Genomic DNA, 54480 nt, shown 5'->3' on the forward strand with positions numbered 1-54480 from the left:
CGGCCCGTAGGGCGAGCCACGTAGTGGCGAGTAATCCTCTATCACCGACCAAATTCAAAATCCTGCTCAGCGAGCAGGTTTTTTTTGCTTTGTAGGCCTGATAAGCGCAGCGCCATCAGGCAAAACATTGCAGCATTTTGGCATTGCCGGATGGCGGCGCAGACGCCTTATCCGGCCTACAGGCTCAGTTTCATCCCGGCGTGTATGGTGTTATTCCAACCCCACCTTTGACCTTCATTTTATCTGCAAAAATTGTGCACCACTTCCCACTGACTGTTAACGATTCTGTGACATATTCCATTGCCTTTTTTTATATTTGCTTGAATCTTTTTTTGCGTTACTTATGGCTGAACCCAGCATTTTCCGCTGTGCGTTTTAACGTTCATGGTATTAATCGCTCAGATATGCAGCATGTGTTGAGAAAATTTTCATAATTTGCATAAATGTTAATCACCAAATGTTTCTGAATATGAAGATATTTATTCTGGCATAGTGCGCGTAGCACAAATTTCCCTGCTGAAAATACCCGCCTGCACTTTTTTTAATCTTTGTGTGCCAATTCTCACCGTTGGTGTAAATCGCGGTTACCTGTATTGACGTTTTCACATTCTGTTGACAGATTGTAGGGCATGAGGGGCATTTCATGGAGAATCCGCGCTGCAACTCAGTCGCTTATGTGAACGGAATCCCCATCCTCTTAACGCCGACCGGCCGGGTAAAAAACAAAAAAGGCCAGGCGGTGCAAACCCACTGCAAAGGGTAAAACAACAAACATCACATTTGGAGCAGAAGAATGAGTATTTCCTTGAAGAAGTCAGGGATGCTGAAGCTTGGTCTGAGCCTGGTGGCTATGACCGTCGCAGCAAGCGTACAGGCTAAAACTCTGGTTTATTGTTCAGAAGGATCTCCTGAAGGCTTTAACCCGCAGCTTTTCACCTCTGGTACCACCTATGATGCCAGCTCCGTGCCGATCTATAACCGCCTGGTCGAGTTCAAAACCGGCACAACTGAAGTGATCCCGGGACTTGCTGAGAAGTGGGAAATCAGCGAAGACGGTAAAACCTATACCTTCCACCTTCGCCCTGGCGTGAAGTGGCAGGACAACAAAGATTTCAAACCGACGCGCGATTTCAACGCCGATGACGTGGTGTTCTCTTTCGATCGTCAGAAAAATGCCCAGAACCCGTACCACAAAGTTTCTGGCGGCAGCTATGAATACTTCGAAGGGATGGGCCTGCCGGATCTGATCTCCGAAGTGAAAAAGGTGGATGATAAAACCGTTCAGTTCGTGCTGACTCGCCCGGAAGCACCGTTCCTGGCTGACCTGGCGATGGACTTCGCTTCTATTCTTTCCAAAGAATATGCGGACAACATGCTGAAAGCCGGTTCCCCGGAGAAAGTGGATCTGAACCCAATCGGTACCGGTCCGTTCCAGCTGCAGCAGTACCAGAAAGACTCCCGTATTCTGTATAAAGCATTCGAAGGTTACTGGGGCACTAAGCCGCAGATCGACCGTCTGGTCTTCTCCATTACGCCTGATGCTTCCGTGCGTTATGCCAAGTTGCAGAAGAACGAGTGCCAGGTGATGCCGTACCCGAACCCGGCAGACATCGCGCGCATGAAGCAGGATAAAAACATCAATCTGATGGAGCAGGCCGGTCTGAACGTTGGCTACCTCTCTTTCAACACCGAGAAGAAACCGTTTGATGACGTGAAAGTCCGTCAGGCGCTGACCTACGCGGTAAACAAAGACGCGATCATTAAAGCGGTTTATCAGGGTGCTGGCGTTGCCGCGAAAAACCTGATCCCACCGACCATGTGGGGCTATAACGACGACATTAAAGATTACACCTACGATCCTGAGAAAGCCAAAGCACTGCTGAAGGAAGCCGGTCAGGACAAAGGCTTTACCGTTGAGCTGTGGGCTATGCCGGTACAGCGTCCATATAACCCGAACGCCCGTCGTATGGCGGAAATGGTTCAGGCTGACTGGGCGAAAATTGGCGTTCAGGCCAAGATTGTGACCTACGAGTGGGGCGAGTATCTGAAACGCGCCAAAGCGGGTGAGCATCAGGCGGTGATGATGGGTTGGACCGGTGACAACGGGGATCCGGACAACTTCTTCGCCACCCTGTTCAGCTGTGCGGCAGCGAAAGACGGTTCTAACTACTCTCGCTGGTGCTACAAACCGTTTGAAGACCTGATCCAACCGGCGCGTGCGACCGACGATCACAACAAACGTATTGAACTGTACAAGCAAGCTCAGGTTGTTATGCACGACCAGGCTCCGGCTCTGATTGTTGCTCACTCCACCGTGTACGAACCAGTGCGTAAAGAAGTGAAAGGCTATGTGGTTGATCCATTAGGCAAACACCACTTCGAAAACGTCTCTGTCGAATAATTAAAAGCAATCAAGGAAGCGCTGCGCCCCGGTATTGTGTAGGCCGGATAAGCGCAGCGCCATCCGGCGTAATGCTTTACCCACGATGCAGTTTGCGTGGGATAAGATTTGTGAGCAATACAGACTCACGGTTCCAGGCCGTGCGTCATTAGAGAGAATCCGGGTTATGTTGCAGTTCATTCTCCGACGTTTGGGACTCGTCATCCCCACGTTTATCGGTATCACTCTTCTCACCTTTGCCTTCGTCCATATGATCCCCGGCGATCCGGTTATGATCATGGCGGGTGAACGTGGGATCTCCCCTGAGCGTCATGCTCAACTGTTGGCTGAACTCGGTCTGGATAAGCCGATGTGGCAGCAGTACCTCCACTATATCTGGGGGGTTATGCATGGTGATTTAGGTATCTCGCTGAAAAGCCGCTTACCGGTGTGGGAAGAGTTCGTGCCTCGCTTCAAAGCGACGCTGGAACTCGGCGTCTGCGCGATGATTTTCGCCGTCGCAGTAGGTATCCCGGTGGGTGTTCTTGCTGCCGTTAAGCGCGGCTCCATTTTCGATCATACCGCCGTTGGCCTGGCGCTGACCGGTTACTCCATGCCGATCTTCTGGTGGGGCATGATGCTGATCATGCTGGTTTCCGTGCAGTGGAACCTGACGCCAGTTTCTGGGCGGGTGAGCGACATGGTATTCCTTGATGATTCCAATCCCCTGACCGGTTTTATGTTGATCGACACCGCCATCTGGGGTGAAGAGGGCAATTTTATCGATGCGCTGGCGCATATGGTCCTACCGGCAATGGTGCTGGGCACTATACCTCTGGCGGTCATTGTGCGTATGACCCGTTCATCGATGCTGGAAGTGCTGGGTGAGGATTACATCCGTACCGCGCGCGCTAAAGGTTTGACCCGCATGCGCGTCATCATCATTCATGCTCTGCGTAACGCGATGCTGCCCGTTGTAACCGTTATCGGCCTGCAGGTCGGTACGCTGCTGGCCGGGGCAATCCTGACCGAGACTATCTTCTCGTGGCCGGGTCTGGGACGCTGGTTGATAGATGCGCTGCAACGCCGTGATTATCCGGTAGTGCAGGGCGGGGTACTGCTGGTCGCGACGATGATTATCCTCGTCAACCTGCTGGTAGACCTGCTGTACGGCGTGGTGAACCCGCGTATTCGGCATAAGAAGTAAGGGGCCATCATGTCACAGGTTACTGAAAATAAAGTTATTGCTGCACCGGTGCCGATGACGCCGCTGCAGGAGTTCTGGCACTATTTTAAACGCAACAAAGGTGCGGTTGTTGGGCTGGTGTACGTTGTGGTGATGATCCTGATTGCGGTCTTTGCCAACGTTCTCGCGCCGTACAACCCGGCAGACCAGTTCCGCGATACGCTGCTGGCTCCGCCGGCATGGCAGGAAGGCGGTTCCATGGCGCACCTGCTTGGTACTGATGATGTGGGCCGCGATGTGCTGTCCCGCCTGATGTACGGGGCGCGTCTGTCGCTGTTGGTTGGCTGTCTGGTGGTGGTGCTTTCCCTGCTGATGGGCGTGGTTCTCGGGCTTATCGCCGGTTACTTTGGCGGGATTGTCGATAACGTCATCATGCGCGTGGTTGATATCATGCTGGCGCTGCCGAGCCTGTTACTGGCGCTGGTGCTGGTGGCGGTATTTGGTCCCTCGATTGGCAACGCCGCGCTGGCGCTGACGTTCGTGGCATTGCCGCACTATGTGCGTCTGACGCGTGCCGCCGTACTGGTGGAGGTGAACCGCGACTATGTCACCGCATCCCGCGTGGCCGGAGCCGGTGCGATGCGCCAAATGTTCGTCAATATTCTGCCTAACTGTCTTGCGCCGCTGATTGTTCAGGCGTCGCTTGGCTTCTCTAACGCCATTCTCGATATGGCTGCCCTCGGCTTTCTGGGGATGGGCGCACAGCCGCCGACGCCAGAGTGGGGCACCATGCTCTCTGACGTGCTGCAGTTCGCTCAAAGCGCCTGGTGGGTCGTGACCTTCCCGGGTCTGGCGATCCTGCTGACGGTGCTGGCATTTAACCTGATGGGTGACGGTCTGCGTGACGCGCTCGATCCCAAACTGAAGCAGTAAGAGGTTCGAGATGGCGTTATTAAATGTAGATAAATTATCGGTGCACTTCGGCGACGTAGGTTCCGAATTCCGCGCCGTGGACCGCATTAGCTACAGTGTGAACCAGGGTGAAGTGGTTGGCATTGTTGGGGAATCTGGTTCTGGTAAGTCCGTCAGCTCGCTGGCGATTATGGGGTTGATTGACTACCCAGGCCGCGTTATGGCTGAAAATCTGGAGTTTAATGGTCGCGACCTGAAGCGCATCTCTGAGAAAGAGCGTCGCCAACTGGTGGGTGCGGAAGTGGCAATGATCTTCCAGGACCCGATGACCAGCCTTAACCCCTGCTACACCGTCGGCTACCAGATTATGGAAGCCATCAAGGTGCACCAGGGCGGCAATAAAAAAACGCGTATTCAGCGGGCAATTGACCTGCTGACGCTGGTGGGGATCCCCGATCCGGCCTCGCGCCTGGATGTCTATCCGCACCAGTTGTCCGGTGGGATGAGCCAGCGCGTGATGATCGCGATGGCGATTGCCTGTCGTCCGAAGCTGCTGATTGCCGATGAACCTACAACGGCGCTGGATGTGACCATTCAGGCGCAGATCATCGAGCTACTGCTGGAATTGCAGCAAAAAGAGAACATGGCGCTGGTCTTGATTACCCACGATCTGGCGCTGGTGGCCGAAGCCGCGCACAAAATCATCGTGATGTACGCCGGGCAGGTAGTGGAAACCGGGGCCGCGCAGGATATCTTCCGTGCGCCGCGCCATCCCTATACCCAGGCATTGCTACGTGCGTTGCCGGAGTTTGCACAGGATAAAGCGCGTCTGGCCTCACTGCCGGGCGTGGTTCCAGGGAAATATGACCGTCCGAGCGGCTGTCTGTTGAACCCGCGCTGCCCCTATGCGACCGACAAATGCCGTGCTGAAGAACCTGAACTGAACCTGCTGGAAGGCGGTCGTCAGTCGAAATGCCACTACCCACTTGATGATGCCGGGAGGCCTGGGCTATGAGTACGCAAAAGGCCGCCGCGCAACAGCCGCTGTTGCAGGCAATTGACCTGAAAAAACACTACCCGGTGAAGAAGGGCATGTTCGCCCCGGAACGCCTGGTGAAAGCGCTGGACGGCGTTTCCTTTACTCTGGAGCGCGGTAAAACGCTGGCGGTGGTAGGTGAGTCGGGCTGTGGGAAATCCACCCTTGGCCGTCTGCTGACGATGATTGAAATCCCGACCGGCGGTGAGTTGTATTACCAGGGACAGGATTTACTCAAGCACGACCCGCAGGCGCAGAAGCTGCGTCGGCAGAAAATCCAGATAGTGTTCCAGAACCCCTATGGTTCCCTGAACCCGCGTAAAAAAGTAGGGCAGATTCTGGAAGAGCCGTTGCTGATCAACTCCACGCTCAGCAAAGAGGAGCGCCGTGAAAAAGCGCTGGCGATGATGGCGAAAGTGGGACTGAAAACCGAGCACTACGACCGCTATCCGCATATGTTCTCCGGCGGCCAGCGTCAGCGTATCGCCATTGCCCGCGGTCTGATGCTTGACCCGGATGTGGTGATTGCCGACGAACCTGTCTCGGCGCTGGACGTTTCCGTACGTGCGCAGGTGCTGAACCTGATGATGGACTTGCAACAGGAACTGGGGCTGTCATACGTCTTTATCTCGCACGACCTGTCGGTGGTAGAGCACATTGCCGATGAAGTGATGGTGATGTATTTAGGCCGCTGTGTGGAAAAAGGAACCAAGGATCAGATCTTCAATAATCCACGGCATCCGTACACTCAGGCGCTGCTCTCCGCAACGCCGCGCCTGAACCCGGACGATCGCCGCGAGCGTATCAAGCTGACCGGTGAGCTGCCAAGCCCGCTGAATCCGCCACCGGGCTGTGCGTTCAACGCCCGTTGCCGTCGTCGCTTTGGTCCGTGTACTCAGCTTCAGCCACAGTTAAAAGACTATGGTGGTCAACTGGTAGCCTGTTTCGCCGTTGACCAGGACGAAAACCCACAGCAATAAACGTGGGTTATGACCCGATAACCGGAGCCTTGTGCTCCGGTTTTTTTATAATTCGTTTTTACTCCCACAATGTGAGTCCATTGGCAGAACATTATTCCATAGTGTCTAGAATATAGTCAGATTTTTGGACGGCACAGAAATATCTACTTCGCAGTTGCTAACTACCAGGAGCAAATGTGGTCACGATACGCTGGGATATTAAAACAATTGATCGTCTGTCGATGGTTGAGGATGTCCTGAAGGAATTTTCCTGTTGTGATATCAATATCATCTCCATGAAAGTCACACCTGGACGGATCCTGATTAAATCCTGGTGTCGCCAGTTACAGGATATTTCCTGCGTGCAATCCTGTTTAAGCCGACGTGCCGATATTATTAACGTCGCTTACCTGTGTGAAGAGATAAGCGAGTTGTCGATGTCTGAGCCGGAACGCCCGCGCTATTTCTCTGACATTATTTGCAGCAGCCAGAGCATGCACTCGCTTATCGAAAAGGCGATAAAAATTGCTGACAGCAAATATACCGTTCTGATCCGTGGTGATACGGGCACTGGTAAAGAATTGCTGGCCCGGGCTATCCATAATTCCGGTCAGCGGCGTTTTTATCCGTTTATTCCGGTTAACTGCTCTGCGCTACCTGAGTCGTTGATGGAGAGTGAATTCTTTGGCTATGAGAAAGGGGCTTTTAGCGGCGCAGACTGTAAAGGTAAAAAAGGGTTGTTTGAAATGGCCGAGAAAGGCACCCTTTTTCTCGATGCATTTGGTGAAATGTCGCTGGGCTTACAGGCTAAATTATTGCGCGTCCTGCAGGATGGCGGGATCCGTCGCGTTGGCGGGGCGCAAATTATTCCGGTTAATGTACGCATTATTGTGGCAACCAACGCCAATCTGGAAGAGATGGTGGAGCAACGCCTGCTGCGCGCCGATCTCTATTACCGCATCAATGTACTTTCCCTGACTATTCCACCCTTGCGGGAACGCCCACAGGATATCAGTCTGTTGATTCGCCACTTTGTGCAGAAATACGCGAAGGAATTCCAGCGACGGATCATTCTGGATAAAGCTTGCTTTGATACCCTGCATCATCACAGTTGGCCGGGAAATGTGCGCGAACTGGAAAATACCATTATTCGCCTGATGCTAATGGCGGAGTCCGATGTCATAACGCGGGAAGAATTAGGAATAGTGAATTTTCCCGCCGTTAAGCAAGGCCCGACAGAACGTCCTTTTAAAGAGCAGATCCAGTGCGCCGAGCGTCAGTTAATTGAACAGATGGTGGAGGAGAATGTGTCGTCACGGCATATCGCCAAAGCGCTGGGGGTGTCACATACCACGGTACTGAATAAAATTCGCAGCTATCAACTGGAGAGTGTGAGCTAAGCGCCGCCAGGTGTTGACGGCGCAGTTTACGCGGGTTATTCAATCAGCTTCAGTAATGGCGACAGGCACAGCAGGATCCCGTACAGCAGGATTAGCCAGGTTTTCAGCCCGCGCAGTTTTTCCAGCTGTGTGACTTTATAGATCAGGAAAAACGGAATAATACACGACACAATCCCGTACAGCGGGCTGCCTAACTGGAAGAACACCAGTACCGATACGCGAAACGATACCCAAATAACCAGCGTAATAACGATAAATGTGCAAATACCCAGCGTAAGCACCAGAGGATTAATTTTCTCCACGTCAATAACGCGGCTCAGAACGTTAAGAATAATTCCTTTAATCGCCTCGTGGAATCCCAAATAAATACCAAAGAATGCGGTTAATACAGCGAAGATATTTAACACCGTTGAGGTGATGTGAATAATCTGACCAGGAATAACCTGCGCCGCCAGAGCCAGTGCAGAAATATTCTGTTCGAAGGCTGAAACGGCCTCTTCGTGGCTAATCGAAAAGGTAAAAGAGAAGGAGAAAAACAGGATGACCGCAATCAGCGTAATGTAACTGATCCGATGCGTGCGTATAGCCATACGTGTGGCCAGTACCCGGTCCGCCACCCGTTTGCGGTAGGCAATGTTCATGGGGTTCAGCACCTGAATAAACACCGCCGAGAAGAAGCAGAATGGGATAGTCAGCAGCACATCGCGAAAGAACACCGATGCTTCAGGAAAGGCGCTGATATTGCTGAAGTTCCAGTGCGGAACCATCGCAAAGCCGAAGATGATGATAATGCCGACTTTTACCACCACCATCGGACCGGAGATTTTGAACAGTAGCTTTTCTCCCCCGGAAGCAATGGCTACCAGTACGGCAAAAATGGCCACTTTGTAGATGATTGACTGCGAAAGGTCGGTATCGGTTAGCCCAAAAGTTTTGATATACGAGGCGCTGTCAAAAACCACCGATAATGAATAGATGAATATTCCATGAATAATCATCAAAAGTAAATCACACCGAGGAATACACCCCAGTTTTTCCCAAGGTAATGACTTATAATATCGGTGTAGTCATTGCAGGTTTCACTTTCGGATAATGTTTTTAAATAAATGTCCTGCACAATGTACGTTGCCGGGTAAGCGATAATAAAGGCGACAATAAAAACCCAAATGCCGGTTAAGCCAATTTGTACCGGCATCAGAACTGTACCCGCACCAATTGCCATGCCGATGCAGAGTAATACCCAGCCAAAATCGTATTTTGTAAACGGTATTTTCTTTGAGAATGGTACGGCGGTTGCTGTATTGTTGCTTAATTGTATTGTGTTGTCCTGCATAGAACCCCCTGCCCAAAATACCCGTTCTCCCCAAAAAAGGAGCGCGCGTATAGCCAGACTGTTGTGCCTTGATGCTCAACGACCTGAACCGAGCGTCGTCGGTTCAGGCCGTAATGGTCAGAATGTTGCCTTTCTGATGGCGTGTTCAAGGTCGTTAATAATATCTTCTGGATCTTCAAGACCCACAGAAAGACGGATAAGCCCGTCGGTAATACCTGCTTTAAGCCGTTCCTCTGGCGCAACGGGCGAATGTGTCATAGACGCTGGGTGCTGAATGAGGGTTTCGGTATCACCGAGACTGACCGCGAGGAGGCACAATTCTACAGAATTGATCATCCGTCTGCCAGCATCGAGGCCGCCGGCAATTTCAAAGCTGATAATTCCCCCTGGCAGGCTCATCTGCCGTTGGCCCAGTTCATACTGTGGGTGCGAAGCCAGGCCAGGGTAATAAACGCGGGTAATGGACGGATGCCCTTCGAGGAAGCGGGCGATTTTTAGCGCGTTTTCACAGTGACGTTCCATACGAATGCCCAATGTTTTAACGCCGCGCAGCGTCAGCCAGGCGTTGAAAGGGCTCATACAGCCACCGGTAATATCCTTCAAACCGACAAACCGCGCCTGGTCGATAAATTCCTGTTTCCCGACAATGATGCCGCCAATCACGTCTCCGTGACCGTTGATATATTTAGTGACGCTATGCACCACGATGTCTGCGCCCAATTGCAGAGGCTGCTGACAGTACGGCGACATAAAGGTGTTATCCACGACCAGCAATGCGCCTTGCTGATGGGCGATACCGGCTACCGTTTCAATGTCGACCAGCGACAGCGTCGGGTTAGCGGGCGTTTCGATATACACAACTTTGGTTTCCGGGCGCATGGCGGCGCGGATTTCTTCCGGTTTCGCGGCGTCGACAAAACTCACGTTAATGCCGAACTTCGGCATGCTGTGCGACAGAAATGCGTGAGTACAACCATAAATCGCGCTGGCGGAAACGATATGGTCGCCCTGCTGGCACAGCGTCAGCAGCGTTGTGGTGATCGCAGAAATACCGGACGCGGTAGCCAGCCCGGCTTCACCTCTTTCCAGCACCGCCAGCTTTTTCTCCAGCGCATCGGTGGTAGGGTTGCCTAAACGGGTGTAAATGTACCCGGACTCTTCGAGCGCAAAGCGGGCGGCACCTTGTTCGGCGCTGTCAAAAACAAACGTTGAAGTCTGGAAGATAGGCGTACTGAGCGCGCCAGTTGAAGGGTCGGGTTGTTGCCCCGCGTGAACGATCTGGGTATTGAATCCGTAAGTACGACAGTCAGACATGATATCTCCTTTGATTCGGAACAGAACAGCTCACAGTCAAATAGCAATCGCTGTGCCAGAAAATAAACCAATAGATATCAATTGGTTATTTATATTCTGACATTAATTGTCGGCAGGAATGTTGCCAACTGGCAAGAATCTTTCCAGCGTACTGGCGAGAAAACCGGTGAAATGCGAAGCGCTACGCAGAGCGCAATATTGCGCAGTGATATGGCGAGTGGGCTACCGTAGAATCAGCGGCAAGCCGGGAGTTCCCGGTGAGGCGCAATGTTGCGGGGGCTTGATCCCCGGCGGCATCGGTTGCTGGAAAGAGAAAACCCCCGCACGTTGTTCGGTATAAACCAGGCAACTAAACGGGGGCTAACTTGACTCCAGACAAGTTAAGAATAGCCGCGAACAGTTGCCATTGCAACACAGGCGGCTACATGACGCTCACACAGTTAGGTGTGGCTTTCTGGCACGATTTAGCGGCTCCAATTATCGCTGGCATTATTGCCAGCCTGATTGTGAACTGGCTGCGTAACAGGAAGTAATGCACTTTGCGGGCGTCTGCCTGCCGTAATGGCAACATGCGCCCGAACCAGGCCACAGGGGTTAACCTTGCGGCCTTTTTCGGCTTAAATGCAGATAAATCTTGTCGCCAGGTGCCTATCCTGTCGCGATAATGCACGCTGGGAAGTTTTCAGATACCGCCTCTCTTAATACCGCTACGATCGGGTATACTCTGACGGCAGTTTTTGTCTATCCGTGGAGAGTCAGTTTGCGTGTCAGTCGCTCGTTAACAATAAAGCAGATGGCGATGGTTGCGGCCGTTGTCATGGTGTTTGTTTTTATTTTTTGCACCGTTTTGTTGTTCCATTTGGTCCAGCAGAACCGCTATAACACGGCTACGCAACTGGAAAGCATCGCTCGCTCCGTCCGTGAACCTCTGTCGGCTGCCATCCTGAAGGGGGATATCCCCGAAGCAGAAATGATTTTAAGCCGTATCCAGCCCGCTGGCGTGGTCAGTCGCGCGGATGTGGTACTGCCCAACCAGTTTCAGGCATTGCGGATGAGCTTTATCCCTGAACGCCCCGTTCCGGTTACGGTGACCCGACTGTTTGAACTGCCGGTGCAGATTTCGCTCCCGGTCTATTCTCTTGAGCGCTCTGCCAACCCACAGCCGCTGGCGTATCTGGTGTTACAGGCGGATTCATACCGCATGTACAAATTCGTGACGAGCACGCTTTCAACGTTAGTGACCATTTACTTACTTTTGTTGTTAATCCTGTCGGTAGCCATCTCCTGGTGTATTAACCGCCTGATTGTGCACCCGTTACGCAAAATTGCTCGCGAACTGAACGATATTCCGCACCAGGAGCTGATCGGCTATCAACTGGCATTACCGCCTATGCATCAGGATGATGAGATTGGGATGCTGGTGCGTAGCTACAACCTGAATCAGCAACTGGTCCTGCGCCACAGTGAAGAGCAGAACGACAATTCGATGCGCTTTCCGGTCTCTGAACTGCCAAATAAGACGTTCTTAATGGGGCTACTTGAGCAGATTGTTACTGGCCCGCAAACAACTGCGCTGATGATTGTCACCTGCGAAACCCTGCGTGATACCGCCGGTGTATTGACCGAGACCCAGCGGGAAATCCTGCTGTTGACGCTGGTTGAGAAACTGAGATCGGTGCTGGCGCCCAGAATGGTGCTTACTCAGGTGAGCGGCTATGACTTCGCGATTATCGCGCACGGTGTGAAGGAACCCTGGCATGCAATCACATTAGGTCAGCAAGTACTTACTATCATGAATGAACGGTTGCCCATTCAGGGTATTCAGCTTCGCCCGAGCTGCAACATTGGGGTGGCGATGTACTACGGCGATTTGACGGCGGAACAGCTATACAGTCGCGCGCTATCGGCAGTGCTAACCTCGCGTCGCAAGGGTAAAAATCAGATCCAATTCTTTGATCCGCAGCAAATGGAAGAAGCACAGCAACGTTTGACCGAAGAGAACGACATTCTGACCGCGCTTGATCACCAGCAATTTGCGCTGTGGATGCAGCCGCAGGTAGAGATCGCCAGCGGCAAGATGTTGAGTGCTGAAGCTTTATTGCGGATGCAGCAGGCAGACGGAAGCTGGGAATTACCGGAAGGGTTAATCGACAGGATTGAATCCTGCGGTCTGATGGTGACGGTTGGATATTGGGTGCTGGAGGAGTCTTGTCGCCAGCTTGCGGCCTGGCAGGAACGTGGTCTGATGTTACCGCTGTCGGTGAATCTGTCTGCGCTACAGCTCATGCACCCCAGTATGGTGTCGGATCTGCTGGAGTTGTTAAACCGATATCGCATTAAGCCCGGTACCTTGATTCTGGAAGTTACCGAAAGCCGGCATATAGATGATCCAAACGCCGCTGTCGCTATCCTGCGCCCACTGCGCAATGCGGGGGTACGCATTGCGTTGGATGACTTTGGTATGGGCTATGCGGGTCTGCGACAGTTGCAGCATATGAAGTCACTGCCAGTTGATGTGCTCAAAATCGATAAGATGTTTGTTGAAGGCCTGCCAGAAGATAGCAGTATGATTTCTGCCATTATTCAGCTGGCTCACAGTCTCAATTTGCAAATGATTGCGGAAGGCGTTGAAACCGAAGCGCAACGCGACTGGTTATCACAGGCAGGGGTGGACGTCGCGCAAGGATTCCTGTTTGCCCGTCCGGTTCCGGCAGATATCTTCGAAGAACGCTATTTAGCGAAGGAATCAGCTGATTACAAAAGTTAAAAAAGGTAGCGCTTGTGCGAGCCAGTTCAAAATTTTTAACAAATTTGTATCAATTATGATCCAGGTGCATTTCTGTCATGTTGTGTGGGTGTTACTTTAAGGCCGCAGGTTAAACAAAACCTTACAAGACCTGTGGTTTTTACTTTAAGGACACCCTATGAAAACCTCTATCTTCAAAAGCCTTTACTTTCAGGTCCTGACAGCAATTGCCATTGGTATCCTCCTTGGCCATTACTACCCTGAATTAGGCGCCCAAATGAAACCGCTTGGCGACGCGTTCGTTAAGCTCATTAAGATGGTCATCGCACCTGTTATCTTCTGTACTGTCGTTACCGGCATTGCAGGTATGGAAAGTATGAAAGCAGTAGGCCGCACCGGTGCGGTTGCACTGCTTTATTTTGAAGTGGTTAGTACGATTGCGCTGATCATTGGTCTTATCATTGTCAACGTGGTGCAACCCGGCGCCGGGATGAACGTCGATCCGGCAACGCTGGATGCCAAAGCGGTAGCGATCTACGCCGAGCAGGCAAAAGACCAGGGGATCGTGGGCTTCCTGATGGATATTATCCCGGGTAGCGTCATTGGCGCGTTCGCCAGCGGCAACATCCTGCAGGTATTACTGTTCGCGGTGATGTTTGGTTTTGCTCTGCACCGTCTGGGCAGCAAAGGCCAGATGATTTTCAACGTAATTGAAAGTTTCTCGCAGGTTATTTTCGGCATTATCAACATGATCATGCGCCTTGCACCGATAGGTGCTTTCGGTGCCATGGCCTTTACCATCGGTAAGTATGGCGTCGGAACGCTGGTGCAACTGGGTCAGTTGATTATCTGCTTCTACATTACCTGTATCCTGTTTGTGGTCGTGGTTCTGGGCTCCATTGCTCGCGCAACCGGCTTCAGCATTTTCAAATTCATCCGCTATATCCGTGAAGAACTGCTGATCGTTCTGGGGACCTCTTCTTCCGAGTCAGCGCTGCCGCGTATGCTTGATAAGATGGAAAAACTGGGCTGCCGGAAGTCGGTTGTCGGGTTGGTTATACCCACGGGCTACTCGTTTAACCTTGATGGGACATCGATATATCTGACTATGGCGGCGGTGTTTATCGCGCAGGCCACCAATAGTCATATGGATATCTTCCATCAGATAACCCTGTTGGTGGTGCTGCTGCTCTCCTCGAAAGGCGCAGCGGGCGTGACCGGAAGTGGCTTTATCGTGCTGGCAGCGACAATTTCCGCAGTAGGGCATCTGCCGGTAGCGGGTCTGGCGCTCATCCTGGGTATTGACCGCTTTATGTCTGAAGCGCGTGCGCTGACTAACCTGGTCGGTAACGGGGTGGCAACGGTCGTTGTGGCTAAGTGGGTGAAAGAACTGGACCACAAAAAGCTTGATGATGTGCTGAATAATCGTGCGTCGGATGGCAAAACGCACGAAATATCCTCTTAATCTCTCCACTTATGCCCGTAGTCCCTTCCAGGACTGCGGGCGTTTGCGCATAATTACCCCCTGTGCCTGAAACTGTCTGTTCGACAGTTTTGGGATTTTTTCACTTCTTCCGTGACATTTTTATGTTCTTGCGGTCTAACACGAAGTGTTTTTAACGTCATATTCAGAGGGTCCTTCTCAGGGCTGTCTTTTTATTTCCAGGATAGTTGATCAGGGGTTCACATGCAGGGCACAAAAATTCGACTTTTAGCGGGCGGCTTGCTGATGATGGCCACTGCCGGCTATGTGCAGGCAGATGCGCTCCAGCCTGACCCGGCGTGGCAACAGGGCACGCTGGCAAATGGTCTCCAGTGGCAAGTGTTAGCCACTCCCCAGCGCCCCAGCGACCGTATTGAGGTCCGCCTGCTGGTTAATACCGGTTCACTCACCGAAAGTACGCAACAGAGTGGTTTCAGCCATGCGATCCCACGTATCGCGCTGACGCAAAGCGGTGGCCTTGATGCCACGCAAGCCCGTTCATTGTGGCAGCAGGGGTTCGATCCTAAACGCCCCATGCCGCCCGTTATCGTTTCCTATGATTCCACGTTGTACAACCTCAGTCTGCCAAACAGCCGTAACGATCTACTGAAAGAGTCACTTTCTTACCTGGCGAATATTTCCGGCAAGCTGACCATTACCCCTGAAACGGTTAACCATGCGCTGAGCAGCGAAGATATGGTGGCAACCTGGCCGTCAGATACCAAAGAGGGATGGTGGCGTTATCGTCTGAAAGGCTCCACGCTGTTAGGGCACGATCCTGCCGATCCGCTGAAAAAGCCGATTGATGCAGCAAAAATTCAGTCGTTCTACCAGAAATGGTATACCCCGGATGCGATGACGCTGATTATCGTCGGTAACGTTGATGCGCGCAGCGTGGCTGAGCAAATCAATAAAACCTTCGGTGAGTTAAACGGAAAACGTGAAACGCCGGCTCCGGTGCCTACGCTCTCTCCACTGCGTGCGGAAGCTGTAAGCATTATGACCGATGCGGTACGCCAGGATCGTCTTTCCATCATGTGGGACGCGCCGTGGCAACCTATTCGTGAATCCGCCGCGTTGTTACGCTACTGGCGTGCCGATTTAGCCCGTGAAGCGCTGTTCTGGCATATCCAGCAGACGTTATCCAGGAACAACGCGAAAGACATCGGCCTCGGCTTTGACTGTCGGGTGCTGTTCCTGCGTGCACAGTGCGCTATTAACGTTGAATCGCCGAACGATAAGCTGAATGCGAACCTGGGCACGGTGGCTCGCGAACTGGCGAAAGTGCGGGACAAGGGCCTGCCGGAAGAAGAGTTCAATGCGCTGGTAGCGCAAAAAAATCTGGAATTGCAGAAACTGTTTGCCACCTACGGCCGCACCGATACCGATATTTTGATCAGCCAGCGTTTGCGCTCGTTGCAAAACCAGGTGGTGGATATCGCGCCAGAACAGTATCAGCGTTTACGGCAGAACTTCCTTAATGGCCTGACCGTTGAGATGCTGAATCAGGATTTGCGTCAGCAGCTATCGCAGGATATGGCTCTCATTCTGCTTCAGCCGAAAGGGGAACCTGAGTTCAACATGAAGGATCTGCAGGCGACATGGGATAGCATAATGGCGCCGGTTAGCGCAGCGGCAACGTCGGCTGAAACGGATGAATCACATCCTGAAGTGACGGATATCCCGCCAGTACAGTAACCTGTAGGCCGGATAAGGCGGTTACGCCGCTATCCGGCATTGGAGATGCCGGGGGCGCTTTGCTTGTCCGGCCTACGGTATGCAGACCGGATAATCGACGTTACTGCGGCATGGCATCGCGTGGGATAATCGCCCCGCGATGCTGAATAACGGTGCTTGCTGTCAGGTGGCCGCGTTTTGCGGCTTCAGCGGCATCGCCACCGGTTAAACGCACTGCCAGATACCCGGCACTGAATGAGTCTCCTGCCGCCGTGGTATCGATCACTTTTTCTTTCGGTAATTTTACAGCCGGTACATCGATAAGTCCTTCACCCTCGATGGACACCAGGCAAGAGTCTGCGCCGCGCTTCACAACCACTTCCTGTACGCCAACTGCGTGAGTCCGGGCAATTACGTCCTCTACGGGTTTTTCACCCCACAGCGCGTCTTCATCGTCCAGCGTCAGGAACGCAATATTGGTGCACTCCAGCATCTGCTGATACACCTGCTGAGTTTCTTCTTTGCTGCTCCACAGACGCGGGCGGTAGTTGTTGTCAAAAATGACCTTGCCGCCGTTGGCGCGACACTCGCGCAGCAGCGACAGCAGTTTGTCACGGCTGGCCGGGCTTAAAATCGCCAGGCTGATTCCGCTCAGGTACAGGTAGTCGAATGTCGCCAGCGTTTTGCAAATGGCGCCGGATTGTTCGCTCTCCAGCCAGAATTTTGCCGCCGCTTCATTACGCCAGTAATAGAAGGTGCGCTCGCCAGTACTGTCAGTCTCAATGTAATAGAGACCCGGCAGACGGTTTTCCATACGCTGGGTTAATGACGTATCGACGTTTTCTCCCTGCCAGGATTCCAGCATTTGCTGGCTGAAACTGTCAGTGCCCAGCGCCGTGACGTAATGTACGGAAAGGGCCGCAGAATCGACCTGACGGGCAATATAAACGGATGTATTCAACGTGTCGCCACCGAATCCGCGCTGAACGTCGGCGCCTTTCTGTGACAGCTCAATCATGCATTCGCCAATCACGGCAATCTTCCTGGACATAGTCGTAACCTGCTCTGAAAAAAATTAGCGTTAGTGTGCGCTGTGGGTGTTAAGTGGTCAACTATATTAAAACAACGTTCCATTATTTTTTTGAGCCAGAACGTGTTCTGTGTCGTTTTTACCGCTGTTTTTATTTTGCGTACTGCTGAACGTAAAGTTCTGCGCCTGAGCGCCGATAACCTTTGACGAGTCCGGTCAGTCACACTCTTATTTACAGGACACCTCAGATGATAAAGCAGGTCACCCTGCAGCTAATTACGCCAGATGCGAGTATCGAATGCTTGCAGGAGCGACGCTATTGGCTGCAGTGCGAGCGTGCTTACACTTATCAGCCCATTTACCAGACCAATGGTCGGCTGATGGCCGTAGAGCTGCTAACCGTCGTGAGCCATCCTGATAACCCTGCTCAACGCATTGCGCCAGACCGTTATTTTGCTGAAGTTGCTGTTCGGCATCGCGTTGAGGTAGTGAAAGAGCAGCTTGAACAACTTGAACTGAAAAGTGACTTTTTCAGAGCCCACGATCTGCTGGCCTCCGTCAATGTCGATGGCCCGACGCTCATTGCGATGCGCCAGGACCCCGAGATCCTGAAAATCATTGAATGCCTGCCCTGGTTACGCTTTGAGTTGGTCGAGCATATCCGCTTACCGAAGGGATCGTCGTTTGCCTCGATGTGCGAGTTCGGCCCGCTCTGGCTGGATGATTTTGGTACCGGGATGGCCAATTTCTCGGCCCTTAGCGAAGTGAGTTACGACTACATCAAAGTGGCGCGGGATCTGTTTGTCATGCTGCGTCAGACGCCGGAAGGCCGTAACCTCTTCACTTTGCTGCTCCAGCTTATGAACCGCTATTGCCGTGGCGTGATTGTCGAAGGTGTTGAAACCCTGGAAGAGTGGCGCGATGTGCAAAACTCACCGGCTTTTGCTGCTCAGGGCTATTTCCTCTCTCGTCCGGTGCCACTGAGTACCCTGGAAGAGGTGATTCTATCGCTTTGATGCGGATGTAGCGTGCCTCCTTTTCGCCCTGCTGGACTATCTTTAGGACAGGCAAGGGAGGAAGTCAGGAGGAAAACGTGACGAAAACAGGCAAAATAGCCTCATCCGTAGTAGGGTTTTTCTTGTTGCTGATCGTCGTGCTCATCATTGTGATTGCGACATTTGACTGGAACCGGCTCAAACCGACCATCAACCAGAAAGTCTCTACTGAACTCAACCGTCCATTCGCCATACGCGGTGATCTGGGCGTCGTCTGGGAACGCCAGAAGCAGGAAACCGGCTGGCGCAGTTGGGTTCCGTGGCCGCATGTTCATGCTGAAGATATTATCCTCGGCAACCCGCCAGATATTCCCGACGTTACCATGGTGCATCTCCCGCGTGTTGAAGCTACGCTCGCCCCACTGGCACTGCTGACAAAAACCGTCTGGCTCCCGTGGGTCAAGATGGTGAAACCCGATGTGCGGCTCATTCGGTTGTCGGAGAAAAACAACAACTGGACCTTTAACTTCGCCGGGGATGAAAAACGCGATCCCAATGCGCCGCCACCCGCGTGGTCTTTCAGGCTGGATAACATTCTGTTCGATCAAGGGCGTATCGCTGTTAATGATAAGGTGACGAAGTCGGAGCTTGAGATCCTGGTCGATCCACTAGGCAAGCCGCTACCGTTTAGCGAAGTGACAGGCACCAACAGCAAAGAAGGGGGCACCAGCGTTGAGGATTACATTTTTGGTCTGAAAGCCCAGGGCCGCTACAACGGTGAGCCGCTAACCGGAACGGGAAAAATTGGCGGGATGTTGGCGTTACGTGGCGAAGGTACCCCTTTTCCGATACAGGCAGACTTTCGCTCGGGCAACACGCGCGTGGTATTTAGCGGCACGATAAATGACCCGATGAATATGGGCGGTGTCGATCTACGGCTTAAATTCTCTGGGGATTCACTTGGGGATTTATACGATTTGACCGGTGTGCTGTTACCGGATACACCACCGTTTGAAACGGACGGGCGTCTGGTGGCGAAAATCGATCCGGAAAAGTCCTCTCTTTTTGAATACCGCCATTTTAATGGTCGCATTGGCGATAGTGATATTCGCGGGACGCTGGCCTACACCACCGGCAAGCCGCGACCCATGCTGAAGGGCGATGTGGAATCACGCCAGCTGAGGCTGGCTGATTTGGGGCCGCTGATCGGTGTGGATTCAGGCAAAGGGGCCGAGCGGGCAAAACAATCTGAACAGCGCAAAGGTGAGAAGAGCGTTCAGCCTGCTGACAAGGTGTTGCCGTATGACCGTTTTGAAACCGACAAATGGAACGTAATGGATGCTGATGTGCGTTTCAAAGGGCAGCGGATTGAGCACGGTAGTAGCCTGCCAATCAGCGATCTCTCCACCCATATCCTCCTGAAAAACGCTGACTTGCGCCTGCAGCCACTGAAATTTGGCCTCGCAGGGGGTAGTATTGTTTCCAGCATTCATCTGGAAGGGGATAAAAAGCCGATGCGGGGGCAGGCGGATATTCAGGCTCGCCGCCTGAAGCTAAAAGCACTGATGCCGGACGTGGAGTTGATGCAGAAAACGCTCGGTGAGATGAACGGTGACGCCAGGTTGAGCGGTAGCGGAAATTCAGTGGCTGCGCTGCTGGGTAACAGCAACGGTAACCTGAAGCTATTGATGAATGATGGATTGGTCAGTCGCAATCTGATGGAGATCGTTGGGCTGAATCTGGGTAACTATATCGTCGGACAAATATTCGGTGATGACGAAGTACGGGTGAACTGCGCAGCGGCAAATCTGGATATCGTCAATGGCATCGCGCGCCCACAAATTTTCGCGTTCGACACAGAAAACGCGGTGATCAACGTGACCGGGACTGCAAGCTTTGCATCTGAGCAACTGGATTTAACCATCGACCCGGAGAGCAAAGGCATTCGTATTATTACCCTGCGTTCGCCGCTGTATGTCCGTGGGACCTTTAAAAATCCACAGGCTGGCGTGAAGGCCGGGCCGCTGATTGCACGCGGTGCGGTGGCTGCCGCGCTGGCAACGCTGGTTACGCCAGCGGCGGCGCTGCTGGCGCTAATTTCTCCGTCTGAAAACGAAACGAATCAGTGCCGGACAATCCTGTCGCAGATGAAGAAGTGATGAGCGCGCCGGATGCGGTGTAAACACCTTATCCGGCTTACGGGGGATTGCAGTCTGTAGGCCTGATAAGCATAGCGCCATCAGGCAATCAAATTACAGCGATTGATGCCGTGTCTCATGGGTTAACAGCAGCGCAATCAGCGTTAAAGCCGCCATCGATGCCAGATACGTACCGACCGCCGCCAGACCGTAGTTCCCCTGCAGCCATGCGGCAATATAAGGGGCAACAGAGGCACCGAGAATTGACGAGACGTTGTATGAGAACGACGCTCCCGTATAGCGCACTTCAGTCGGGAACAACTCCGGCAGCAGTGCCCCCATCGGGCCGAATGTCAGACCCATCAGGCTCAGGCCAAGCAACAGGAAAGCGAACACCAACACCGGATTGCCAGAACCGAGCAGCGGTTTAAAGGCAAACAGCGCAAACAGAATGATAAGCGTGGTGATGATGAGCATGCTCTTGCGACGACCAAACGCATCGGCCAGCAGGCCAGCCACTGGTACCATAACGCCAAAGCCAATAACCGCCATCATCAGCATCCACAACACTTCATTACGCGGCAGGCCAAGCCCTACGGGGGCTGCGGCAGTGCTGAACGTCATCGAATAGACGGTCATGATATAAAACAGTGTATAGGTCGCCAGCATGATGAATGTGCCAAGGATCGTCACACGAACATGTTTTGTCAGCAGAGTACCCAGCGGGATTTTCACCTGTTTTTTCGCTGCGGCGACTTTGGCAAATACCGGCGATTCGTGGAGAGAAACACGGACGTAGAGACCGATAATGACCAGTACGGCAGAGAAGATAAACGGCACGCGCCAGCCCCAGCTCATAAACTGTTCGTCGGTCAACAGCCAGGAGAGCAACAGGAACGTGCCGTTAGCGAAGAAGAAACCGATAGGCGCACCCAACTGCGGGAATGAACCGTACAGCGCGCGTTTACGCGGTGGTGCGTTTTCCGTTGCCAGCAACGCCGCGCCGCCCCATTCACCGCCCAGACCTAAACCCTGACCAAAACGCGCCAGCGCCAGCAGCAAGGGGGCGAAAATGCCGATTGTTTCATAGCCCGGCAGCAGGCCAATCACAACCGTTGAAATCCCCATGGTGAGCAGTGAAGCAACCAGCGTGACTTTACGTCCAACACGATCGCCGAAATGGCCGAATACGGCGGAGCCGATCGGGCGGGCCACGAAGGCGATAGCAAAGGTAGCCAGCGACTGTAGTGTGGCCGCCGTGGGGTCACCCTGCGGGAAGAAGATGTGGGGGAACACGATCACCGCCGCGGTCGCGTAAATATAGAAGTCGAAGAACTCAATGGCAGTGCCGATGAGCGAAGCGACGACGACTTTATTGCGCGAATTGACCGGGGCGTGTTCTTGTTCGTTATCGAGTGTTGTGGCGGTTGCTTGCATAATATTTTCTTATTTTGGGTCGAACGAAAGGCCATATTACGCACAGCAAAAGAGACATTTCAATCTGTAACAAACTTTGAGATCGGTCAAAAATAGAGCAAAAAGTGGATAATTTTTAGGCTTGAGATTTCACTTCCATGAAATGCTTCACACAATTTAAAACTTAGTTGATAAAACTTGTTTTTGGTTAAATAAAAGTTACGTTCTGGATTTATTCACTAAATCGGTGAGAGCAGGCGGCATTATAATTGCCGGATGGCGCTGCGCTTATCCGGCAATTCACAACTAATCCGGCGGTGGCTATTGCGTTTTCCCCGGCATACGCGGGTCGTCTTTGTATTCCGCTGTGGCAATCCAGGCGGCGCAGAACAGGGTCAAACGCGCGAAGAAGTAAAAGAATGCCATCAGCCCAAGCACCGAACCAAACGCCGCGCCGGAGGGGGATTTTACCAACGATGGCAGCGTGTAGGTCATGACGATCTTAATCACCTCAAAGCCAATAGCCGCAATAAATGTTCCGCGAATCAGCGCCTTCTTACGCGGTCGGTGACGCGGTAGCCGCCAGAAAATCCAGAAGAACAGCAAATAGTTGGCGAAAATGGAGATCGCCAGACCAATCAATCGCCACGCGGGTTTCAGCCACTCAATACCGTCGAGATACAGTGCCGAGATGATCATTTGCTGGGCAGAACCGGCAATGGAGGTAATCGACAGCGTAACGATCAGCGCAATCAGCAATCCAATCAATGAGACAAAATCACGAAGGTATTTAACCCATATTTTTTCCTGATCCTGCGGTGTGCGTTCCCAGAGGTCCCGCGACTGTGCACGAATCGCTTCGCGCAGGTTTCCCATCCAGTTAATACCAGAGTAGAGGGCGATGCCAAGCCCCACCAGACCCACGGTGGTACGTTGCTGAACGGCAGTATTGATGGTGTTTTTCAGCGTCGAGGCCAGCGTCGGATCGCTAACGTTGAGCAATATTTTGCTGAAGATATCCTGTAATAACGTGGGGTGTGAGGCGAGAATAAAACCGGCCGCCGCAAACGACACCATCAGGATAGGGATCATCGACAGGAACGAGAAATACGTGATGGCTGCGCCAAACTGATTTCCCATTCGGTCATTAAAACGCTCTGCTGCGCGGATCAGGTGGGCGATAACAGGTTGACGTTGAATTTTTTCAGCGAAGGTCAGGGCAGTTTTCAACGCCTGGTTCGCTGTGGCGTTTTTCACCGGCGTTGTGGCGGTTTGCTGTTGTTCAGGCGTAGGGTGCTTTGCGTGGTGTTCCTGCGTCATCCGATCGGTAGTCCTTATTTTGTTTACTCATGACATTATAGCCGCTCAGACCCACTTCCCGAAAAATGGGCTAATCCACATAGTCTTTCATCACACCGGTCAACCATTCCATGAACAGATGTACCCGGCGGGAAAGGTTCCGGCGATGTGGATAGAGCAAAGAAACGGGCATGGGTTCGGCCCGATATTGCGGTAACACTTCAACCAGCGTACCGGCGCGAAGGGCTTCACGCACCCCGACGCGTGGTACCTGAATAATGCCCAGCCCGGCAAGACATGCCGCATGATAGGTTTCTGTGCTGTTCACGGTCAGCATGCCGCCCGTTTTTACCCATGCAGTCCCATTGTCTGTAGCCACCTCGAAGCCCTGTGCGCGTGTTCCCAAATTGACCGAATAATGCACCACGGCATGTGAGGCCAAATCCTCCAGGCTTTCCGGATAACCAAAGCGGGCCAGATACTGTGGACTGGCACAGTTAATCTGCGTGAGTTTCCCCAGCGGTCGGGCAATCAGCCCCGAATCTTTCAGTGTGCCAACGCGTACGACGCAGTCGAAACCCTCACGAATTAAGTCTACCAGGCGGTCACTGCTGCTGAGTTCAAGCTCCAGCCCTGGATACTGATGCAAAAAGACGGGCAGGCGGGGCATGACCAGATTTCTCGCCACGCCAACCGGCATATCGACGCGCAGCTTACCGCTGATACTGGCTGGATCGTGATGGAACAACCCATCCAGTTCATCCAGATTGCTCAACAGATCTTTTGCACGTTCGTAATAGATCATGCCGTCTTGTGTGAGCTGAACGCGGCGGGTAGTGCGGTGCAGAAGCTGCGTACCCAGATGATTTTCCAGGGCCTGGATTTGGCGCGATACGCTACCTTTAGGAAGTCCAAGGGTGTCTGCCGCACGCGAAAAACTCTCCAGTTCTGCGACGCGGATGAACAACTGCATTGCGTGAATTTTATCCATTCCCATGCCCTATTGTTGTTCTGAATGAAACAGTAATGCGCAATTAGCGATATTTATTGTTCTTCTACCACCTAATAAGCTTTGTCTCAATCATCACAACATCTGAAATGAGGTTTCTTATGACGCAACGTATCGCATTAGTGACCGGTGGCGGTCGTGGGCTCGGTAAAAACGCGGCACTTAAGCTGGCGAACAAAGGAATAGGTATCGTCCTGACGTGGAACAGCAATGAAAAAGAGGCGCAGCAGGTTGTGGATGAAATTCGGCAATCTGGTGGAAAAGCAGCGGCATTACCGTTAAATGTCGGGGATATTTCAACTTTCCCATCCTTCGTTGAACAGATGAACCACACCTTAAAGGCACAGTGGCAAAGCGAAGGGTTTGATTATTTATTGAACAACGCCGGAATCGGCATTACTGCGCCGTACTCTGCATTCACCGAAGCGCAATTTGACCAATTGCTGAGCATCCAGTTTAAGGGGCCATTTTTCCTGACGCAGAGTCTTCTTCCGCTGATGAACAAGGGGGGAAGGATCCTCAATGTCTCGACCGGCCTGGCGCGTTTTGCTCTACCGGGCTACAGCGCCTATGCCGCCATGAAAGGGGCGATGGAAGTGCTTACCCGGTATCAGGCTAAAGAGTTGGGGGAACGCGGTATTACGGCAAATATTATTGCGCCGGGCGCGATTGAAACTGATTTCGGCGGTGGGAACGTGCGTGATAACGCGCAACTGAATGCATATATTGCCTCGCAAACGGCGCTGGGACGCGTCGGGTTACCGGATGATATCGGTGATGCCATCGCCGCGTTGCTCAGCGATGAACTCGCCTGGATGACTGCACAGCGTATTGAGGTATCTGGCGGGATGTTCCTGTAACGTGCAACGTGCTTATTCAATAGGCTGCGGTAGCTGTTGAATGAGCACTTAATGCTATATTGTAATTTGTAACATATTTATTATTTTTTCAGGATATCTTATTTTTAGCTAAAAATGTATTCTCTGAAAATTAATATTAATAAGGAATTCTGACCCTCGATAAATGAGGAATGTCTCAGAAATCTATCCTGTTCTGCCCGCTTTGTGTAATCCTTTTTCTTGAGCTGTAACTATTCATAACTCTTGCTTTTTTATTCTTCGCTTATCGGTAGAATGACCCCTGCCAAATGGTGAGTTATTATTTTTCCTCGTGAAGAATACCCTTTCGCGTCTCAAGACTACTATTTTTTAGACGGAGAGTTAATAATGCAGGTAATAATGTTTGACAGGCAGTCAATATTTATTCATGGAATGAATATAAGTTTGCAACAACGAATTCCAGGAGTGAATGTTCAGGGTGTCAGTCAGGCAGATGACCTTTGGCAAAAACTGGAAAATACCCCAGATGCGCTGCTCATGCTGGACGGTGATCTCGACGGTGAGTTTTGCTGCAGCTTGCTGCAACAGATTGCACACTCTTTTTCAACGGTGAAGGTGCTGATCTCTGCCACTGATTGCAGTAAGAAATGGCTGCAGGATGTGACGCAATTAAACGTGTTGGCCATTGTGCCGCGTGACTCTGATGCAGAAACCTTTACTCTGGCGCTTAACAGCGTTGCGATGGGCATGATGTTTCTTCCCAGGGATCACTTAGCGACAAACGATAGCAGTCGGCAAAATATAAAAACATTAAGCGCCCGCCAGCGGGAGATCCTGACCATGCTGGCGGCTGGTGAGTCAAATAAACAAATTGGTCGGCTGTTAAATATCAGTACCGGAACGGTAAAAGCCCACCTTGAGTCACTTTATCAGCGCCTGGAAGTTAAAAACCGTACTCAGGCGGCAATGATGTTAAATGAATTTCTATAATTGATATTTATTTCACGGTCAGACGCTATCTGGCTGTGAAATATTAACCGGCCACCTTTCTGCGTGACAAAAGCGCGTTATCCCAACACTTAGCATCCACGCAATAAAGACTTCTTGTTGAAACGGGTCGTTAAGCTGAGGTTTATTTGTGCGTATTAATGCTTGGCAGATATCCAGATCTGTGAGCAGCAGGGATTCTGCCTGCGCCATTGAAATGGGGGCAACAAAGGTTTCATCGGGTGTAATTTCATGCCCGTAGCCAATGACCCATACACCATTTTTATCCTGATACTTTTCCAGCGACAGGCCCTGCCATTGCTTGATAAATGCAATACCGGCGGAGGTAAAATGAGCGGCGCAATGCGGCATAATGATTTCTCTTAAAAGAAAAACAGTATAAAGATAATTATCAGCAGACGTAGTTGCCATATGGCCATTTTTGGCCATAAACGCCTTACGACTTAAGGGGCGGCATTCACGTTTTAACCGGCTAAACATCCTGTCATCTCAGGCACTTTTCCCGATATGCTATTGCGTATCGCCAGGCATAACCAGTCACCCTCCGTCATTGAGGGGCAGTCGCGCTGTTTTCAACACCGACACGGATTTATCTCCAGAATAAATTTCAATGATTTTGCCGTTGTCACTGCAAAACGCATTTATTTGTTATATGAATGTGTTCTAGTCTACAGCGGCACAATTCTGCGCTGTGCCACGTTTATAAAAAGATAATGAAATACATCGTGAGGCCGCACCTTTCTGGGCTCTTTTAGGGAAGATAATGACCAATAGCGCGTTACAGGCGACATGTGCGCCATTTGAACACTGTTTGGGGATCATCCGTCAGGCGTCGGTGGAAATTTTGCTGCTGTTAGGCGTACATGTGGCAGAGGGCAAAGATCCGCGTTGGTTTCTGGAGCAACTCGATCAGGCCCGACTGAATCTGGGCGGTTGGGGGGCTGTCGCCAGACGCTTGCAGATGAATGATGCGCAACTCAGCCAGTTCACGTTGCGTTTACGCCATCTTCAACAGAGTGTGCCTCAGTATGAAAGCGGTCAGGATGTCAGTGAAAACCAGCTGATTTCCGCGCTGCGTTTTGTAGCAGCACTGGAGCAATTACGCCAGCAACAGCCGCTCCTGAACTATCAAACCGATATCGACATCGGGGGGCAGGATGCGCAGATGCGGGCGCAGCGTCAGCTTCGCGCAATAGAGTTAACGCTCAAAGCCCTCGTCGCACGGGTATGGCCAGATCAGCATCCGCTAAACAGTTTTCTGAAGCAGCACTTTGGTGCCGAACGCTTGCGTCGCTGGTTAAAGCTGGGCGAAGGACGTGATGCGCTGGACGGCATGTTGTTTAGCGAACTGGCGTTGATGGTGGTCGATAAGAAACTATTTGTTCGCCACTTTACGCAGATTTTTAATGATACGTCAGTGTTGATGCTGTTTGTCGAACCGCGCTTAACGCTGCGAATGTTTCTGGATGATTGCCGACAGGCGCGAAACGCTGTCATTGCTCAGCAACCGCTGACGTCAGTACAGCTGATGCTGTTAAATTACCAGTACCAACAAATTACGCATTCTGTGCAGCGAGCGTTTGAAGAGCGCCGAACGCGTATCAATCCTGCATCGTATCTGGAATCTGATGAGTCGACGGTTCGTCAATTCTGGGAAACGGCAAGGCAAAAAGACGAGCAGGCTGGAGGCGATAAAAAGGAAATTGCCGACAGTATCGATCCTCCTGAGAAGCGAGCGCAGCGTACGGCCGAAGAGCGCGAACAGCTGATTTCCGGCATGCTGTGGGTGGCTGTCGGTGTTATGGTTCTGGCGATCTCGCTGGGCGCTTTCTGGCTATTCAATGCACCTGCACCGCAAGCATCTTCAGGGCAAACTGTTGAGATAGTGCAGGAAGAGCCGCGGCGTGATGCGCCTTCTGCGCGAGAATCGGTGACCCGGATGGGCATTACATGGGATACCTTTAATATGCGGGCGGCTATCGATCGCAACGATACCCGCGTCACGTCGCTGTTCCTGCAAGGAGGTATGGACTGGAAGCTGGCGTGGACGGAGCAGGCATTTTCCGCGGGGAACACCGCAGTTCTGAAGCTGCTGCTGCGGTATCCCTCACAGATGGATGAGGCTAAACCCTGCCAGCAGTTTATGACTACGCTCAGTCATGCCATGTCGAATGGCGCATCACTGACGTCACTGCATAAAAGCTACCTACAAAGTTTCTGCTCGACACCGGAGGTCGTTGCTCGTCAGCAGTATGATATGGAACAGGCCCAACTGCGTGTGCGCGCAGATCCAAATGCAGAGAACAAAAAATGGCAGAAAATCCACACCGCGCTGTACGATGCCATTAACTAACGGCCCGATGCATTTCGTGGCATCAGGCTGTCAGACATTTACGGTTCACCGTACAAACCGATTAATCGGCGCACCACGCCATTCGTCCAGCCAAATCCGTCCTGCAGCGGATATTCCCCGCCGCCACCTTCGCGCGGCGTGCCGTCAGCGATATGGTACTTTTCAATTAGCTTGTGGTGTTCATGATAAAAAACATTAACTGTTTTCAGCCAGTTACGGGCAATTTCATCACCGAGATGGTCATCGCCATACAGTTTAAACCCCTGAATCGCCATCCACTGCAGCGGTGCCCAGCCGTTGGGTTTATCCCACTGCTCGCCGGTTTCATACTCGGTTGCTAAAATCCCGCCTGGCGTGAGTAAGCGGCTGCGTACCGCATTGGCGAGTCGGTCAGCTTGTTCATGTGTTGCCATGCCGACATACAGCGGCACAATACTGGCGGCAGAGAAAAGGGCCATTTGTTCGCGCCGCCAGTCGTAATCGCGATAGCAGCCGTTTTCATCGTCCCACAGATAGCGGTTCACCGCATCGCGGCGGTCACTGGCTTTTTGGCGAAACTGCGCTTCCGTTTCTTTGTCGCCTTTCAGCGCGGAAATATTGGCGATGGTGCTTTCCAGCTTGTAGAGGAAGGCGTTCAGATCAATCGGGATGAACTGAGTGGTGCGTATGCTGGCAAGGCGGCCTGCATCGCGTAGCCAGCGCGAGGAATAATCCCAGCCGGAGGCCGCGCCCGCGCGCAAATCCCGATACACCTCATTGGGTGGACGACCCGAATGCTTGGCGGTCTCGACGTCTTCAAGCCAGGATTCATCACGCGGCGTATCACGATCGTCCCAATAGCGGTTGAGCAGAGAGCCGTCCGACATTCTGATCACGTGACGGTAGGCCTGGTTGAGCACCAGGGAATCGGCGCCATCCATCCAGAATGCGTATTCCATTTTTAGATGTTCAAGGTAGCGACGCGCGCCGCGTACGCCATCCTCTTCAAACAGTTCCACCATCAGCGCAAAGACCGGTGGCTGCGAACGGCTCAGGTAGTAGGTACGGTTACCGTTGGGGATGTGACCATAGTTTTCAATCATCCAGGCAAAGTTATCCGCCATACACTTCAGCAGATCTTCGCGGCCGCTCTCTGCCAGACCCAGCATGGTAAAGTAGGAATCCCAGTAGTAGGTTTCGCTAAAACGTCCGCCGGGCACAATATATGACTGCGGTAACGCCAGCAGCGAGGACCAGGGAATGTGATCCTGCGGCTCGCGCGTCAGCACAGGCCACAGTTGATCGATATGTTCTTTCAGCGAGCTTGCCGGATCGGACACATATTCACTGGAGGGCGTTTCCGGTAGCCAGAAATGGTTCTCGACGAAACGTCGCAGATCAAAGTCGCGGTGGCGTTTAACTTTGCGATAGCGGATTAAAATGTCCAGTGGGTCCATTTTGGGCGCACAATCAGGGAAGGTTTTGCTATCAGCAAATAGTTTGGATGACTGGACGTGTTCAAACAGCTCGAGGTAACGATCGGCGGGGGTTAACGCATCTGACGCGGGTAACCCTGCAATCATCTCCGGCTCTGGCTCTGCCTCAATCATTTCATCCAGCTTTAACTCGCACGGATCCATTTCATAAAGTAGATCGACGTCGATCATCAGTTCTTCTGAAGGGGCGTGGGGTAGTTTCTGGTTGAGCATAATGAGAAAGACCTCCGGTAACTGTTGAAATGCTAAGGCTATTGCCCGGTCGTCAGTTAAGCGTAGACATTCGCTTCGGTGTCTGGTGAGTAAAGCGTGCGGTTGATCACATTTTAGTGCTGCATATTATTTAGAAAATAAGACTATCCTAATGAATATAATGAAGAATTCATAATTCTGCCTGATCTGAAGATATTTCATTTTCAGAACATTCGATTGCAACGAGGTGTGAACAGAACCCGGTAACGGCTTATCTCCGTAATAGGCACAGGCTATTCTATCGATAGTTATCCCCCATGTAATTGCTTGATACTTATCAAAATAATAAATTCCCTACTTTCTATGATGGTTAAGTCTGATAAAGACTATGCACTCATTATTCTAATTTTTCTGGGTTACAATAACTCACAACGGTGAGGGTAAAATAATGAAAATCATTACCCGTCTTACCGCGATAGCCATAGCTGGCGTCGTGATTTGTTATTTTGGATTATCCGGTTATGTGTGGTATCACGATAATCAACGTAGTAAACAGGCAGATGTTCAGGCCTCTACGCTGGAAGAAAATAATAAAGTACTAGGGTTTTTACGCGAAAAAGGATGCGATTATTGTCACACGCCTTCAGCTGAATTACCTTTCTATTCTTCTTTTCCTGTCGCTAAGCAGTTGATGAATTACGATATTCAACTGGGATATAAATCCTTCAATCTTGAAGCCGTGCGTGCGGCACTGGTCGCGGATAAACCCGTTTCGCAAAGCGATCTGAATAAAATTGAATGGGTGATGCAGTACGACACCATGCCGCCAACGCGTTATACCGCGCTGCACTGGGCTGGCAAGGTAAGCGATACGGAGCGAGCAGAGATCCTGGGCTGGATTGCGAGACAGCGCGAGCAGTATTACGCCAGTAACGATACCGCCGCGCAGCATCGTAATGAGCCTGTGCAGCCGATACCGGAAAATATTCCGACCGATGCCCGCAAAGTGGCGCTGGGCTTTACGCTTTACCACGACCCGCGTATTTCCGGTGACAGCACGATTTCTTGCGCGCACTGCCACGCCCTGAACGCGGGCGGCGTGGATGGTCGCAAAACGTCAATCGGCGTAGGCGGCGCGGTTGGCCCTATCAATGCGCCGACGGTATTTAACTCGGTCTTCAACGTGGAACAATTCTGGGATGGTCGAGCACCAACATTGCAGGCGCAGGCAGGCGGCCCGCCGTTGAACCCTATCGAGATGGCGTCTAAATCCTGGGATGAAATTATCCAGAAACTGGATAAGGATCCGCAACTCAAACAAGAGTTTATCGCGGTTTATCCGCAGGGATTCAGCGGAGATAATATTACCGATGCGATTGCTGAGTTTGAGAAAACGCTGATTACGCCAAATTCGCCGTTTGATAAATGGCTACGTGGTGATGAAGCGGCGTTAACTGCCCAGCAGAAACATGGCTATCAGTTGTTTAAAGATAATAAGTGCGCGACCTGTCATGGCGGTATTATTTTAGGCGGGCGTTCATTTGAGCCATTGGGTTTGAAAAAGGACTTTAATTTCGGCGAGGTCACTGCCGCAGATATTGGCCGCATGAACGTCACTAATGAATTACGTGACAAGCTGCGTCAAAAAGTCCCTGGCTTGCGTAATGTTGCGCTGACTGCGCCTTATTTCCATCGCGGTGATGTGCCAACACTTGATGGTGCGGTAAAACTGATGCTGCGTTATCAGGTGGGTAAAGAACTGCCGCAGGAAGATATTGACGATATCGTGGCGTTCCTTGAGAGTCTGAACGGGGTGTATACGCCGTATATGCAGGGTAAATAGACTTTGCCCTGGTCCTGATTCGGACGTAAAAAAACCGACTTCACGTCGGTTTTTTTACGCTTCAGCCCGAGTTGGTGGCTCTGGCCGAAGTGAGATAGTTATCATCTAACGCTTCAATCCTATTACCTTAACGGTACTATTGCAAGAATGCGCTGGCAGTTACGATTAAAAGAACTGTATACTTATCCAGTTAGCTCTGTAACTTATCCCTTCCGGACGCGCGCTAAACGCTTTCTAAGTCCTGATCGGCGAAACGGGTGGTGCCGTTGGCCGATGCTCTGGCCGGGGTGAGATAGTTATCATCTAACAATGGAGCATGCCCCGTGACAGGCAATGGATGAGTAAGCGGGTGTATTCTCACTCCATCTGATGGAGAAAACGGGTGATTGATAAAGCAATCATCGTTCTGGGAGCGTTAATCGCGTTGCTGGAGCTGATCCGCTATCTGCTGCAACTTTTGAACTGATAGCGGAAACGTAACTAAGGGCAAAGAGCTAACCCCTCTTTGCCCTTTAACACTCATGAAGTGCAATTAACGCATGGTAACGAATTCTTCTGCCGCCGTCGGGTGAATCGCGACGGTGTTATCGAAGTCTTTCTTGGTTGCGCCCATTTTCAGTGCGACCGCGAAGCCTTGCAGCATTTCATCCATTCCAAAACCAATACCGTGAATACCGACAATCTTCTCTTCCGGACCGACGCAAACCAGCTTCATGCGGCACGGCTGACGATGTGAAGTGACAGCGGTATACATCGCGGTAAATGATGATTTATACACTTTCACCTGGTCATCGCCGTGCTGTTCACGAGCCTGCTGCTCGGTCAGGCCCACGGTGCCAATTGGCGGATGGCTGAAGACCACGGTCGGGATGTTGCTGTAGTCCAGATGTTCGTCCGGTTTGTTGTTAAACAGACGCTCGGACAGGCGACGGCCCGCGGCAACGGCAACCGGCGTCAGCTCAACGGCGCCGGTATTATCGCCGACGGCATAAATACCCGGCACGCTGGTGTTCTGATATTTATCAACGACGATGTAGCCTTTTTCGTTGGTTTTTACGCCAGTAACTGCCAGGTTGAAGTTATCGGTGGCTGGTTCACGACCAATTGCCCAAATCAGGCAATCTACCGTTTCGCTACGACCATCTTCCAGTTGCAGGGTCAGGCTGCCGTCAGCGTTTTTAACGACCGCTTTCGGAATCGCGTGAGTATGCAGAGTCGGGCCTTCGGCGTTCATCACCTCGACCAGCGTGTCGACGATCATCGGGTCGAAGCTGCGCAGCGGTGCGTGTTTACGCACGAACAGATGCGTTTGGGCACCCAGGCCGTTAATCACGCCTGCCAGCTCAACGGCGATGTAACCTGCGCCGACGACCGCAACGCGCTTCGGCAGCGCGGGCAGCTCAAAGAAACCGTCGGAGTCGATGCCGTATTCCACACCCGGAATATTCGGATGGCTCGGGCGACCGCCGGTAGCAATCAAAATATGATCGGCAGTAATGGTTTCACCGTTCACTTCAATGGTTTTAGCGTCCACGAAGCGGGCAAAACCTTTAATGACATCGACGTTATTTTTACCCAGCACGTTGTCGTACGAGGTATGAATGCGATCGATATAGGCGGTACGGCTGGCGATCAGTTTATCCCAGTCGAACTTATTGATGGTGGTGTCGAAACCGTAATCCGGGCCGTACATATGGATCGCTTCGCGGATTTGTGCGGCATGCCACATCACTTTCTTCGGTACGCAGCCAACGTTAACGCAGGTGCCGCCCAGCTCTTTGGCTTCAATCAGCGCGCATTTCTGGCCGTACATTGCCGCACGGTTAATGGAGGCAATACCGCCGCTGCCGCCGCCAATAGCGATGTAATCATAGTGCTTGGTCATGACCGCTCCTTCATGTTCATTGTAGGGCGGAGAAGCGTTACGCCATCCGCCAAAATATTCGCGATTGTATACCTGATATTAAAAGGTTCCACCGATGGCTGCGATTACTCCGGCACGATCCAGCTTACCGAGGTATGACCGGTTCCTGCCGGAACCAGTTTGCTGTGCAACCACGGCAGAACGTTGTTCATCTGCTGCTCCAGCTTCCACGGCGGGTTAATCACAATCATGCCAGACGCTGTCATACCGCGCTGATCGCTGTCCGGGCGCACCGCCAGTTCAATTTGCAGAATTTTGCGGATGCCGGTGTCTTCGAGATCGTGGATCATGCGCTTGATTTGTTGGCGCAGAACCACCGGATACCACAGCGCATAGGTGCCGGTCGCGAAACGCTTGTAGCCTTCGTTAATACCGGTGACCACCGCCTGATAGTCGCTTTTGATTTCGTAGGGTGGATCGATAAGGATCAGCCCACGACGTGAAACCGGTGGCAATTTTGCTTTCAGTTGCTGATAACCATCGGCTTTGGCCACGCGCGCGCGCTCATCTTTCTGGAATTCGCCGCGCAGCAGAGGAAAGTCGCTCGGGTGCAGTTCAGTTAACTGCAGGCTGTCCTGCTCACGCAACAACTGGCGGGCAATCAGCGGAGAGCCCGGGTAGTAGCGCAACTGACCGCTGCGGTTGAAGTGCTGCACCACGCCAATGTAGGGTTCCAGTTCGGCTGGCAAATCGTCCTGCTGCCAGATACGGGCGATCCCTTCCAGATATTCACCGGTACGTTCGGCATGCTCACTGCTCAGCTGATAACGGCCAGCGCCAGCATGGGTATCCAGATAGAGAAACGGTTTTTCTTTCTCTTTGAGCGACTCGATGATCAGGCTCTGGACGGTGTGTTTCAGGACGTCGGCGTGGTTGCCTGCGTGATAACTGTGGCGATAACTGAGCATGGGTAATGAAATTCCGCTGAAATGACGATTTGCCACAGTTTACAGCAGATCGGCACAGATTACCCGTAGGCCCGGTAAGCGCAGCACCACCGGGCGTCTTTCCGTCACGGTTAGCATTGAAATCCTCTACACTTAACCCCATTGTACAAATTAATATGCACAGCGCCGGATACGCGCTTCATTCACTCTTTTCAACAGGACCGCGCTAATGACCAATCCATTGCTGACTCCCTTCGAACTGCCGCCGTTTTCTAAAATTCAGCCTGAGCACGTTGTGCTTGCCGTCACTAAGGCGCTGAACGATTGCCGCGAAAACGTTGAACGCGTGGTTGCGCAGGGCGCGCCGTACACCTGGGAAAATCTCTGCCAGCCTCTGGCGGAAGTTGACGACGTACTGGGGCGTATTTTCTCTCCGGTCAGCCATCTGAACTCGGTGAAAAACAGCCCGGAACTGCGCGAAGCCTACGAACAAACGCTGCCGCTGCTGTCTGAATACAGCACCTGGGTTGGACAACATGAAGGCCTGTACAAAGCGTACCGCGACCTGCGTGATGGCGATCATTACGCCACCCTGAACACCGCACAGAAAAAAGCGGTCGATAACGCGCTGCGCGATTTTGAGCTTTCTGGTATTGGTCTGCCGAAGGAAAAACAGCAGCGCTATGGTGAAATCGCCACGCGTCTGTCTGAGCTCGGCAACTTGTACAGCAATAACGTCCTTGATGCCACGATGGGCTGGACGAAGTTAGTCACCGATGAAGCCGAGCTGGCTGGTATGCCGGAAAGCGCGCTGGCTGCGGCGAAGGCTCAGGCGCAAGCCAAAGAGCAGGAAGGCTATCTGTTAACGCTGGATATCCCAAGCTACCTGCCGGTGATGACCTACTGTGACAACCAGGGGCTGCGTGAAGAGATGTATCGCGCTTACTCCACGCGCGCGTCTGACCAGGGGCCGAACGCTGGCAAATGGGACAACAGCCCGATAATGGAAGAGATCCTCGCGCTGCGCCACGAACTGGCACAGCTGCTGGGCTTTGAAAGCTACGCCTTTAAATCTCTGGCTACCAAAATGGCGGAGAACCCGCAGCAGGTCCTCGACTTCCTGACCGATCTGGCGAAACGTGCCCGTCCGCAGGGGGAGAAAGAGCTGGCTCAGTTGCGCGCCTTCGCGAAAGCGGAATTTGGTGTTGATGAGCTGCAGCCGTGGGATATCGCTTACTACAGCGAGAAACAAAAACAGCACCTCTACAGCATCAGCGACGAGCAGCTGCGCCCATATTTCCCGGAAAACAAAGCGGTTAACGGCCTGTTTGAAGTGGTTAAACGTATTTATGGCATCACTGCCAAAGAGCGCACCGATGTTGACGTCTGGCACCCGGAAGTTCGTTTCTTCGAGCTGTACGACGAAAACAACGAGCTGCGCGGCAGCTTCTACCTCGACCTGTATGCCCGTGAACATAAACGCGGCGGGGCGTGGATGGACGACTGCGTCGGCCAGATGCGTAAAAGTGACGGCTCGTTGCAAAAACCGGTCGCCTACCTGACCTGTAACTTTAACCGTCCGGTGAACGGCAAACCCGCGCTGTTTACCCACGATGAAGTGATTACCCTGTTCCACGAGTTCGGCCACGGTCTGCACCATATGCTGACCCGTATCGAAACCGCGGGCGTTTCCGGTATTAACGGTGTGCCATGGGATGCGGTCGAACTGCCGAGCCAGTTTATGGAAAACTGGTGTTGGGAGCCGGAAGCGTTGGCGTTTATCTCTGGTCACTTTGAGACTGGTGAACCGCTGCCGAAGGAACTGCTGGATAAAATGCTGGCGGCGAAAAACTACCAGGCGGCGCTGTTTATTCTGCGTCAACTGGAGTTCGGTCTGTTTGACTTCCGTCTGCACGCAGAGTTTAACCCGCAGCAAGGGGCGAAAATCCTCGACACGCTGGCGGAAATCAAGAAACAGGTCGCCGTGGTGCCGGGCCCAGCGTGGGGCCGCTTCCCGCATGCCTTCAGCCATATTTTTGCAGGGGGCTACGCGGCGGGTTACTACAGCTATCTGTGGGCCGACGTGCTGGCGGCAGATGCCTTCTCTCGCTTTGAAGATGAAGGGATTTTCAACCGCGAAACCGGACAATCGTTCCTCGATAACATCCTTACCCGTGGGGGTTCTGAGGAGCCTATGGCGCTGTTCAAACGCTTCCGTGGTCGTGAACCACAGCTTGATGCGATGCTTGAGCATTACGGGATTAAAGGCTGATTTACCCGTCATACTTCAAGCTGCCTCTTCGGCAACTGCGCTCACTCACCCTGGTCACGTACTATTTGTACGTTCCCAGGGATTCCTTCACTTGTTGTCTTGATGCAACTCGAATTATTTAGGGTAAAGCGGAATTGAAAATCTGCTTAATTGATGAAACAGGCGCCGGAGACGGCGCCTTATCTGTTCTGGCCGCCCGCTGGGGGCTGGAACACGATGAAGATAACCTGATGGCGCTGGTAATGACGCCGGAACACCTGGAGCTGCGCAAGCGTGATGAGCCGAAACTCGGCGGCATTTTCGTTGATTTTGTCGGCGGTGCGATGGCCCATCGGCGCAAATTTGGCGGTGGCCGCGGTGAAGCGGTGGCGAAGGCGGTCGGTATTAAAGGCGATTACCTGCCGGATGTGGTTGATGCCACTGCCGGGCTGGGGCGCGATGCGTTTGTGCTGGCCTCGGTGGGCTGTCGCGTGCGGATGCTGGAACGTAACCCGGTGGTTGCGGCGCTGCTCGACGATGGCCTGACGCGCGGCTACGCCGACCCGGATATTGGCCCGTGGTTGCAGGAGCGGTTACAGCTGATTCATGCCTCCAGCCTGACGGCGTTAACCGATATCACCCCGCGTCCGCAGGTGGTGTATCTTGACCCGATGTTCCCGCATAAGCAGAAAAGCGCGCTGGTGAAAAAAGAGATGCGCGTGTTTCAGTCGCTGGTGGGACCGGATCTTGACGCCGATGGTTTGTTGGCGCCAGCACGTCAGCTGGCGACTAAACGTGTCGTGGTGAAGCGCCCGGATTACGCGCCGCCGCTCGCTGATGTGGCGACACCCAATGCGGTAGTCACGAAAGGGCATCGGTTTGATATTTATGCGGGAACGGCATAGGCCAGATGGTGAGCTATAGTGCCCGATGGCGCTGTGCTTATCGGGCCTACAGTTCGGTGCCGTTAGTAGGCCGGATAAGTCGTTAGCCGCATCCGGCATTACGGCTTAAACAAACGGTGCCAGCGGATCGGCAACCTCAAACGCTACCGCACGGTCCGCCTTCGGCGGGTAAATCAGCTCGCTAACAATCGATACCTTCAGCTTTTTCGCTTCTGCGCGCGTCAGTTTCACCTGCTGATCCCATCCTTCGCTATACACCGCACCCCAGGCACCAAGATCCAGGCAGGTGACGTAGTTTTCCTGACGATATGGCAGTGGTGTTATGTTTAACAGGTCTGCCGCGGCGTTGTTCCCGGCGAACTTGCCCAACAAAATCGCGTGCTGACAGGTCATCAGCGCATGGTTGCCTTTATCGTCGGTGGCGGCGTAGGCTACATCGCCAGTGGCGTAGATATCATTGTGACCCACCACCTGCAGATTGGCATTAACATGCAGACGGCCCTGGCGATCGCGCGGGGCGTTAATCTGTGCTGTCAGGCTATTAGCCTGAACGCCGACGGTCCAGATAACTGTCTGGGAAGAAATCACCTGTCCATCTTTCAGCGTGACGCCAGAAGCATCCACACACTCTACTTCCGCATTGACCAGCCACTCGACGCCCAGTTCAGCAGAGGCTTCGATAATCACGTCGCGTAATTCCTGGCTCCAGCGTCCGCCTGGCTGAGCGCCGCGTTCAACTACGACAATTCTGGTCTTAGCATCTTCACCCAGAATTTCACGCAGACGGCCCGGAAGCTCCAGCGCCATCTCAATCCCGGTGAAGCCTCCGCCGCACACCACCACGGTGTTACGCGCGTCGCTCTCAGGCAGGCCGGCCAGATCTTTCAGATGCTGCTCCAGTACCGTCGCGCTTTCCAATTGGTCAAGGTCAAACGCGTGCTCGGCGGCACCGGCAACGATATCGCGGTTTACGTGACTTCCGCTGGCGAGCACCAGGCGGTCGTAGCGGCGCAGATGAATGTCACCGTTGGCATCTTTCCAGCTCACCTCTTTAGAGTCCGGGAGGATCTGCTCGACGTGACCTTGCTGGAAGTTGACGCCAGTAACGTCAAACAGCGGTTGCAACGGTGCGACCAGCGTATGAACGGCGCTTTCATAAAAACGTGGGCGGACACGCAGCTCTGGCTGTGGCGCAATCACCGTAATATCAATGGTCTGCTGGTGTTTGTCCGCCAGTCGCGCGGCGCTTAGTGCTGCCCACATACCGGCAAAGCCGGCGCCCACGATCAGAATTTGTTTATGCATTGGTTTTTTCTCACTGGTGACTACGAATCATTTACTCGGATTTTATTTGTCGTAGTTAAGGATTGCAATGCGATCCTGAACCTTTTTTCAGTATTACGCCAGGATGTTTTATTATCTGTTTGATAAATATCTATTTATGTTTTTATGTTCATGCGGGGTTGCTCTGTTATCTGGAATGCCTTAGATGAAAAAGCTACAATAAACTCAGATTCATTTTGGCTGAGATAAAAAATGGCATTTTACAGTTCCGGGGTTGAGTACGGCATCCATAGCCTGATGTGTATGGTCGATAGCAAAGGCGACGCGCGGGATATGAGCGTGCGGGAAATTGCCGAACTACAAAGCGTGCCGTATGACTATCTGGCAAAAATCTTCACCCGTCTGTCGAAAGCTGGTCTGGTGCGCAGTATCGAGGGTAAGGGCGGCGGGTTCCAGTTGGCCAAACCCGCGGAAGACATCACCGTGCTGGATGTGGTCAATGCCATAGATGGCGATAAGCGTATTTTTGAATGTCGTGAAATTCGCCAGCGTTTAGCCGTTTTTGAGGAGCATCCGCCCCAGTGGGCTTGTGAAGGTATTTGCGGTGTGCGCTCGGTCATGGACATGGCGCAGCAGCGCATGGAAGAAGCGCTTGGCCAGCATACGATTCTGGACTTGGCGCGCAAAATGTATCGCAAAGCGCCAGATACCTTCGTGGTGGAAGTACAGGAGTGGATTGATGCTCGCAAAGGATAGCGAGTTAAAATGCCCGATAGCGCAAGGCGATCGGGCATATTGAATGTAGGCCGGATAAGGTAATAGCCGCCATCCGGCACTGAAGGTTATTGCTCGGTGCTCGGTGTATTAATCATGCGGTTCAGCCATGGCACCATAATCGCCATTACAACCGTTACCGCCAGGGTCACCAGGCCTATCTTACTGAACACGTTAGTATAAATAGGCAGCGTCTGGAGTGGGTCGGTAATGTTTTCCGGTACTGCGGTAAACGTTGCGACGTAACCCCCCATCAGGAAGGCTGCTGCCTGCGTCAGGAACCACATCCCAAGAATAAAGCCCATCAGGTGTTGTGGCACCAGCGCGGCGACCATAGCCAGCCCCAGGGCGCTAATCAGCAGTTCACCCAGGCTCTGGAACAGATACACCAGCACGATAAACCACGGCGACGTCAGCCCCTGAGCATCGGCAAACCACATCCCGGCTGCGGCGGCAGTCAGGAAGCCTAGTGAGCACAGGAACATGCCAAGCGTAAACTTCATCGGCATGGTCAGGTCTTTGCCTTTGTTTCCCAGACGGGTATAGATAGCGGCCAGCACCGGACTCGCCAGTACCACCCAGAACGGGTTCAGCGCCTGGAAGCTTACCGGGTTGATGGCGAAACCAAGAATTTCATGGTGCACGTTATTGATAGCAAAGAAGTTCAGCGAAGTTGGCATCTGCGCGTACAGCACGTAGAACACCACCGCTTCCAGCATCAGGATAAAGGCCACGAACATCTTGTTGCGTCCGGTTTTATCCAGTTTGAATGCCTGGCGGAAGAAGATGATAGTTACGGCAATCGACAGGACGATCAGCACCAGGTTGGCAACCTGTACATTGTGCATCAGCCAGGCGCAGATAAAGACCATCACAACCGTACCGGCCAGCACATAGAGCAGGTTACGGAAATTCAGCGGCTTATGGTCCGGCTCTGAACCGATATTCTTCACCATGCCACGACAGGCAAAGTAGACCAGTAGTGCAACGATAAGCCCGGCTCCGCACAGGTTGTAGGTCACTGCGTAGCCAAACTTATCGGCAATCACCGGCGCCAGTGACAGTGACAACAGCGAACCGATGTTAATCGACATATAAAACAGGGTGAAAGCACCGTCCAGACGGGCGTCTTTCGGCGGATAGCATTTTGACAGCAGGCTTGCCGGGTTGGCTTTAAACAGCCCGTTACCGACGGCAATGGTACCCAAAGCAATAAAAATCAGGTCGGGCTTAAGCAGTGACATCCCGGTCATGAAGTAGCCGATCGCCAGCACAATGGCGCCGAGTACCAGCGTGCGTTTGGTCCCTAAGAGATGGTCGCCGACGTAGCCGCCGATGGATATCAGGCCGTATACCAATGCCGCAAACGCGCCAAAGGTGACAAATGCCTGTTCCTGAGAAAATCCGAGTTGCTTAACAAAAAATACCGCCAGGATGCCCTGAACGCCGTAATAGCCAAATCGTTCCCATAATTCCACAAAGAAGATCATGAAGAACGGACGAGGTTGCTGCAGCAAGCCCGTAGGTGCAGTAGTATTCATATTCCTTCGCCTTTCAAAGCCATCCCGAAAAGTATGAACGCGTATGCTTAAACGCGCCGAAAAAGTCTTATTTTGTTATAGACTGCGGCGATTAGCCGTAAGGGTAGATTATTATAGAGATAGTTTTCGATCCAATTAGTTGATCACACTAATTATGATTTATTTGTTGGATTGATGTACTAATTGTGTCTGAATGATAAAAACAAAAACGCCCGCACAGGCGGGCGTTTACAGGCTTAACGACTTGCAGCGCGCCGGGTTATCTCCCGACGGCCAGCGTTTTATGCTTCTTCGTCGTCACGCAGCGGAACAATCAACATGTCGACGTGAACAGTGTTGATCAGTTGACGCGCGGAGGACATCAGTTTGCTCCAGAAATCCTGGTGATGACCACAAACGACCAGATCCATGTCGTATTTTTTGATGGCATCAACCAGAACCTGACCCAGGTCGCCGCTACCGCTCAGGGTTTCGGTGATAGGGTAGCCTGCGTTGGTGGACAGCTCGGTTAACGCGTGGTGGGTTTCTTCAGAAATGCGTTTCTGCATGTCGCCCAGATTCACGTCGATTAGCCCGGTGTACAGGTCGGAATAGTTTACGTCAACGTGGATAAGGGAGACTTTCGCATTGTAAGGCCGTGCCATAGAGACCGCTTTTTCAACCAGAACTTTGCTTTCTGGAGAAAGATCAACCGCGATAAGAATGTGTTTATAAGCCATAGTGTTACTCCTTCCATAAGTTGTCGATGACTAGCCTGCTGGCGTTCATTTGCCGCCGCGTCATCCGCGTCCTGCGAACTTTATGCGCGGGGCTAGCCCAGTCGTAAAAACGTACCTTTTAAGGACTATCCTTACATTATAGCGACCGGGATAATCCGTCAATCCGCCTTGCTTGCCAAGTAGTTAAACAAATTTTTTAGTTAATTGCATTGATAGTGATTAACCTTCTGGCAAAAAAATTAACTAATCTCCTACACTATTTAGAGAGGCGCTCGGATGCGTGACACTAACACGAGCGGTTTCGGTTGTACTCTTCACTGAATGGTTTGGCAGGGTATCGGGGAGCGGTAGTCCCGGAAAGGCGTTCCGTGGGCGGGTCGCCGGGGAGGAGATATGATAAGCACCATTGCGTTATTCTGGGCTTTATGTGTCGTTTGCATTGTTAATATGGCGCGTTATTTTTCTTCGCTACGCGCACTGTTAGTGGTACTTCGTGGTTGCGATCCATTACTTTACCAGTATGTCGATGGGGGCGGCTTTTTTACCTCGCATGGGCAACCTAACAAGCAGATGCGTCTGGTGTGGTATATCTACGCTCAGCGTTACCGTGATCATCATGACGATGAGTTTATTCGCCGCTGTGAGCGGGTTCGCGGTCAGTTCATCCTTACCAGCGCGTTATGTGGGCTGGTGTTAATCAGTATGGTCGCGCTGATTATCTGGCACTGATTTCTACGACAGATATAAAAAAAGCGGGTCAGTTTCCTGACCCGCTTTTTTACTGTGCATGCATTTAGATTAACTTCAGGGAGAGCCAGTACAGGACCCCGGAAAGGATAATCGCTGCTGGCAGGGTGAAGACCCAGGCCATCAGAATGCTGGTTACCGTTTTACGCTGCAAACCGCCACCGTCAACAACCATCGTCCCTGCAACAGAAGAGGAGAGAACGTGAGTGGTGGAAACAGGCATACCGGTGTAACTGGCGAGACCGATAGAGACTGCGGCAGTCATCTGTGCCGACATCCCCTGAGCATAGGTCATGCCTTTCTTACCGATTTTCTCACCAATAGTGGTCGCCACGCGACGCCAGCCAATCATCGTACCGCAGCCCAGAGCCAGAGCAACAGCCATGATAATCCAGACGGGTGCGTACTCAATGGTGCTCAGCATGTCGGTTTTCAGTTTCTTCAGCAGTCGCTGATCGTCGCTGCTTACGCCAGGCAGCTTCACGACTTTATCGGTGGTATCAGAGATGCACAGCATAATGCGACGCAGCTGGCTACGCTGCTCAACGCTTAACTTGTCGTAGGTTTCCAGGTTCGCCAGCATACCTTTTGCACGCTCAAGCGCGTTGATGGTATTTGCCGGGTGACAATGGAACTCTGCCGGTGTTGTTGTCGCCGTTTCCGTCGGAGACGGAACCAACTGATCAACGCCGGTCGCCTGTTTGAGCAGATCAGGACGCTGCTGGAAGTAGGTTTCGACGTTATTGATAGCATCACGGGTACGCGTAATTTCGTAACCAGAAGCATTCATATTCACCACGAAGCCTGCAGGCGCTACGCCAATCAGTACCAGCATTACCAGACCAATACCTTTCTGCCCATCGTTAGCGCCATGAGAAAACGCCACACCGATAGCGGAGAGGATCAGCGCGATACGCGTCCAGAACGGCGGCTTTTTCTTACCGTCTTTCTTTTCACGCTCTGCTGGCGTCAGGTGAATACGTGCCCGCTTCTTGGTGCCGTTCCAGTAACGACGCAGCAAGAAGATCAGACCGCCAGCGAACACCAGACCGACAATAGGGGAAATGATCAGCGAACCGAAAATATTGAGCACTTTCGGGATGTTAAGTGCATCCACCACTGAAGTCCCGTTCATCAACGCATTGGTTAAACCAATACCAATGATCGCGCCAATCAGCGTGTGGGAGCTGGATGCAGGCAGACCAAAGTACCAGGTACCGAGGTTCCAGATAATTGCCGCCAGTAGCATGGAGAACACCATGGCGAGGCCATGTGAAGAACCCATGTTGAGCAGCAGATCCGTTGGTAGCATATGCACGATGGCATAAGCTACGCTGAGACCACCCAGCAAAACACCAAAGAAGTTGAACAACGCAGCCATGACCACCGCCAATTGCGAACGCATTGCACGGGTATAGATCACGGTTGCGACAGCATTGGCTGTATCGTGGAAGCCGTTAATTGCTTCGTAGAACAGCACAAAAGCCAGAGCAAGCAATAATAAAAGCCCGGTATGTAAATCCAGGCCAGCAAACAAATGTAGCATAGGACGTTACGCCATTTTGAGGACATGAACGCGGCGCATTATCAGTGACTTTGGCGGCGCGGGCAAAGTGAAATATAGAGTTTTTTTGATTTGTCTCCTGCTTTGTTTTACACCACTAAAGAATTATCCTATAGAATTCAGGTAAATACCTATTATTGATAGTTTGGTGCTGGTGCGACCACTGAGGAATCTTTACAATTCACGCCCGCTTTTTAGAGAGGATCGCAACGTGGAAAGGTTTGATACCGTTATTATAGGCGCTGGCGCAGCGGGTATGTTCTGTGCCGCGCAGGCAGGGCAAGCAGGCAGTCAAGTACTGCTGATTGATAATGGTAAAAAGCCTGGACGTAAGATCCTCATGTCCGGCGGAGGGCGCTGTAACTTTACCAATCTTTATGTGGAACCGGCTGCATATTTGAGTCAAAACCCGCATTTTTGCAAATCGGCGCTGGCTCGCTATACGCAGTGGGACTTTATCGATTTGGTGGGTAAACACGGCATTGCCTGGCATGAAAAAACGCTCGGCCAGCTGTTCTGCGATGATTCGGCCCAACAAATCGTCGATATGCTGGTGGCCGAATGCGAAAAAGGTAACGTTACGATGCGTTTACGTAGCGAAGTCCTGAGCGTCGCACAGGATGATGATGGCTTCATTCTGGAACTGAACGGGATGACGGTCGGTGCGAAGAAATTGGTTATTGCCTCCGGTGGGCTTTCCATGCCGGGTCTGGGAGCAACGCCGTTTGGTTATAAAATTGCCGAACAGTTTGGTCTGAAGGTTCTGCCGACCCGTGCCGGTTTGGTGCCTTTCACGCTGCATAAGCCACTGTTGGAGCAGCTTCAGGTACTCTCAGGCGTGTCTGTTCCTTCCGTTATCACCGCTGAAGACGGCACCGTATTTCGTGAAAACCTGCTCTTTACGCACCGTGGGCTTTCAGGCCCGGCCGTTTTGCAAATTTCCAGTTTTTGGCAGCCCGGCGAATTTGTCAGCATTAATTTGTTGCCGGATGTTGACCTTGCGAGCTTCCTCGATGAACAACGAAGCGCACATCCAAATCAGAGCTTAAAGAACACGTTAGCGATGCAGTTGCCGAAACGTCTGGTGGAATGCCTGCAGCAATTAGGGCAAATCCCGGATGTGACGCTGAAACAACTTAACGTGCGCGATCAGCAATCGCTGGTCGAAACGCTGACCGAATGGCGGGTGCAGCCGAACGGTACCGAAGGGTATCGCACAGCGGAAGTCACGCTGGGAGGCGTGGATACCAACGAACTGTCTTCGCGCACGATGGAAGCCCGCAAAGTGCCAGGGCTGTACTTTATTGGTGAAGTGATGGATGTCACCGGCTGGTTGGGTGGGTATAACTTCCAGTGGGCGTGGTCGAGCGCCTGGGCATGTGCACAGGATTTGGTGTCTGAATAAGTGAAAGACTCTGTCTGCACATAATAAGAAAAAATATCATAGTGATGTGTGATACATGAACTGACTCTGACGTGCGTTTCTTAACTCCAGGAATGATATGATAAATCAGTTAAAAATCGCACAGATAAGAGAACGGGAGACACATGGTTATTCCTGAGGTAAAACAGGAGCGGCTCTATCAAAAGATAGCCAATCTCATCATTAAGCTCATCAATGATGGTATTTTTCCGCCGGGAAGCTTCTTACCACCCGAACGTGAGCTGGCGAAGCAACTCGGTGTAAGTCGCGCATCGCTCAGAGAAGCGCTGATTGTGCTGGAGATTTCCGGATGGATCACCATCCAGTCAGGTAATGGTGTAATTGTTGCTGATAAAAAGCATTCCACCAGTGATTATACGATTGAAGAAATCCTCTATTCGCGTGAGTTGGTCGACAGCCATTGTGCGCGTCTTGCTGCTCAGGCCGGGAAAGAAGATCTAATTAGCCAGCTTGAAGCACTGCATCTCAGCATGGAAAAGGCCATTAGCGAAAACAATGTGCATGGTTTTTATTCCCTCGATAAGCAATTCCATCTAACAGTATCAGAAGCCAGCCAGAACCGCGTACTGCTTGATATGTCGCGAATGCTGTGGGAACAGCGCGTTAACATCCCGTATGCCGGACTGGACAAACGTTCCGGCAATCGGGATGTATTAACCAGCATGAATACACAGCATAAAGCGATTGTGGATGCGATCCGCCAGGCTGATGCTGACGGTGCTTACCAAAAATCGCTGGAACATCTGGCCTATGTCAGACAGATCGTGGGTCTTTAATAACACCACGCTATTGGCTCAGAGCGGCTACCGCTGCACGTGCGCCTACGCTGTGCAATTGCTGACAGGCAGCGGTTACGCGTTCGATAAAGTCTGTGTTCTCGCAAAGGTCTCGCCCAAAGATAGTGTCAATTGCTAACAGCGCCCGGACACGTTCTTCTATTGATGGATACTGTTGATAAATAGCCTGATACTGTGCTGACAGCGGATCTATCACCTCAATCGGATGACCTTGTTCATCCACACCGCTGATGTAGCGCATCCAACCGGCGACTCCCAACATCAGATGGCGAGCATCTTCGCCTTTTTTCAGATGGAGTCGAATGGGGTCCAGCAAGCGTTGTGGTAGTTTCTGGCTGCCATCCATCGCAATTTGCCAGGTTCGGTGCTTCAGTGATGGATTAGTAAAGCGCGCAATCAGCAGCTCTGCATAAGCCGCAAGGTCTGTTCCTTCCGGCATCGACAGTGTCGGCGCTTGTTCATTGAGCATCAAAGCACGCGCAGCGTTGCGATACGCCGGGTTGGTCATCGTATCGGCAATTGTTTCATAACCGCCCAGATAACCAAGGTAGGCCAGGAAAGAGTGGCTGCCGTTGAGCATGCGTAACTTCATCATCTCAAATGGCACCACATCTGCTACAAACTGTACGCCCACGCGATCCCAGTCCGGGCGTCCATTGACAAAGTTATCTTCAATCACCCACTGACGGAACGGCTCACAGGCAATGGCACAGGGATCATCTACCCCCAGCTGTTCTGCGATTTGCGCTAACGTCTCTTCTGTCGCTGCCGGAACGATGCGGTCTACCATCGTGCATGGGAACGTTGCCTGTTCGGCAATCCACTCAGCCAGTTGCGGATCGCGCTCGGCGGCTAAACCCAGGACAGCGGTTTTTGCGACGTGGCCATTTTCTCGTACGTTATCGCAGGACAGCACAGTAAAAGCCTTCAATCCCTGCTGACGGCGTAGCGCGAGGGCTTCGACGATATAACCCATTGCTGATTTGGGGGACTGTGGGTGAGCAATGTCGTGCTGGATAAACGGATGATTCAGATCCAGCTCGCCGCTGGCGGCATCTGTGCAATATCCTTTTTCGGTGATGGTCAGCGAAACGATGGCCGTTTCGGGACGTGCCATTGCGTGGATAATGGCTTCACAGCCGTCAAATTCAGGATGCAGCGCTTCTTTCATCGCGCCAATGATTTTAAGCTCTGTCGTTTGTGCTCCGCGCTCGGCAACGGTGTACAGCAGATCCTGCGCCTTCAGGTTTTGAATCAGTGTGGCATCGTTTCCGGGCATCAGGTTGACCTCACAGATACCCCAGTCGCTGTCACTGCTTTCCAGCAAATGATGTGTATAGAGCGCCTGATGAGCGCGGTGAAAAGCGCCGCAACCAAGATGTACGATGCGCGAAACGAGGCGTGAACGATCCCAGCGTGGTCGTGGGGTGGAAATCTGGGCGGTGGCGAGATTCTTGTCCATGACAAACTCCTGTCATTGATGATCTTCTTTGATAATGCGCTATCAAAGACCGGTCCTGACTGAAAGTGAAAAACCGCATGGCAGGGATACCATGCGGCAATGTGGTTACTGATTGAAGAAGGCGCGTTGGATAGCCAGTTCAACGCCGCGTACTTCAGCCAGGCCCTTAAGGCGACCAATAGCGGAATACCCTGGGTTGGTTTTCTTTTTCAGATCATCAAGCATTTGATGACCATGGTCTGGTCGCATGGGGATAAGTGAGGCGTTGCCTTCAGCTTTACGTCGCTGTTCTTCTTCGACTATCGCTTTCACTACGCTGTACATATCGACATCCCCGGAGAGATGTGCCGCCTCATGGAAGGTTTTGGGATTCTCTTCACGTTGTGTGGAACGCAGGTGCGTAAAGTAAATCCGTGGGCCGAACTGTTTGATCATATCAACCAGATCGTTGTCTGCGCGTACGCCGTAAGAGCCTGTACACATCGTAAAACCGTTGGCTGTACTGTTTACGGTGTCCACCATCCACTGCATATCTTCTACAGTAGAAACGATGCGCGGCAGGCCAAGAATTGGGCGCGGTGGATCGTCCGGATGAACCGCCATACGTACACCCACTTCTTCCGCTACCGGAATAATGGCTTTCAGGAACCAGGCGAAATTTTCCCGTAAGGCCGCTTTGTCGATATCTTTATAGGTTGCAAGGTGGCTACGGAATTGGTCCAGCGTATAGCCTTCCTCAGCACCTGGCAGACCTGCAATGATATTTCGTGTCAGCCGAGCTTTGTCTTCTTCGCTCATATTCACAAAACGCTGGTGCGCCTGTGCAATTTCCTCCGCGCTGTAGTCCGCTTCCGCACCGGGACGCTTGAGGATATGCAGTTCAAAGGCGGCAAACTCAATCTGGTCAAAGCGCAGAGCCTTTGAACCGTCGGGTAGTACATATTCCAGGTCGGTACGGGTCCAGTCCAGAACCGGCATGAAGTTGTAGCACACGGTAAAGATGCCGCATTGGGCGAGATTACGCAGCGTCTGCTGGTAATTCTTGATCCACAGATCGTACTGGCCCGTGTGGGTCTTGATGTCTTCATGGATCGGCACGCTTTCCACGACCGACCAGACCAGACCGGCTTTTTCCACGATCGCTTTGCGTTTGAGAATTTCTTCTACGGACCAGACTTCACCGTTTGGAATATGGTGCAGCGCAGTTACCACACCCGTTGCACCGGCTTGACGAACATCGGACAACGACACGGGATCATTCGGGCCATACCAACGCCAGGTTTGTTCCATCGCTTTATCTCCTGGAAAAATTAATGAAAGGTCACATTGATCTTCAGATAGCGTTCCGGGTATTGATCGAGTTCCTTCACGGCGTCAGGCACATCATCAATATTCACCACCTTGCTGACGACATCCGCAGGATTAATGTTCAGCGTAGCCAGCATCTGTAACGCTTCTTCGAATTCGCCAGCACTGGTACGTGATCCGCGCAGATCCAACTCTTTAAACGTGATCAGGTTAGTGGGTAACGATGTCTCCTGTTTTGGCCAGCCGGTGAAAGCAATACGACCCGCAAACGAAGCAAGATCCAGCGTTTCGCGAATTGCACTGTTGGCACCAGATGCTTCGACGACAACCTGTGCCATCGTCCCCTGTGTGATATCTTTTATCGCCTCAACAACCTGGGTGTTCGACGGATTGATGACGTAAGGCACGCCCAGCGATTTTGCGTACTGAAGTCGTTCGTCCACGATATCGATCAGAATTGGCGTCGCACCGTAGCGCAATGCGCTCAATGCTGCCATCAGACCAATCGCACCGGCTCCAATAATGGCGATATGCTCCCCGGCCGTCAGTTTGGCGCGATGTAGCGCATGCAGTGCGATAGTCAGTGGTTCAGCCAACGGAGCCATCTCAGTGGCGACGTCATCCGGGATTTTGTGAATCAAATGCGCGGGGTGAGCTACCACCTCCTGCATCGCACCATCAATATGTACGCCAATTACCTTCAGGTTTTCACAGCAATTTGTCCTCCCCACTGAACAGGGGTAGCAATGGCCACAATAAATATAAGGATCAACAATAACGCGGTCACCTTCCTTAATATTTGCTGGCATGCCATTGCCTTGTTTAATAACAATACCAGTGACTTCATGTCCAATAATACGTGGATAGGTCACCAGGGGATTAGTGCCGCGAAATGCACCTATATCAGAGCCACATATTCCAGCAGCATCAACTTTTATTAATACTTCATTATCTTTCTTTTCTGGGTAATCAACCCAACGGGTTTCAATTTCACCAGGTTTATTGATGTAGACAGCTTTGACTTTCATTTGTTTTTAATCCTTTATTTTTGACAAATACGAATACCAGACAGCTGGAAACAATCGCAATAGCACCAGCCAGATAGAATGCGTAATCATATTTACCGCTGAACTGAACAATAAATCCGGTGACCAGAGGGCCAATGATTCCGGAGATATTTGCCAGCCCATGCATGGCGCCACCGACGCTACCCACTTTATCTTTGTGTACGACATCCTGAATAACTGCCCAATAAATAGGTCCAGTTAAATACAACAGGAATAACGAGACTGACATCAATCCAACGGCACTGCCGATAGTGGTAACTGTTCCAGAAACCGCCACACAGATTGCCGCTCCAGCCAGGCAAACACCGAGAATGAGACGGCGAGAAAGCAGGGCATTGCCCGTTACCCGATAGATAAAGTCAGAGCATACGCCACCCAATACCATGCCGATTGCACCAATCACCCAGGGGATCACCGTTGCAATGCTGATTTCTTTAATATCAAGGTGTAGCGAGTGGTTCAGATAGCTTGGGAACCAGGTCAGGAAGAAAAAGAGTATGTAGTTATAGCTAAAGAAGGCCAGCGTCGTTGCCCACACCATCGGCTGCTTCATGTAGTATCCGAGAGAAGGCATCGCTTTACCGTCATCCGCTAAAATGATGTCATCATGGTTTTCAAAATCGACACGTTCTTCCGGGGCGAGGTGTTTACTTTTTGAAGGTTTATCACTGGCAATGAAATACCAAAGTAATACCCAGGCTAAACCAAACAGGAAAATAATACCGAACGCCGGACGCCAGCCTAATGAAAGAGCCAGCAGGCCAACTACCGGACCGGAAATTGCGCCACCCAACGGCGAGCCAGCGCTGAAAATACCGATGGCAGTGGCAGATTCTTTACGCGAAATCCAGTTATTGATAATTTTATTACCTGCAGCACTGACCGGCCCTTCAGCCATGCCGAATAATACGCGGACAGCCAGCATAGTCCATAATCCAGTAACCAGACTGGTCATCCCACAAAATACTGACCAGAGTAACGCGGCGACCAGAAATACTGTTTTGGGACCAAATCGGTCACTGGCCCAGCCACCGATAAAGTTAAACAGTGCATAACCAACAAAGAATGCGCTGAATATCATACCCATCTCAGCAGCATTGAATCCTAATTCCTTTTCGATGAGTGGAGCGGTGATCGACAATGCTGAACGATCCATATAGTTAAGCATGTAAACTATAAAAAGAAGAAAAACGATAAGCCATCCCATTGTTTTTCTTTTCATGATATATCCTCTTATTGTGGTCTAGCGGCCTGACCACAATATTTAAAACCTATTTTAAGATCACCATTCTTTTGATGCGAATGTGATCAACATAACGAAAAATTAGTGCTTTAAATAATCACGATCAAATGTGTGTTAGCGTATCTTTATGAATTTTAAGGTTTTTGTTGTGAGCGGTAAAATTTAGGATAAAAGCGAACTTGGTATTCAACACCTATTTTGGATGGATATTGCAATAGCGTCGTACAGGGAGAACGGCGAACGTTCAGCGCAAATCAGGCGGCTACGTACAGTCACAGTGGTATCCCACCCGCTGAGAACAGAAAAATGGCTCATAACGACCTCATTTTGTAATTATTCATTAACATTTGGGCTACATGTCACAGAATCAACGACGAGACTAAAAGTCGCTTTGACACGCTTTGGGTTACCTTCTAGAGTGGAAAAATACAGATTTTAGATAAGAGACTATCTGTGAAATTAAGATGGTCTCTTATTGCATTTTTTTAGCTAATGGCGACCTTCTTCCGAATATTATGAAGGGGAAAGCCATGTCCGCATGTTCATTCTCAAATCCGATAAAAATCCGCGGTGTAGATGATGTCATTAATTGCATCGATGCCAGGGGAAAAATCAGTGGCAGAGCTGGTGTTATTTGGTGGTTGGCACTAGGCGGCCTTTTTCTTGATGCTTTTTCAAATTCAGCTCTCAGTGCTGGATTAAACCCAATGACCCGCAATTTAAATCTTACTGCGACCGAAGTTGCACTACTTACCTCATTTTCATCCTGGGTCGCCATATTATTTAACCCGATTGGCGGCTGGATAGCCGATCGCTGGGGTCGTGTGCCACCGCTGATCATTGCCAAAATAATGGCGGTGATTGGTGCTTTGTTGGTGATGTCATCCTCCAGTTTTAGCACGATAATCGTGGGTCGCTTCTTTGTTGGCGTCTCTTACGGGATGGACTTTGCTGTGGCAATGGCCATGCTGGCAGAGTTCACGCCTGTGAAACTCAAAAGCCGTCTAAATACCTGGCAGGGTGTCTGGTATGTTGCCGTTTGTTTAAATTTGGTATTAGCGCTGATGTTTTACTCATGGGACGTAGGTGATGCCATCTGGCGTTATTCCATTGCTGTAACGGCGTTATGTGGAATCATCGTTCTGTTTTTCCAGTTCCGTTATTTAGTGGAAAGCCCGGTTTGGCTAGCAAGGAAATCCCGATTACCTGAAGCTATCGTTGCCATGAATAAAATATATGGTGAACAGTTTATTCTGGCGCCGAAAGCAGAACAGAAACCCGTTATTGGTCAGGCTGAAAAAGGCGCAAGAAATGTGCTGTTAATATTCCGTGGCGTCTATTTACCACGTACGATTCTGGCTTCGACCGTTCAAATCTGTCAGTCAATCCAATATTTCGGTGTGGGCTGGTATTTACCGGTTATTAGTGCTGCGATGTTTGGTAAAAATTTTGTTTACGCAACCTTATGTTCACTATTTTTTAACGTTTTCGGTATCGTCGGCGGTTTCTTATCTCCCGCGATTGGCCGCCGTCTGGGATTGCGCCGCTCCTCGGCGATCGGTTTTGCCGTGGCCTTCCTCGTGCTACTCACGCTGGGTCTGTTCAGTGACACTATGCCACTTTGGGCCTCTTTGCTGGTCCCTGCACTGTTTATTCTTTGCCACTCTGGCGGACCTGGTGCAAACGGGAAAAGCCTGTCGTCACTCTCTTTTCGCAGTGAACTGCGGGCTGGCGCGAACGGCGTGGTCGGTGCGCTCGGGGCAATAGGTGCGGCGCTCGGGCTGTTTATTTTCCCGGTATTCCGTGATTTGTATGGCCTGCAAACGACCTTCCTGATCATGTCTGCCGTGCCGCTGTTTGCGAGCATTATCTGTTTTGTTATTCCGTGGGACCCCACTCGCACCACTATTCAGCCGGATAACGAGCCAGGTGCGCCGCAGTTCGAATCACCCCATTCACCTTATCCAGAGTCGATGACCCCAGAATCAAACAGGAGTACGAAATGAGTGAATACGAAGATGTCATTCTGGCTATCGATGAAGGTACATCGGGGACCCGTGCGGCAGTTGTTGCACAAAATAGCCAGGTTCACTGCCTGGAATACCAGCCGCTTCAGGTCAGCAGTCTGCGTCATGGTGTGGTGGAACAAGATGCTGATGAGGTCTTGCAGGCCACTATTGAGGTTTGTCGCAAAGCGATAGCTAACGCGCAATGCAACAAGATGCGCATTGTGGCGCTGGCGATTGCGACCCAACGCTCAACGGCAGTGCTGTGGGATGCGCAAACGGGTAAGGCATTAACTCCGGCGATGGTATGGCAGGATGCGCGTTTCACGGATGAACTGGCCCAGTTAGCCCCTGAATGGGATGCAAAACTGCTGCCGCGGATTGGGCGACCGGTTGGGATACGCTCTCCTTATCTTTGGGCGTCGCGCCATCTTGCCAATACGCCTGCGGTGGCGAAGGCGTATCAGGCTGGAACGCTGGTCTTTGGTACCGTTGATAGCTGGTTGCTTTGGCATTTGGCGCAGGAGAAAAAAA

43 protein-coding genes and 1 pseudogene are annotated in these 54480 nt (G+C 51.8%); 26 read left to right on the forward strand and 18 right to left on the reverse strand.

Annotated elements, in window-relative coordinates:
- The first annotated feature begins 137 nt into the window (after positions 1-137).
- The 7 genes from EHN13_RS24055 to EHN13_RS18330 all read left to right on the forward strand — a co-directional run bounded on the left by EHN13_RS24055 (position 138) and on the right by EHN13_RS18330 (position 7873).
- Positions 138-434 (forward strand): hypothetical protein, encoded by a 297-nt coding sequence (locus tag EHN13_RS24055; RefSeq protein ID WP_048213651.1) that lies wholly within the window; start codon positions 138-140, stop codon positions 432-434.
- A gap of 359 nt (positions 435-793) precedes the next feature.
- A complete protein-coding gene (gene dppA, locus EHN13_RS18300) occupies positions 794-2401 on the forward strand; it encodes a dipeptide ABC transporter periplasmic-binding protein DppA (protein WP_048213650.1) in 1608 nt (535 codons plus the stop codon).
- A gap of 166 nt (positions 2402-2567) precedes the next feature.
- The gene (dppB, locus tag EHN13_RS18310) at positions 2568-3587 is read left to right on the forward strand and encodes a dipeptide ABC transporter permease DppB (protein WP_003837733.1); all 1020 of its coding nucleotides are present in this window, start codon (positions 2568-2570) and stop codon (positions 3585-3587) included.
- A gap of 9 nt (positions 3588-3596) precedes the next feature.
- Positions 3597-4499, forward strand: a complete 903-nt coding sequence (gene dppC / locus EHN13_RS18315; protein ID WP_061066786.1) for a dipeptide ABC transporter permease DppC — start codon at positions 3597-3599, stop codon at positions 4497-4499.
- Between the two features lie 10 nt (positions 4500-4509).
- Positions 4510-5493 (forward strand): dipeptide ABC transporter ATP-binding protein, encoded by a 984-nt coding sequence (dppD, locus tag EHN13_RS18320; RefSeq protein WP_003024317.1) that lies wholly within the window; start codon positions 4510-4512, stop codon positions 5491-5493.
- The gene (gene dppF / locus EHN13_RS18325) at positions 5490-6494 is read left to right on the forward strand and encodes a dipeptide ABC transporter ATP-binding subunit DppF (RefSeq protein WP_003024319.1); all 1005 of its coding nucleotides are present in this window, start codon (positions 5490-5492) and stop codon (positions 6492-6494) included. Before dppD ends, dppF begins: the two co-directional genes overlap by 4 nt.
- Positions 6495-6670: 176 nt before the next feature.
- Entirely contained in the window at positions 6671-7873 is a 1203-nt protein-coding gene (locus EHN13_RS18330) for a sigma-54 interaction domain-containing protein (RefSeq protein WP_124021868.1), read from the forward strand.
- 35 nt (positions 7874-7908) lie between these two features.
- Here EHN13_RS18330 and EHN13_RS18335 read toward each other — a convergent pair.
- Positions 7909-9206, reverse strand: a pseudogene (locus tag EHN13_RS18335) (SLC5/6 family protein).
- 117 nt (positions 9207-9323) lie between these two features.
- Positions 9324-10520, reverse strand: coding sequence for a methionine gamma-lyase (gene megL / locus EHN13_RS18340; protein ID WP_101742799.1), 1197 nt, complete (start codon positions 10518-10520; stop codon positions 9324-9326).
- Positions 10521-10945: 425 nt separating this feature from the next.
- Between megL and EHN13_RS18345 the strand changes: the two genes are divergently transcribed.
- The 4 genes from EHN13_RS18345 to EHN13_RS18360 all read left to right on the forward strand — a co-directional run bounded on the left by EHN13_RS18345 (position 10946) and on the right by EHN13_RS18360 (position 16447).
- Entirely contained in the window at positions 10946-11053 is a 108-nt protein-coding gene (locus EHN13_RS18345) for a type I toxin-antitoxin system toxin Ldr family protein (RefSeq protein WP_048213645.1), read from the forward strand.
- 227 nt (positions 11054-11280) lie between these two features.
- Positions 11281-13287: a biofilm formation regulator HmsP gene (hmsP, locus tag EHN13_RS18350; protein ID WP_124021869.1), complete on the forward strand. Its 2007-nt coding sequence runs from the start codon at positions 11281-11283 to the stop codon at positions 13285-13287.
- Positions 13288-13444: 157 nt separating this feature from the next.
- Entirely contained in the window at positions 13445-14731 is a 1287-nt protein-coding gene (dctA, locus tag EHN13_RS18355) for a C4-dicarboxylate transporter DctC (RefSeq protein ID WP_061066781.1), read from the forward strand.
- A 222-nt stretch (positions 14732-14953) separates the two neighbouring features.
- Positions 14954-16447 carry a M16 family metallopeptidase gene (locus EHN13_RS18360; RefSeq protein WP_101742797.1) on the forward strand — a complete coding sequence of 498 codons (1494 nt, stop codon included), beginning with the start codon at positions 14954-14956 and terminating at the stop codon, positions 16445-16447.
- A gap of 100 nt (positions 16448-16547) precedes the next feature.
- Here EHN13_RS18360 and kdgK read toward each other — a convergent pair whose 3' ends face one another.
- Positions 16548-17477 (reverse strand): 2-dehydro-3-deoxygluconokinase, encoded by a 930-nt coding sequence (gene kdgK, locus EHN13_RS18365; RefSeq protein ID WP_124021870.1) that lies wholly within the window; start codon positions 17475-17477, stop codon positions 16548-16550.
- A 227-nt stretch (positions 17478-17704) separates the two neighbouring features.
- Here kdgK and pdeH point away from each other — a divergent pair, with 227 nt between their 5' ends.
- Positions 17705-18472: a cyclic-guanylate-specific phosphodiesterase gene (pdeH, locus tag EHN13_RS18370; RefSeq protein ID WP_124021871.1), complete on the forward strand. Its 768-nt coding sequence runs from the start codon at positions 17705-17707 to the stop codon at positions 18470-18472.
- 77 nt (positions 18473-18549) lie between these two features.
- Positions 18550-20610, forward strand: a complete 2061-nt coding sequence (locus tag EHN13_RS18375) for an AsmA family protein (RefSeq protein WP_124021872.1) — start codon at positions 18550-18552, stop codon at positions 20608-20610.
- Positions 20611-20703: 93 nt separating this feature from the next.
- On the opposite strand, the gene EHN13_RS18380 is transcribed toward EHN13_RS18375, so the two are convergent.
- The 3 genes from EHN13_RS18380 to EHN13_RS18390 all read right to left on the reverse strand — a co-directional run bounded on the left by EHN13_RS18380 (position 20704) and on the right by EHN13_RS18390 (position 24295).
- Positions 20704-22026, reverse strand: coding sequence for an MFS transporter (locus tag EHN13_RS18380; RefSeq protein WP_048213639.1), 1323 nt, complete (start codon positions 22024-22026; stop codon positions 20704-20706).
- A gap of 300 nt (positions 22027-22326) precedes the next feature.
- A complete protein-coding gene (gene yhjD, locus EHN13_RS18385) occupies positions 22327-23325 on the reverse strand; it encodes an inner membrane protein YhjD (protein ID WP_061066779.1) in 999 nt (332 codons plus the stop codon).
- 70 nt (positions 23326-23395) lie between these two features.
- Positions 23396-24295: a LysR family transcriptional regulator gene (locus EHN13_RS18390; protein WP_061068776.1), complete on the reverse strand. Its 900-nt coding sequence runs from the start codon at positions 24293-24295 to the stop codon at positions 23396-23398.
- Between the two features lie 119 nt (positions 24296-24414).
- On the opposite strand from EHN13_RS18390, the gene EHN13_RS18395 reads away from it, so the two are divergent.
- Both EHN13_RS18395 and EHN13_RS18400 read left to right on the forward strand, forming a co-directional pair.
- Positions 24415-25173, forward strand: coding sequence for an SDR family NAD(P)-dependent oxidoreductase (locus EHN13_RS18395; RefSeq protein WP_115642712.1), 759 nt, complete (start codon positions 24415-24417; stop codon positions 25171-25173).
- A 366-nt stretch (positions 25174-25539) separates the two neighbouring features.
- Positions 25540-26142 (forward strand): helix-turn-helix transcriptional regulator, encoded by a 603-nt coding sequence (locus EHN13_RS18400; RefSeq protein WP_061066778.1) that lies wholly within the window; start codon positions 25540-25542, stop codon positions 26140-26142.
- An 18-nt stretch (positions 26143-26160) separates the two neighbouring features.
- On the opposite strand, the gene EHN13_RS18405 is transcribed toward EHN13_RS18400, so the two are convergent.
- The gene (locus EHN13_RS18405; protein ID WP_101742808.1) at positions 26161-26511 is read right to left on the reverse strand and encodes a glycoside hydrolase family protein; all 351 of its coding nucleotides are present in this window, start codon (positions 26509-26511) and stop codon (positions 26161-26163) included.
- A 412-nt stretch (positions 26512-26923) separates the two neighbouring features.
- Here EHN13_RS18405 and EHN13_RS18410 point away from each other — a divergent pair, with 412 nt between their 5' ends.
- On the forward strand, positions 26924-28513 hold the full coding sequence (locus tag EHN13_RS18410) for an STY4199 family HEPN domain-containing protein (protein WP_101742795.1): 1590 nt from the start codon (positions 26924-26926) through the stop codon (positions 28511-28513).
- Positions 28514-28551: 38 nt separating this feature from the next.
- Here the strand turns inward: EHN13_RS18410 and EHN13_RS18415 are convergent, their stop codons facing one another.
- Positions 28552-30201: an alpha,alpha-trehalase gene (locus EHN13_RS18415; RefSeq protein ID WP_124021873.1), complete on the reverse strand. Its 1650-nt coding sequence runs from the start codon at positions 30199-30201 to the stop codon at positions 28552-28554.
- A 427-nt stretch (positions 30202-30628) separates the two neighbouring features.
- Between EHN13_RS18415 and EHN13_RS18420 the strand changes: the two genes are divergently transcribed.
- Entirely contained in the window at positions 30629-32023 is a 1395-nt protein-coding gene (locus EHN13_RS18420; RefSeq protein ID WP_124021874.1) for a cytochrome-c peroxidase, read from the forward strand.
- 382 nt (positions 32024-32405) lie between these two features.
- Complete coding sequence (gene dinQ / locus EHN13_RS18425; RefSeq protein ID WP_003837776.1) at positions 32406-32489, forward strand: damage-inducible type I toxin DinQ; 84 nt, start codon at positions 32406-32408, stop codon at positions 32487-32489.
- 66 nt (positions 32490-32555) lie between these two features.
- Here dinQ and gorA read toward each other — a convergent pair whose 3' ends face one another.
- Positions 32556-33908, reverse strand: coding sequence for a glutathione-disulfide reductase (gene gorA, locus EHN13_RS18430; protein ID WP_124021875.1), 1353 nt, complete (start codon positions 33906-33908; stop codon positions 32556-32558).
- 104 nt (positions 33909-34012) lie between these two features.
- Complete coding sequence (locus EHN13_RS18435; RefSeq protein ID WP_003023347.1) at positions 34013-34855, reverse strand: 23S rRNA (adenine(2030)-N(6))-methyltransferase RlmJ; 843 nt, start codon at positions 34853-34855, stop codon at positions 34013-34015.
- Between the two features lie 208 nt (positions 34856-35063).
- Between EHN13_RS18435 and prlC the strand changes: the two genes are divergently transcribed.
- Both prlC and rsmJ read left to right on the forward strand, forming a co-directional pair.
- On the forward strand, positions 35064-37106 hold the full coding sequence (gene prlC, locus EHN13_RS18440; protein ID WP_124021876.1) for an oligopeptidase A: 2043 nt from the start codon (positions 35064-35066) through the stop codon (positions 37104-37106).
- A gap of 134 nt (positions 37107-37240) precedes the next feature.
- Positions 37241-37990 (forward strand): 16S rRNA (guanine(1516)-N(2))-methyltransferase RsmJ, encoded by a 750-nt coding sequence (gene rsmJ / locus EHN13_RS18445; protein WP_124021877.1) that lies wholly within the window; start codon positions 37241-37243, stop codon positions 37988-37990.
- 105 nt (positions 37991-38095) lie between these two features.
- Here the strand turns inward: rsmJ and EHN13_RS18450 are convergent, their stop codons facing one another.
- The gene (locus EHN13_RS18450) at positions 38096-39295 is read right to left on the reverse strand and encodes an NAD(P)/FAD-dependent oxidoreductase (RefSeq protein WP_124021878.1); all 1200 of its coding nucleotides are present in this window, start codon (positions 39293-39295) and stop codon (positions 38096-38098) included.
- A 231-nt stretch (positions 39296-39526) separates the two neighbouring features.
- Between EHN13_RS18450 and EHN13_RS18455 the strand changes: the two genes are divergently transcribed.
- Positions 39527-40030 carry an RrF2 family transcriptional regulator gene (locus EHN13_RS18455; RefSeq protein ID WP_048213629.1) on the forward strand — a complete coding sequence of 168 codons (504 nt, stop codon included), beginning with the start codon at positions 39527-39529 and terminating at the stop codon, positions 40028-40030.
- An 86-nt stretch (positions 40031-40116) separates the two neighbouring features.
- Here EHN13_RS18455 and dtpB read toward each other — a convergent pair whose 3' ends face one another.
- Together dtpB and uspA are read right to left on the reverse strand one after the other, a co-directional pair.
- Positions 40117-41589, reverse strand: a complete 1473-nt coding sequence (gene dtpB / locus EHN13_RS18460) for a dipeptide/tripeptide permease DtpB (protein ID WP_048213628.1) — start codon at positions 41587-41589, stop codon at positions 40117-40119.
- 281 nt (positions 41590-41870) lie between these two features.
- Positions 41871-42308, reverse strand: a complete 438-nt coding sequence (uspA, locus tag EHN13_RS18465; RefSeq protein ID WP_003023368.1) for a universal stress protein UspA — start codon at positions 42306-42308, stop codon at positions 41871-41873.
- 393 nt (positions 42309-42701) lie between these two features.
- Between uspA and uspB the strand changes: the two genes are divergently transcribed.
- Positions 42702-43037 (forward strand): universal stress protein UspB, encoded by a 336-nt coding sequence (uspB, locus tag EHN13_RS18470; RefSeq protein ID WP_003023371.1) that lies wholly within the window; start codon positions 42702-42704, stop codon positions 43035-43037.
- A 64-nt stretch (positions 43038-43101) separates the two neighbouring features.
- Here the strand turns inward: uspB and pitA are convergent, their stop codons facing one another.
- The gene (gene pitA / locus EHN13_RS18475; protein WP_048213627.1) at positions 43102-44601 is read right to left on the reverse strand and encodes an inorganic phosphate transporter PitA; all 1500 of its coding nucleotides are present in this window, start codon (positions 44599-44601) and stop codon (positions 43102-43104) included.
- A 229-nt stretch (positions 44602-44830) separates the two neighbouring features.
- Between pitA and EHN13_RS18480 the strand changes: the two genes are divergently transcribed.
- Both EHN13_RS18480 and EHN13_RS18485 read left to right on the forward strand, forming a co-directional pair.
- Positions 44831-46024 (forward strand): BaiN/RdsA family NAD(P)/FAD-dependent oxidoreductase, encoded by a 1194-nt coding sequence (locus EHN13_RS18480; protein WP_115642721.1) that lies wholly within the window; start codon positions 44831-44833, stop codon positions 46022-46024.
- Positions 46025-46167: 143 nt separating this feature from the next.
- Positions 46168-46839, forward strand: a complete 672-nt coding sequence (locus EHN13_RS18485; RefSeq protein ID WP_048213623.1) for a FadR/GntR family transcriptional regulator — start codon at positions 46168-46170, stop codon at positions 46837-46839.
- Positions 46840-46849: 10 nt separating this feature from the next.
- On the opposite strand, the gene EHN13_RS18490 is transcribed toward EHN13_RS18485, so the two are convergent.
- From EHN13_RS18490 to EHN13_RS18505, 4 genes are all read right to left on the reverse strand, one after another.
- A complete protein-coding gene (locus EHN13_RS18490; protein ID WP_048213622.1) occupies positions 46850-48322 on the reverse strand; it encodes a fructuronate reductase in 1473 nt (490 codons plus the stop codon).
- Positions 48323-48427: 105 nt separating this feature from the next.
- Positions 48428-49612, reverse strand: a complete 1185-nt coding sequence (uxuA, locus tag EHN13_RS18495) for a mannonate dehydratase (RefSeq protein ID WP_048213621.1) — start codon at positions 49610-49612, stop codon at positions 48428-48430.
- A 20-nt stretch (positions 49613-49632) separates the two neighbouring features.
- Complete coding sequence (locus EHN13_RS18500; protein ID WP_101742790.1) at positions 49633-50658, reverse strand: zinc-binding dehydrogenase; 1026 nt, start codon at positions 50656-50658, stop codon at positions 49633-49635.
- Positions 50630-51919, reverse strand: a complete 1290-nt coding sequence (locus tag EHN13_RS18505; protein WP_048213619.1) for an MFS transporter — start codon at positions 51917-51919, stop codon at positions 50630-50632. Before EHN13_RS18505 ends, EHN13_RS18500 begins: the two co-directional genes overlap by 29 nt.
- A gap of 551 nt (positions 51920-52470) precedes the next feature.
- Here EHN13_RS18505 and EHN13_RS18510 point away from each other — a divergent pair.
- Together EHN13_RS18510 and EHN13_RS18515 are read left to right on the forward strand one after the other, a co-directional pair.
- Positions 52471-53946: an MFS transporter gene (locus EHN13_RS18510; protein WP_101743158.1), complete on the forward strand. Its 1476-nt coding sequence runs from the start codon at positions 52471-52473 to the stop codon at positions 53944-53946.
- A partial coding sequence (locus tag EHN13_RS18515; protein ID WP_249039301.1) for an FGGY family carbohydrate kinase occupies positions 53943-54480 on the forward strand: 538 nt, incomplete at its 3' end. The genes EHN13_RS18510 and EHN13_RS18515, both read left to right, overlap by 4 nt.

The organism is Citrobacter youngae (genome assembly GCF_003818115.1).
GTDB classification, from domain to species: Bacteria; Pseudomonadota; Gammaproteobacteria; order Enterobacterales; family Enterobacteriaceae; genus Citrobacter; species Citrobacter youngae.

Excerpts from the sequence above, each read along its gene's own strand:
- dppD (WP_003024317.1), top strand. The coding sequence starts at position 4,510 with ATGGCGTTATTAAATGTAGATAAATTATCGGTGCACTTCGGCGACGTA.
- uspA (WP_003023368.1), bottom strand. The coding sequence starts at position 42,308 with ATGGCTTATAAACACATTCTTATCGCGGTTGATCTTTCTCCAGAAAGC.
- EHN13_RS18500 (WP_101742790.1), bottom strand. The coding sequence starts at position 50,658 with ATGAAAGTCAAAGCTGTCTACATCAATAAACCTGGTGAAATTGAAACC.
- gorA (WP_124021875.1), bottom strand. The coding sequence starts at position 33,908 with ATGACCAAGCACTATGATTACATCGCTATTGGCGGCGGCAGCGGCGGT.
- EHN13_RS18510 (WP_101743158.1), top strand. The coding sequence starts at position 52,471 with ATGTCCGCATGTTCATTCTCAAATCCGATAAAAATCCGCGGTGTAGAT.
- EHN13_RS18400 (WP_061066778.1), top strand. The coding sequence starts at position 25,540 with ATGCAGGTAATAATGTTTGACAGGCAGTCAATATTTATTCATGGAATG.
- dppC (WP_061066786.1), top strand. The coding sequence starts at position 3,597 with ATGTCACAGGTTACTGAAAATAAAGTTATTGCTGCACCGGTGCCGATG.
- EHN13_RS18485 (WP_048213623.1), top strand. The coding sequence starts at position 46,168 with ATGGTTATTCCTGAGGTAAAACAGGAGCGGCTCTATCAAAAGATAGCC.
- dctA (WP_061066781.1), top strand. The coding sequence starts at position 13,445 with ATGAAAACCTCTATCTTCAAAAGCCTTTACTTTCAGGTCCTGACAGCA.
- EHN13_RS18360 (WP_101742797.1), top strand. The coding sequence starts at position 14,954 with ATGCAGGGCACAAAAATTCGACTTTTAGCGGGCGGCTTGCTGATGATG.
- dtpB (WP_048213628.1), bottom strand. The coding sequence starts at position 41,589 with ATGAATACTACTGCACCTACGGGCTTGCTGCAGCAACCTCGTCCGTTC.
- EHN13_RS18395 (WP_115642712.1), top strand. The coding sequence starts at position 24,415 with ATGACGCAACGTATCGCATTAGTGACCGGTGGCGGTCGTGGGCTCGGT.
- dppA (WP_048213650.1), top strand. The coding sequence starts at position 794 with ATGAGTATTTCCTTGAAGAAGTCAGGGATGCTGAAGCTTGGTCTGAGC.
- EHN13_RS18490 (WP_048213622.1), bottom strand. The coding sequence starts at position 48,322 with ATGGACAAGAATCTCGCCACCGCCCAGATTTCCACCCCACGACCACGC.
- EHN13_RS18415 (WP_124021873.1), bottom strand. The coding sequence starts at position 30,201 with ATGCTCAACCAGAAACTACCCCACGCCCCTTCAGAAGAACTGATGATC.
- EHN13_RS18455 (WP_048213629.1), top strand. The coding sequence starts at position 39,527 with ATGGCATTTTACAGTTCCGGGGTTGAGTACGGCATCCATAGCCTGATG.
- EHN13_RS18420 (WP_124021874.1), top strand. The coding sequence starts at position 30,629 with ATGAAAATCATTACCCGTCTTACCGCGATAGCCATAGCTGGCGTCGTG.
- EHN13_RS18380 (WP_048213639.1), bottom strand. The coding sequence starts at position 22,026 with ATGCAAGCAACCGCCACAACACTCGATAACGAACAAGAACACGCCCCG.
- EHN13_RS18405 (WP_101742808.1), bottom strand. The coding sequence starts at position 26,511 with ATGCCGCATTGCGCCGCTCATTTTACCTCCGCCGGTATTGCATTTATC.
- prlC (WP_124021876.1), top strand. The coding sequence starts at position 35,064 with ATGACCAATCCATTGCTGACTCCCTTCGAACTGCCGCCGTTTTCTAAA.
- uxuA (WP_048213621.1), bottom strand. The coding sequence starts at position 49,612 with ATGGAACAAACCTGGCGTTGGTATGGCCCGAATGATCCCGTGTCGTTG.
- EHN13_RS18390 (WP_061068776.1), bottom strand. The coding sequence starts at position 24,295 with ATGGATAAAATTCACGCAATGCAGTTGTTCATCCGCGTCGCAGAACTG.
- yhjD (WP_061066779.1), bottom strand. The coding sequence starts at position 23,325 with ATGACGCAGGAACACCACGCAAAGCACCCTACGCCTGAACAACAGCAA.
- EHN13_RS18345 (WP_048213645.1), top strand. The coding sequence starts at position 10,946 with ATGACGCTCACACAGTTAGGTGTGGCTTTCTGGCACGATTTAGCGGCT.
- uspB (WP_003023371.1), top strand. The coding sequence starts at position 42,702 with ATGATAAGCACCATTGCGTTATTCTGGGCTTTATGTGTCGTTTGCATT.
- dppF (WP_003024319.1), top strand. The coding sequence starts at position 5,490 with ATGAGTACGCAAAAGGCCGCCGCGCAACAGCCGCTGTTGCAGGCAATT.
- EHN13_RS18450 (WP_124021878.1), bottom strand. The coding sequence starts at position 39,295 with ATGCATAAACAAATTCTGATCGTGGGCGCCGGCTTTGCCGGTATGTGG.
- megL (WP_101742799.1), bottom strand. The coding sequence starts at position 10,520 with ATGTCTGACTGTCGTACTTACGGATTCAATACCCAGATCGTTCACGCG.
- pitA (WP_048213627.1), bottom strand. The coding sequence starts at position 44,601 with ATGCTACATTTGTTTGCTGGCCTGGATTTACATACCGGGCTTTTATTA.
- kdgK (WP_124021870.1), bottom strand. The coding sequence starts at position 17,477 with ATGTCCAGGAAGATTGCCGTGATTGGCGAATGCATGATTGAGCTGTCA.
- EHN13_RS18505 (WP_048213619.1), bottom strand. The coding sequence starts at position 51,919 with ATGAAAAGAAAAACAATGGGATGGCTTATCGTTTTTCTTCTTTTTATA.
- pdeH (WP_124021871.1), top strand. The coding sequence starts at position 17,705 with ATGATAAAGCAGGTCACCCTGCAGCTAATTACGCCAGATGCGAGTATC.
- EHN13_RS18410 (WP_101742795.1), top strand. The coding sequence starts at position 26,924 with ATGACCAATAGCGCGTTACAGGCGACATGTGCGCCATTTGAACACTGT.
- dppB (WP_003837733.1), top strand. The coding sequence starts at position 2,568 with ATGTTGCAGTTCATTCTCCGACGTTTGGGACTCGTCATCCCCACGTTT.
- EHN13_RS18435 (WP_003023347.1), bottom strand. The coding sequence starts at position 34,855 with ATGCTCAGTTATCGCCACAGTTATCACGCAGGCAACCACGCCGACGTC.